Below are 52,418 nucleotides of genomic sequence, written 5' to 3'. Positions count from 1 at the left end.
CGCCAAGGTCGACAAGGCCGAGGCGCGGATCGATTTCAGCCAAAGCGCGGAGACGGTGGAACGGCAAATTCGTGCCTTCAATCCCGTGCCCGGCGCCTTCTTTGAGCATGCGGGGGAACGGATCAAGATTCTCGCCGCCGATCCGGTGGCGGAACGCGGCGATGCGGGCGCCGTCATCGACGATGAATTGACGATCGCCTGCGGCGTCGGCGCCATTGCTCCCCGGCTGGTTCAGCGCGCCGGACGTGCCGTCATGACGCCAAAAGAATTTCTGCGCGGCCTCCACATTCCCGCCGGAATCCGGATCGAGTGACCCGTTTTCGCTTGACCGTGGAATTTGACGGCCGCCCATTCATGGGCTGGCAGCGCCAAGCGCACGGCCCTTCCGTCCAACAGGCCATCGAGGAGGCGGTCTTCGCGATCACGGGCGAGGAAAGCGTGCTCCATGCTGCGGGACGGACGGACGCGGGGGTGCATGCCCGCGCCATGACGGCCCATGCCGATATTGAGCGGCCCATCACCCCGTTCCGGCTTTCGGAAGCGCTCAACGCGCGTCTCCGCCCGCTCCCGATCGCGATTTTGAAGGCGCAGGAAGCGCCCGATGACTGGCATGCCCGGTTCAGTTGTGTCGGGCGCCGTTACATCTATCGCATCGTCAACCGCCGCGCGCCGCTCGCGCTGGAAGCGGGCCGGGCATGGCAGGTGAAGGTTCCGCTTGACGCGGCGGCCATGCACGATGCGGCGCAGCTGCTTGTCGGCAAACATGATTTCACGACTTTCCGGTCCGCGCACTGCCAGTCGGACAGTCCGTTGAAGACTTTGGACCGGCTCGATGTGCGGCGGCTGGGCGACACGATCGAGATCGAGGCGGCGGCGCGTTCTTTCCTCCATCACCAGGTGCGGTCGATGGTGGGCTGCCTGGAACTGGTCGGCCGTGGCAGCTGGAGCGCGGAGGATTTGGGAAGCGCCCTGAAGGCGCGGGACCGCGCCGCGCTCGGCTTCAATGCGCCGCCGGACGGATTGTATTTCGTCGAGGCAATCTACCCTTAGCCGCCGATCAGCATTTCACGCGCCGGTTCGTGGCTCAGGAAAGCCTGGGGGCTGGCGGACAAGCCGTAAGCGCCCGCGAGAAACAGAACGATGATGTCGCCGACATCCGCGCGCGGAAGCATGACATCATCGGCCAAGCGATCCAACGGCGTGCAGAGGCAGCCGACAATGCTCACCTCCTCTTCCGCATCGAGGCCCATCCTTGCGGCGACCGCGACAGGATAGTTGCGCCGCACCACTTGGCCGAAATTGCCCGATGCGGCGAGTTGGTGATGCATGCCGCCGTCGACGATCAGGAACGTCTTGTCGTGGCTGTTCTTGCGGTCGACGATCCGGGTCAAATAGACCCCCGCCTCGCCTACAAGCCAGCGGCCAAGTTCAATTATAAATTCTGTGTTCGCAAGAATTTGAGGCTGTTTGTTAAGATTCTCTTTCAGAGCGATGGCTACGGCTTCGACGTCAAGCGGCGTATCGCCAGCCATATAAGAGATGCCGAACCCGCCGCCCAGATTGACAAGCGGCGGCGCAGATCCGGCCTGTTCGGCCAGATCGGCCGCCAGCGCGAGGGAAGCGGCTTGTGCCTCGATCAGGGCTTCGGCTTTCAACGCCTGAGAGCCCGCGAAGATGTGGAAGCCGCGCCAATCGGCGCCCGCGTCAATGAGGCGCCGGACAAGGGCGGGCACGCGGGCGGCATCGACGCCGAACGGCTTGGCGCCGCCGCCCATGCGCATGCCGGAGCCTTTGATCTCGAAATCGGGATTCACCCGCACCGCGAGACGGGGACAGATGCCGAGGCGCGCGGCGATGGAGAGCGCTCGATTCGCTTCGCCTTCGGACTCGAGGTTGATCGTCACGCCGGCCTCGATACCGGCCTGAAGCTCCGCATCCCGCTTGCCCGGTCCGGCGAAGGAGATATGCCGCGCGTTCATCCCCGCCGCCAGCGCCGCACGCATCTCTCCCGCCGAGGCGACGTCCAGGCCATCGACCTCTTTCGCTATCCAATTCAGGAATGGCCGATAAGGATTTGCTTTCATGGCATAATGAAGACCGGCACTGTCACCGAAAGCAGACCTGAAGCGGGCGATCCGCGCGGCCGCGATGGCGGCGTCGTAGACGAAAAGCGGCGTCCCTCCGGCCTCGGCGATGAGCGCGTCGGCGGGCTGGCCGCCGATGCGGAGCATGCCTTGCTGGGCAGCGAATTCGGGTGGGATAGGCCCCATCGGCTTGCTCATGACGTCAGCTCCGCCTTGATGCGCTCCCGGTCCAGCTTGCCGTTCGGCCCACGCGGCAGTTCCGCGCGCACCAGCAAGGCTGACGGCTGCATGAAATTGGGGAGCTCGCGCTTCAAATAATCGCGCAAAGCCGCTTCGATGGCGCCTTGGTCAGGCGCGGGGCGGGCAATGAGGGCAATCGCCTCCCCCAGCCGGTCGTCGGGATAGCCGAAGGCGAGGGCTTCGGAGACGAGGCCGCTTCTCACCGCCGCCTCTTCCACTTCGGTTGGGCTGACGCGGTTGCCCGACGTCTTGATCATCGCATCGTCGCGGCCGACGAAGTAGAAAAGTCCCTCCTCATCGACCCGCACCCGGTCGCCCGACCAAACGGCAATGCCGCCATGCCGGGACGTAGCGGGTGCGGGCCTGAAGCGTTCGGCGGTCCGCGCCGGGTCGCGCCAATAGCCTTGCGCGACCAGCGGCCCAGCGTGGACCAGCTCTCCCGTTTCGCCGGGTGCGGCGGGATTGCCGTCCGGGCCGATCGCCATCACCTCCGCGAAGGGAATGGCGCGCCCCATCGAATCCGGATGCGCGTCCACCAAAGCGGGGTCGAGATAGGTGGAGCGAAAGGCTTCGGTGAGGCCGTACATCAGGAAGATGTCGGCGGCCGGGAACACCTCCCGCATGCGCCGCACGATCGATGCCGGCAGTTTGCCTCCCGAATTGGTGAGCTTGCGCAGAGAAAGCGCTGACGCGCCGGGCCATTGCGCCTCGATAAGCTGCACCCAGAGCGGCGGCACGCCCGCGAGGACGGTAATGCCGTTTCGTTCCACGGCACGGATCACGTCCTTGGCCGACAGATAGTCCAAGAGCACGCCCGCCCCGCCCGCCGCCCAGGCCGAAAACAGCTGGTTCTGGCCGTAATCGAAACTCAGCGGCAGCACGGCGAGCGTGCGGTCGGAAGGTGTGAGACCGAGATAATAAGCGACGCTGATCGCGCCGAGCCAGAGATTGGCGTGGCTCAGCATCACGCCTTTTGGGCGTCCGGTCGATCCTGATGTATAAAGGAGGGCTGCCAGATCGTCCGGATCGGCGCTGGAAGGCGGCAGCCGATCTCCTTTTTCCAGCAGGAAGGCGGCCTCGAAGTCGCCGAGGATCGAGCAACCTTCCGGCGCATCGCCCGCCTTCAGCGTCGCGGCGCGTGCATCGCCGGTGATGAGGAGGCTGGCGTCGCTATCCTGAAGAATATGCGCCACTTGCGCGCGCTTCAGCAGCGGATTGACCGGGACATGGACCAGCCCGGCCCGCGCGCAGGCCAGCGGAAGCAGACTCGTCATGCGCGTCTTGGGAAGCCAGCTCGCCACGCGAGCGCCTTTCCCAAGTCCTCTGCCCGCGAGGGCACCGGCGAGACCCGACACCATTTCCTCCAAACCGGCATAATCGAGCAACCCTTCCCGCGTCAGCAGCGCGGCGGCAGAAGGGTCGCCGCGCAGCGTCAGGTGGTCGAGCGGCCGGGGGTTGGGGTCCAAGGGTTCCACCGCGCGTCCATAGCGCGACATCGGCCAACCACAAAGGTTGCCGCGTTGCAGCAAAGCGACTAACCGGCGTTCGTTCTGCCAAACAAGGATCGGGCCCGTGACGTTCACCGACGCCGAAGATGTCGACCTTACCCTGCGCGCCGTGCTGGCCGATACGCTGGGACTTTCACGGGAACGCGTCGAGGGGTTCACCGAGGCAACCGCGCTGTTCGGATCTCTTCCAGAATTCGATTCCATGGCGGTGGCCACGCTTCTAACCGCACTGGAAGAGCGGCTCGGCATCCTTATAGAAGATGACGATATCGACGCCGAAACGCTTGAAACCTACGGATCTTTTCTGAGCTTCGCGAAAATGAAGGCGCTCAAATAATTAAGCTGTCATTCCAGCGTAAGCTGGAATCTCGGTCGAAATTCGCATGAGCCGCAGAGCGTTCAGATTCCAGCTTTCGCTGGAATGACGGATGGCAGTTTGCCGCGCGATCAGGCTGCAACATCCGCCCTATTGGTCGCTTCGAAATCCGCTTCGGCCAGAAAGCGTTCGGCATCGAGCGCGGCCATGCAACCCGTACCCGCCGCCGTCACCGCCTGGCGGTAGACCTTGTCCATCACGTCGCCGCAAGCGAAGACCCCGGGAACGCTGGTGCGGGTGCTGCCCGTCTCGACCGCGATATAGCCGTCGCCGTCCAGCTCCAGATGCCCCTTGAACAATTCCGTCGCCGGGGAATGGCCGATGGCGACGAACCCGCCTTCCACGTCCACCCGCGAAACCTCGCCCGTCACCGTGTTGCGCACGTCGATGCCGACCAGCCCTTCCGGCTCGCCGCCCGCGACGAACTTGTCGACGGCGCTGTTCCACAGAATCTTGATATTGGGGTGGGCGAACAGCCGTTCCTGCAGAATCTTTTCCGCCCGCAGCGAATCGCGGCGGTGGATCAGGGTCACGTCATGGCTGTGATTGGTCATGTAGAGCGCTTCCTCGACCGCCGTATTGCCGCCGCCGATCACCGCCACCTTCTTGCCGCGATAGAAGAAGCCGTCGCAGGTCGCGCAGGCGGACACACCCTTCCCCTTCAGATGTTCCTCGCTGGGCAACCCAAGCCATTTGGCCTGCGCACCGGTCGCGATGACCAGCACGTCGCCGGTGTAGACAGTGCCGCCGTCGCCGATCAGGCGGAAGGGGCGCTGCGACAGGTCGACCTCGACGATATGATCCCACATCATCTGAGCGCCGACATGCTCTGCCTGGGCCTGCATCTCCTCCATCAGCCAGGGGCCCTGAATGACGTCGCGGAAGCCCGGATAATTCTCCACGTCCGTTGTCGTGGTGAGTTGCCCGCCCGGCTGAATGCCCTGCACCACGATCGGCGCCATTCCGGCCCGCGCGCCGTAAATGGCGGCGGAAAGGCCGGCGGGGCCGGAGCCGAGGATAAGCATGCGGGTGGAGTGAGTCGCGGTCATGGGTGAAGCTGCTGCCTGAGATTGTTCGTTGAAGGAAGCGAGATAGGGGCGGGACCGGGAAAAGCGCAACCGCCTTTCCGCCCATTTGCGGGACGCCCGGCGGGTTGTTAAGAGCCGCCCCACAACGACACATTCGCATGATGAGGATGCAGCCCATGTCCGCCCACGAAAATCCGCTCGGCCTCGACGGCTTCGAATTCGTCGAATTCACCGCCCCCGATCCGCAGGCCATGCACGAAATGTTCGTGACGATGGGCTTCACGCATCTGTCGAACCACAAGACAAAAAATATCCGCCATTACCAGCAAGGCGACGTGAATTATCTCCTCAACATGGAGGACAGCGGTCCGGCCGCCGATTTCCGCGCCGCGCACGGTCCGTCGGCAAGCGCCATGGCTTTCCGGGTCCAGGACGCTGCGAAAGCCTTGGAAATGGCGCTGGAACGCGGCGCGGCTCAAGTGGAAGGCGATTATGCCCTCCCCGCCATCGAAGGCATCGGCGGCTCCTATCTCTACTTCGTCGACACTTATGGCGAGAACACCATCTACGATGCGGAGTTCGAACGGGTCGAGGGCGCGGTGCGCGACCGGAACAGCGTCGGCCTCCACACGCTCGATCACCTCACCCACAATGTGAATCGCGGCCGGATGAACCATTGGGCCGGTTTTTACGAACTGATCTTCAACTTCCGGGAAATCCGCTATTTCGACATCGAGGGGCAGCAGACCGCCCTCCTCTCCCGCGCCATGACCGCGCCGGACGACAAGATCCGCATCCCGCTGAACGAAAGCCAGGACGAGCACAGCCAGATCGAGGAATTCCTGCGCGAATATAAGGGGGAAGGCATCCAGCATCTCGCCATGGCGACGGACGACATCTTCGCCACCGTCGATGCGCTGCGGGCGAACGGCGTGCGCTTGCAGGACAGCCCCGACACCTATTTCGACATGATCGACGAGCGACTGCCCGGCCACGGCCACAATGTCGCGGAAATGCGCAAGCGCAAGATCCTGATCGACGGATCGCCGGAGACGGGGGAGGGCCTGCTCCTCCAGATCTTCACCGAAAATATGGTCGGCCCGATCTTCTTCGAGATCATCCAGCGCAAGGGCAATCAGGGCTTCGGCGAAGGCAATTTCAAGGCTCTGTTCGAATCGATCGAGCTCGACCAGATCCGTCGCGGCGTGCTGCCGGCCATCGGCGAGAAAGCCTGATCTTTCCGATCTGTCACCACGTTGCCAATCGTTCTCGCACCGGCATTTCTTCTTCGCTCGGCAACCGCCCTCCCCTTCGCTGGTTCTAGAGGCCATGCAAGGAGAAGCAAATGCCGGTTTCGAACCTGACCCTCGTCGAGCGTATTGCCCGCATTCTCGCGGCACGGGATCTCAGCATCAACGCGGCGGGAGACGATCCCTCCGCCGGACCGAACGTGGATGAGGAGTGGCATCGCTATACGGATGACGCCTTGGCGATTTTACGCACATTGCGCGAACCTGATCCGGTCATGGCTGCCGCGGGCGATGCCGTCATGTGGGAAAAAATGGTCGAAGCGGCACTTCGCATCGAGGAAGCCGCCGAAAAGCTCTAGGCTTAGCCCTCGCGCGGTGTTCCGGCGCGATAACCGGGCGATGGCGCGTGTAAGGTGGGAGCGGTGAAGGCGCTCTGCTCTCGGCCACCTACCGTTTTCACGAATGCGAGCAAGGCAGTGCGGACTTCCGGCCGAAGGGCGAGGCAGGCGCTTAATAACTCGGATGCTTCCGAGCTCAGCCACTGGCCAGTGGAGCGCTCGCCGGTCAGCACGTAAAGCACATCCACCTCCGCTTCCGCCAATCTGGCGAGATAATCGGCGCGCAAATCCCGCCGGTCGTTTTCATAAAGGCTTTGTTTCGGCACGTCGGTCCCGACAAGATCGGCGAACTCGGCCTGCCGCAAACCCAGTCTCTTCCTCTCTTCGGCAAGACGCGAACCAAAGCTCATCGCTTTTGAAAAATCTTTCTTGACAAATAGACGAAAACCGTTGAATCCGTGATAGATTCGTCGATTATGCATTGCATATGCGATTGGGACTGTCGCGTCCTAAATCGAAGAGGGACTGTGCCTGTGGAGTTTCTTGAAGCGCCGGACGGCCGATTGCCGGCCTTGCCCCGTCCTTGCTGCCAGGATGAATATGTTCTGCTCACCGCAGCGCGAGCGGTGCTGATGGTGTTTCAAAAACCTCTCGAAGAGCAAAATTTGTCCGTTCCATCCGTTGCAGCTTTGCGGCTGCTGGAAACCGCACTGGAACCTTACAATCATGAATGATTGGATGGCCGGACCAGATCCAGCTGATTTGTTGAGACAAATGACGTGCAGTTCCTTGCCGTCAATCGCAGCCTGGCATTCAGCTGAGCTCTCGCCGCCTGAATGCCATTTTCGATCCGAACGAAGTCGCGCGTCCGGGTCGGCCTAAAGTCTACTAAGGCATGCGAGGAAGCGGAATGGACCCGCCATCAGGCGCGGCACCTGGAGAGATGGCCTTTGGACGATTCACATCGTTGATCGAAATCGAATGAATGCTACCAATGTGACCCTTGGGGATCAGAAAGGTGGCTGTCACGATCACGTCTTGGTCCGGATTGACGATACCGAACTTGTTCACCTCGACCGAGGAAGCTTGATAGGCACTTTTGCCGATCAAGGTCAGCCGAAGATCGCTTTTGGCCGACGAAAGCGGAAGGCCCGATATGTTTTTCGACCGCAGCTGAACCTCAACCTTATCGGGCAAGGCGGGCATGCCGATCTTTTTGTAATCTACGAAAATAGGCGTGACGTTCCATTTCGCGCCAATGTAGCTCGTCCCCTGCGTAACCGGCAGAACCTGCGCTATCGCCGCGCCGGCCGCAAAGGATAGGGAAGCGGCCAGAAGCAAGGCACCGCATCGTATAGGCAAACGTGAATTGAGCATGGATTCCCGCCGATTCATTTATGTGAGAGCACTTAAGGCTCCAAAGAGCAATTAATCCCAGATGTTTTCGACCAACGTCGCGATTGTAAAGACGAGTAAGGCCACGTATCGGCGGAGACGCTCGAAATCAAAGCGGCACCTGTTAGGTGCCAGCATCAGCATCAACCGTTCAGATAGCGCCGATACTCCTCCCGCATGTCGACCAGTGTTTCCCGCGCATCCGGAGAGCCCGGCCAGCGTCAAGCTCCTGACCAACGACATCGATTTGGAGCGCGGTCAGCTTGCGGCATTCTTCCATACTCATGATCCCCATATCGGCGGCGGTCCGCCAGGCGGGAAGCATTGAAACCGTGGTCGCCGCGAATTGGGCGTTGGCTTCGACTTCCTCGAGTGTCGGCAGAATGCGCGCGTCTGGCGAAGCAATATTCATCCGCCGCACGATCGCTTGGCCCCAATGCTGGTCGCGCGCGGCGGACATTATCGCTTCATCACGCGCCGTTTTGATCTGCGAAACAACGATCCGGCCGTCTTCGAGCACGATGCCCGCAGTCTCACCGGTGTCGCAGCGATAACCTGGCGTCTCGACGAACGTTTCGAGGACGGCTTCCGACAAAGCCTCCACGCGCGAATAGTGAAATGGTACCGTGCGGCAGCTCAATGGCCGGCGATCATAGATTCCGCAGCGATTGCCATTGAGAGCGCTGCAAGCGCCGGAGTTCGTGTCGAGCGCTAGCGCCGAGATCATGAGATACTTCGTATAATCAATCGACTTGCCGTCACGACGAACCTTCGCTTGCGACTTGCGGGCGGCAAAGGCACTCAGGAGGCGCTTCTTTTCATAAAAAGCCGCGCTCGCATTGGCCGGTGTGTCGTCGTTTGCCAGATAATCGCTCAGCCGGCGCGGCAGCCAATAAAGGCGGAACATCAGCCGAAACACGAATATGTCCGCAAGCGCCGCCGCTTCAGACAAGCTAACTTCGGGTGAACGATCGCAGCATTTGCCGCACTGCGTGCAGGCAAAACGTCGTACCCTCTGGTTCATTCAACTTCCCCGCGCAGCCGGAATGAGATTTGCCGCCTCAATGAGCCAGACGCGCATATTCGGTGGGAATGGACATGATACCGCGTTCAAATCACATGAGCGGAATACATTCAGAAGATGGTAGCGGAGGAGGGACTTGAACCCCCGACACGCGGATTATGATTCCGCTGCTCTAACCAGCTGAGCTACTCCGCCCCATGGGCATCGCGGCGCATCCTTCGCGCCGGGCGAGGCCGCGCTATAGGCAGGGGCGGCATGGCGGTCAACAGGCGAACGCATCGCGCCGGAACCAGCCGCCTGTCCTGTCGTTTCGAGCGGAAAGCCACGGAGAGTTTCATGGATTTGCTCACCCCGCTCGACAGCCTGTGCAGGATCATCATTCGCGCCCGTGAAGCCGAGGCGCAGGTGCCTGCCGCCGATCCCGACGAGGATCCCGACAATGTCGACGATTTCGACGATGAGGGAGGTGAGGCTTTGTCGGTCCTCGAAGACGAGTTGAACGATGTCGAGGACGAGCTCCGCGCGGCGCTCGACGATCTTGCCGACGACCAGCTGGCCGAAACGCTGGCGCTCGCTTGGGTGGGGCGCGGCACTTATGACGCAAGCGAGTGGGACGAAGCGTTCGCCGAGGCGAGCGAGAATGATGCGGAATCGGCGATCGACGAATTGCTCGACATGCCGCTTTTGGGCTCGCACCTCGAGGCCGGGCTTACGGCCTTCGACTATAGCTGCGACGGCGTCGGCCAGCTCGACTGATCAGCCGCGGAAGGGATGGCGGCGGATCGGCTGCCATGGGCCGCCGCGATAGGCCCAGCTTTGCAAGCCCGCAATGCCGAGCGGGCGGATGCTGAAACCAATACTGAGCTCCTGCTGGAGCGCCTTCGCTGCGGCGGGCGTCACCTTGTTCTGGATCGTGATGTGCGGGCGCCAGCCCGCCTGGTCCTGGGGCGTCAACAAGCCGCGAAAAGCCTCGGCGAGGCTGGCCCGGATAGCCTTCAACTCCTCGCTTTCCACGCGGAAGGCGGTGCCGCCGCCAAGGTTGAGAATTCCGGCAATGGTCGCGCGCGGCGGAGAGCTCGCAGTGATGACGCCGAGCCGCTGCCCGAGTTCCGCCTCGACGCCCGGAGGCAAATGATGAAACAGGGTGAGATGCACCGGAACCTGGTTCCGTTCAGGCGGGAAATGCCGCCGGCGCAGCCCCTCTAGCCAGCCATGATCCTCGCCGGCGAACAGCGCCGTGACGATGATCGGCGAGCCAGCGTTCAAATTTCGACCTGGCTGCCAAGCTCGACGACCCGGTTCGGCGGCAATTTGAAGAATTCCATCGCGCTTTCCGCATTGCGCAGCATCCAGCTGAACAAGCGTTCCCGCCATATGGCCATGCCCGGCCGCGATGACGCGATAAGGGTCTGCCGAGCAAGGAAGAAGCTGGTTTCCATCATGTTGAACACCGAGCCGCATTTCTCCACGCGCTGAAGCGCCGCCGGCACGTCGGAATCCTGCATGAAGCCATATCGGACGACAAGGCGGTAAAAGCCGCTGCCAAGATCGCTCAATTCGAACCGCCGGTCTTCGCCGACATAGGGCACATCCTCAATCTTGACGGTGAGGAGCATGACACGTTCATGCAGCACCTTATTATGCTTCAAATTGTGGAGCAGCGAGTGGGGGACGCCGTCGGCCGAGGTCGTCATGAACACGGCGGTGCCCGGAACGCGCGTGGCGCTGCTCGCGGCCGATTTGATGAAGATGGAGGCGGGAATCGATGCCTCGCGCATGCGGGCGAGCATCAGCTGCCGCCCCTTCGCCCAGGTGGTGAGCAAGGTGAAGGCGATGAGCCCGATCAGGAGCGGCACCCAGCCGCCGTCCGGAACCTTCGTCATGTTCGCGCCGAAATAGGCGAGGTCGACGATGAAAAAGATGGCGAGCAAGGGCAGCGAGAACCAGGGCTTCCACCTCCAGAGGGAGAAAAGGACGACAGCGAGCAGGCAAGTGTCGATCAGCATGGCGCCGGTCACCGCGATGCCGTAGGCGGCGGCGAGGTTGCTCGAATTCTGGAAGAACAGCACGAGCAGGATCACCATGACCATCAGCGCCCAGTTTATCGCTGGAATATAGATCTGCCCCGCCGCCGACGCGCTGGTGTGGAGGATGCGGAGGCGCGGGATGAAGCCGAGCTGGATCGCCTGCTGCGTCACTGAAAAGGCCCCGGAAATCACCGCCTGGCTGGCAATGATCGTGGCAAGCGTCGCGAGGATGACGAGCGGCAAGCGGAAGTTTTCCGGCGCGAGAAGGAAGAACGGGTTCCTGACCGTTTCGATCGCCGCCGCCGGGTCGAGCGACAGGAGCATCGCCCCCTGCCCCATATAATTGAGCATGAGAGCGGGCATGACGAAGAATAGCCAGGATACGCCGATGGGCTTGCGCCCGAAATGGCCCATATCGGCATAAAGCGCCTCCGCGCCCGTCACCGCCAGCACGACGGATCCTAGAGCCAGGAAAGCCCGCCATCCGTCAGCGAGGAAGAATTGCACGGCGTTGAATGGATTGAGGGTCTCGAGAACGATGCCCGGCATGTTGACGATGTGCGAAACGCCGAGCACCGACAAAGTCAGGAAATAAAGGAGCATGATTGGCCCGAAGAGCGCGCCGACCTTCGCGGTGCCGCGCGCCTGGATGGCGAACAGCCCGACGAGGATGCCGACGGCGATGGGCAGGACGAACGGCCCGAAGCTCGATTCGACCGTGGTCAGGCCTTCCACCGCCGAAAGCACCGAAATGGCCGGGGTGATCATGCTGTCGCCATAGAAGAGCGCCGTCGCGAACACGCCGAGCATGACGATGCCCGCCGTCCATTTCTTGCCTTCCGCCTTGCGGTTGATGAGCGCGAGGAGCGCGAGGCTGCCGCCCTCCCCCTTATTGTCCGCGCGCATGATAACGCCGACATATTTGATCGACACGACGATCATCATCGACCAGAAGATCAGGCTCAGCACACCGACGATGTGCAGCGCGTCCGGAGTCAGCGGATGGTGCCCGGCGAACGTTTCGCGGAAGGCATAGATCGGGCTGGTGCCGATGTCGCCGAAGACGATGCCCATGGCGCCAAGGGCCAGCTTGGCGAGTCCGCCATGATGGGGCTGTTCTCCAGCGGGGCGATCCGATGGGAGCGATGGGGCGGCGGTGTCGGTCATTTTCGAAAAGGCTGTCGCCTTCAATTCCCTTCAAACACCCTGGCCCCGCCAAGGCCGGCGGCGCTTAGCATGCCAGAATTTGGTTCGCAACGGCGACAAAATGATTCAGCGCCGCTATAGGTCCGCGCAAAATTCAGACCAATGGAGTGGATGATGCGCGTCGGCGTGCCGAAGGAAATCAAGAATAACGAATATCGCGTGGGACTTACGCCCGCTTCCGTTGCGGAATTGACCGCAGCGGGTCACGAAGTGATCGTCGAGACCAAGGCGGGACTCGGCATCGATTTCGACGATAAGGCCTATACCGATGTCGGCGCCCGCATCGTGGGTACGGCGGCAGAGGTGTTCGCCCAGTCTGATATGATTGTGAAGGTGAAGGAGCCGCAGCAGAGCGAGATCGCGATGCTCGAGCCGCGCCACTTGCTCTTCACCTATCTCCACCTCGCCGCGGACAAGCCGCAGGCAGAGGGCCTCATAAAATCGGGCGCGACCTGCATCGCTTATGAGACGGTGACGTCGAGCAACCGCTCGCTGCCGCTCCTGAAGCCGATGTCCGAAGTCGCGGGGCGCATGTCGATCCAGGTCGGCGCCCATTATCTCGAAAAGGAACAGGGTGGACGCGGCGTTCTGCTCGGCGGCGTTCCGGGCGTGGCCCCGGCAAAGGTCGCGATCCTCGGTGGCGGCGTATCCGGCCTCAACGCGGCGCAGATGGCGGTCGGGCAGCGCGCGGACGTGACGATCTACGACATTTCGAACGATCGCCTGGCCGAGCTCGACACCTATTTCGGCAGCCAGATCAAGACGGCTTATGCGTCGAAGGCGGCCATCGCCAATGCCGTCGCCAATGCCGAGCTGGTGATCGGCGCGGTGCTGGTTCCTGGCGCGGCGGCCCCGAAGCTCGTCACCCGCGATATGCTGAAAACGATGAAGCGGGGCTCGGTGATCGTCGATATCGCTATCGACCAAGGCGGCTGTTTCGAAACCTCGCGCCCGACGACTCACGAAGATCCCGTGTTCGAGATTGACGGCGTTATTCATTATTGCGTGGCGAACATGCCGGGCGCGGTCGCCCGCACCTCGGCCTTCGCGCTGAACAACGCCACCCTGCCCTTCGTGCTGCGCCTCGCCAATCAGGGCGCCGACGCGGCGATGAAAGCCGACCCCCATCTCGCCAACGGCCTGAATGTTTCGGGCGGGAAAATCCGGCACCAGGCCGTGGCGGAAGCGCTGGAGCTGCCTTACGAAGCGGCGTGACTGTCCGATTTGCGTCACCCTGGCGGAATCCGGGGTGACGCTTAGGGTTGTGTCGTGCGCTGCATTTCCCGCGCTTCGTCGACCAGTTTCAACTGATCTTCCACGACGCGGCGCCAGGGCGCATCGGCCGGTGAATCGGCCAGCAAGGCGCGCCATAATCGTTCCGCCTCATCGAACGACCCGCTCCTGGCCAAGGCCATGCCATAGAAAAGGCGGGGTGCCGGATGCTGGGGCGCGAGTCGGCCTGCACGTTCGAACGCGGCGCGCGCGGCGGGCGTCACACGGCCATCGCCGTGGACGACAAGCGCGTCTGCGAGGCCGAGCCAGAGAACGGCATTGTCCGGATATTTGCGGAGCCCGCTGCGCACGATATCGACCGCGCCCTTCGTATCGCCACGCGCGCGATAGCCGTCGGACAGGGTGAGCCAGGCGCCGGAAGCGTCGAACTGGCCGAACAATTCCTTCCGCGCCATCGAAAAGGGCGTCTGCGCGATCCCGCGCTCGGCGGCCGCTGCGGGGCGGGCTTCGCGGAGCCCCGGACGGCCTTGCCAGGCATAGCCTGCCGCCGCGATCAGCAAGGCGGAGAGCGCGAACTGCAGGCTCGCGCCGCGCATCCCGCCGAGCCAGCGCAGACCCGCCAGCACGGCGAGGGCCAGAAGGAGAAAGATCAGCCAGGACGTCATCACCGCCGCCTCCGGAACCGTCCGCGCGCCAGGAACAGGCCTGCGGCAACCAACACTAAAGGCGCAGCCCAGAGCGGCCATGTCGCAGGCTCCACGGGAGGATTGTAGCTGACCCAATTGCCGTAACGGCCGACCAGCCAGCGCCGGATATCTTCGGGCCGCTCACCGGCCGCGATCCGCCGCCGGACGAGCGCGCGCATGTCGCCCGCCATATCGGCATCGCTGTCCGCGATCGATTGGCCCTGGCAGACCAGGCAACGCAGGCTTTCCATCAACGCCCTCGCTTCCGCCTCTTGGCCTGGATCGGCAAGTTGCGTGTCGGCATATTCGGCGGGCGGCAGATTCGATTGAGCATCGAGAGGCGCGGCAAGAATCAGGGTGAGAATCGGCGCGACCTTCCTCATTGCGCGTCCTTCCAGGCACGGATCAGCGCCTCCATCTGATCCCGGCCGATACCGCCGACATGCTGGTAGCGGACAATGCCCTGGCCATCGATGACGAAGGTTTCGGGAACGCCCGCCGATCCGAGCGCCAGTTGCACCGCGCTGTCCCTGTCGGCGCCGATCCGCTCATAAGGATCGCCGTGGCGCGACAGGAAACGCGCGATGTCTTCCGGCCGGTCGCGAATGGCGATGGCATCGATCGGCACGCCCCGCGCCTTCATTTCAAGGAGAAAGGGCGATTCGGCGATGCAGGGCACGCACCAGCTGGCGAAGATGTTGACGACGCGCGCTTTCCCTTGCCTGAGATCGGCGCTTGCCAGACCCTCACGCCCCGGCAAGGCCGGCGGCAGCGTGAAGTCCGGCACGCTCTTCCCGATCAATTGGGACTGGATCGTGGCCTCCGGCGCGCGGCCGAGGCCGAAAGCGACGATCGTCAGGAAGAGCGCGAAAATCGCGAGCGGCAGCCACAGGATGAGCCGCTTCATGCCGCGCGCTCCTTCGGCCGTCCTTCGCGCCGTACCCGCCCGATGATCGACAAGGCGCCGCCCAGCGCGATCAGCGCGCCGCCAAGCCAGATGAACGTGACGAACGGCTTCCACCACAAGCGAAGCTGCCAGCGGCCATCCTCATTCTGACGGCCGAGCACGACATAGAGCTGCCCATCCACGCGCGTGGCGATCGCAGCCTCGCTGGTTTCGGTCGGCGGCGAGGTGAAGGTGCGTGCCTGCGGCCGGAGGATGAAGCTGCCGCCGCCCCTCTCGACCAGCACGCGCCCCTCCATCGCCGTCCAGTTCGGCCCCGCGATGGGATCGACCCCCTCCAAGCGCACCATAAAATCTCCGACGCGCACCGGCTCGCCCGGGCGGACGGCGGCGAGGCGTTCCCGGGTAAAGGCACTGTCCGATGCCATACCCCCCAGACTGACCGCGACTCCCAAATGCGCGATCGCCATGCCCCAGGTGAAAAGCGGCGTCCGGCGAAGATTGCGCCCCCAGAGCGGCGCGAGGCTTGCCAACCCCACGCCGACAGCCAAGGTCATGCCCAGAAGCGGCAATAGGCCGATGCCCGGCGCCGAAGCGAGCAAAGCGGCAAATGTAAGCGCGCAGGCGGCAAGCGGAACGGCCATGCGCCGCGCGGCGGCGGTCAGGCTGTCCCGCCGCCAACGGATGAGCGGCCCTGCTCCCATCAGGAAGACGAGGATAAGCGCCAGTGGCCCCGCGGCGCTGTTGAAATAAGGCGGGCCGACCGACAATTTCTCTCCCGTCGCGGCTTCCAAGGCGAGCGGGTAAAGCGTGCCGACCAAAACAATGCCGAGGATGACGGACAGCAGGAGGTTGTTGGCGACGAGCGCCCCTTCCCGGCTTACCGGATCGAAGGTCGCGCCTTCGCGCACCGTCCCGACGCGCAACGCGAACAAGGCGAGCGCGCCGCCGATGTAAAGCGCGAGCAAGGCGAGAATGAACGTCCCTCGCGACGGATCGACGGCGAAGCTGTGGACGCTGGTAAGAATGCCCGACCGCACGAGAAACGTGCCGACCATCGACATGGAAAAAGCGACGACCGCCAGCATCACCGTCCAGGCACGCAGCCCGCCGCGAGTCGCCAGCACCGTCACCGAATGCAGAAGGGCGGTCGCCGCAAGCCAGGGCATGAGCGAGGCGTTTTCGACCGGATCCCAGAACCACCAGCCGCCCCAGCCAAGCTCGTAATAAGCCCAATAGCTGCCCGCCGTTATGCCGAGCGTCAGCAGGGTCCACGCCGCCAATACCCAAGGCCGCATCGCCCGCGCGAAGGCCGGGCCGACATCGCGTGTCACAAGCGCGCCCACCGCGAAGGAAAAGGCAACCGAAATGCCGACATAACCGAGGTAGAGCGTCGGCGGATGGAAGGCGAGACCGGGATCTTGCAGCAAGGGATTGAGGCCCGCACCCTCAGCCGGGGCGGGATCCAGCCGCGCGAACGGATTGGAGGCGAAGAGAAGGAAAGCGTAGAAGCCGAGGCTGATCGCGGCCTGCGCCATCAAGGTGGCGGTCAGCATCGTGTCCGCCAGCTTGCGCTCGAACAAGGCGACCGCCCCGCCCGCCAGCGCAAGGACGGTCACCCAGAGCAGCATCGACCCTTCGTGATTGCCCCAGCTTCCGGCGAATTTGTAGAGCCACGGCTTGGCGGAATGGCTGTTCTGCGCAACCAGCAATACCGACAGGTCCGTGCGCAGAAACAGGAGGATGAGGCAGGCGAAGGCCAAGGCGGCGATCAGCCCCTGCGCCACCGCCAAGGGGCGCACGGATGCCGCGACCGGTACGCCGCGCAAGGCAGCGATGCCGAGGGCCAATTGGAGAAGGGAGAGCGACGCGGCGATCCAAAGCGCAGCAAGCCCGGCTTCGGCGATCATTCCAGCGTGTCCGCCTGATGCCTATCGCCCTGCCGGCCGAGGCGCGGCGGCATATAATTTTCGTCATGCTTGGCGAGGATTTCCGTGGCGGCGAACGATCCGTCGGCCCGGAAGCGTCCTTCCGCCACCACACCGCTTCCTTCCCGGAAGAGATCGGGTACGATTCCCGTGAAGGTGACGGGAATCGTCGCGGCCGTTTCATCGCCCACGACGAAGCGGATCGTGGTTCCGTCGGGCAAGCGTTCGAGCGATCCGGCGCGCACCATGCCGCCGATCCGCACCGCCCGGCCTTCCGGCACGCCTTTGCGCGCGACATCGGCGGGGGCGTAGAAATAGGCCGCCTGATCCTTCAGCGCCGACATGGCGAGCAGGACCGCGCCCAGCACGGCGGCGATGGCGAGGATCAGCAGGACCAGGCGCTGATGCTTGGCCTTCAGCCGGTTGGGTTGGCTCATGGACGCGTCACCGCCCCGGCATCGCGCTCGGCCCGGCGCATCGCGATGAAGCTCCATGCAGCAAGCCAACCCGCCCCGGCAAGAGTGAGCCCATAAGCGGCGATGATGAAGGGCCAGTGGTTCATGCCGCCATCCGCCGCAGCCGCGCCTCGATCCGGGTGCGCGCCAGATCGGCCCGCATCCGCATCAGCACGATGGCGCCGAAAAGCAGCGAGAAACCGAGCGTGGACAGGAGCAAGGGCCAAAGCATCGAGGCATCGATGCTGTTTCCGCCGGCAAGGCTGATGCTCTGCCCCTGATGCAGGGTGCGCCACCATTCGACCGAATAGCGGATGATCGGGATGTTGATCGCGCCGACCAGGCCGAAGATCGCGCTGACCCGGCCCTCCCCGCCCCGCTCGCGGTCGGCCGCGGCAAGCGCGGCGTAAGCGATATAGAGAAAGAGGAGGATGAGCATGGACGTCAGCCGCCCGTCCCATTCCCAATAGGTGCCCCAGGTCGGACGCCCCCAGAGCGACCCAGTGGCGAGACAGAGAGCCGCGAACAGCCCGCCGGGCACAGCCATGGCGCGCGCCGCGACGCCCGCGAGCGGATGGCGCCAGACAAGCTGAACGAGGCTCGCCGCCGCAATGCCCGTCCATCCCGCCATGCCGAGCCAGGCGGCCGGCACGTGGACGTACATGATGCGAACGCTTTCGCCTTGAAGATAGTCTTGCGGCGCGACGAAAAGGCCGATGCCGAGCCCGACCGCGATAAGCAGCGCTCCGCCACAGCCAAGCCAAGCGGTAAGCGGACGCGCGATCTTCAGAAAACGGGCGGGATTGGCGAGGAAGTGCATCTCGGCCGTCCTCTTAGCGAAAGCGATACGGAGGGGAAAGCGAAGAAAGCCCCCCTTCCCTGCCTTAAACATCGTCACCCCCGCAAAAGCGGGAGTTCAGACACTGAGTGGGCCGGCTCGGATATCGCTTGGATTCCCGCCTTTGTGGAATGGCGTGAGCAGCAAGCCTTGCCCTCCGCCTCCAGGCGGCCCATGCAGCATCATCCATGCCCAGCGCCGCTTCCTCTTCCGAACGTCCGCAGCAAAACCGAATTCTCGGCATCGGCCTCCGGATCGGCGCGGCCACCAGCTTCGCCTTCATGGCCGCGACGATCAAGCTGGGCTATGATGCGGGCGTCAGCACGCCGGAGCTGGTTTTCTACCGCTTCGCCTTCGGCCTGCCGCCCTTGCTCGGATGGATCATCCTGTCCGGCAATTACGGCGCGTGGCGGACCCGGCGGCCTCTGGCTCATCTCGCCAGGACGGCGATCGGCCTGTCCTCGATGGTCTTCGCTTTCTCCGCGCTCGATTATTTGCCGCTGGCTGAAGCGACGGTCATTTCCTTCGCCGCGCCGCTCTTCTCGGTCATCCTGTCCGTCCTGGTCCTGAAAGAGCAGGTCGGGCGGCATCGCTGGAGCGCGGTGGCGATCGGCTTCGTCGGCGTGTTGGTCGTCATGCAGCCGGGCGGGACGCATTTGCCGATCGTCGGACTCATCGTCGCGGCCGTCGCCGCTTTTGGCGTGGCCTGCGTCAATATCACGATCCGGCAGATCGGCCGGACCGAGGGCGCGCAAACCACCGTCCTTTGGTTCACCTTGTCGTCGATGCTGGTCGTCGGGCTCTTTTTCATGCACTTCTACGCCCGCCCGCACGACGGATGGACCTGGGCTATCCTCGTCGCGCTCGGCCTCGCGGGCGGCGCGGGACAGCTTTTCCTCACCGCCTCGCTTCGGTTCGCGCCGGTACCGGTGATCGTGCCGTTCGACTATCTGCAGCTGCTGTGGGCGGTTCTGCTCGGCTGGCTGCTGTGGAGCACGCAGCCTTCGCCCGCCACTTGGGCGGGCGCGGCCGTCATCATCGGCAGCGGCCTCTACACCATTTACCGGGAGCAGAAGATCGGGCGCGAGCGCAAGGGGATTGCGGCCAAGGCCCCGATCCCCCCGCTCGGCAAATAGATCAGCGCCCGATCAGACGCTGCGCCATCGTGTCCGCGACGGCGGCCGGATTGCGGCCGGTGGCGGCGCTTTCGTCCCAGATCGTGTCGAGGCGGCCCGGAATCTGCTCGATCTTCGCCTTGACGCCCGCTTCATCGGCATCGCCCAAATATTCGGATGCGACGTTGATGATGCCGCCCGCATTGATGACGTAATCGGGCGCGTACAGGATGCCGCGCGCATGGATACGGTCGCCGTCGGCCGGAGTCGCGAGCTGGTTGTTCGCGCCGCCCGCGACGACAGGCACGCGAAGGGCCGCGATGCTCTCTTCGGTGAGGATCGCGCCCAACGCACAGGGGCTCAGCACATCGGCTTCGAGGGTCAGGATGCTCGCGGGATCGACCGTGGCGCCGCCCACTTCATTCGCGAGCTTGCCCGCCCGCGCGGCATCGATGTCCGCGACGCTGATCTTCGCTCCGTCCTTCGCCGCAAGCCGTGCAAGACCGCCCGCGACGCTGCCCGCGCCCTGGATCGCAATGTGGAGGCCGGACAGGCTGTCCTTGCCGAGCGCGCGTTTCACCGCTGCCCTGACGCCCAGATAAACGCCGTAGCTGGTATGCGGCCCCGGATCGCCGCCGACCGCGCCCGCCGCAACCGGGAGGCCGGAGACATATTTGGTCTGCTTCGACACCGCGACGAGATCGGCCACGTTCATGCCGACATCTTCCGCCGTCACGTAATTGCCGCTGAGGCCATCGACCGCACGCCCATAGGCAGCGAGCATCTCCGGTGTCTTGGTGCGCGCGCTATCCGCCAGGATCACCGCCTTGCCGCCGCCCAGCGGCAAGCCTGCCATGGCGTTCTTGTAGCTCATGCCGCGCGACAAACGCAGCGCGTCGGAAATCGCCGAGGCGCTGTCGGCGTAATGCCAGAAGCGCACGCCGCCCGCGCCCGGGCCCAAATGGGTGGAGTGGACCGCGATGATCGCCTTCAGGCCGGACGCCCGATCGGTGACGAAATGCACGACCTCATGGTCGTCGAAATCGGGGTAATCCCAAGGCGACTGCATGATCCTGTCCTAATTTGTTGATTTATCTTGAAAAGTGGGGCGACCGACGGGACTTGAACCCGCGACCCTCGGTACCACAAACCGATGCTCTAACCAACTGAGCTACGGTCGCCACAACCTGCTGATGCGGGGCGCTCTTACGAGCGTGGCCCCATCAGCGTCAAGGAAACAAATGATGGTCACGATATTGTTCGGATCCACCTCTTGGTGCACGCTTACAGGCGTTGTTCCAAGGGCGTGGTGGGCGCGGCAAGGATTGAACTTGCGACCCCACCCGTGTGAAGGGTGTTTTAGCGCCGAAACGCAAGGACTTACGGCATTTGCCGGGAGATCGGAGCGTGAATCTATGGCGAACAAACGAGCAGCGTCTGACCATATGCTGACCACTCGATTGGAGGTGCGCTATGTCCACCTTTGAATGGATCGTCTGCTGCCGATGCAAAGAGAACTTCGGCATGGACCGCGCAACCTATGGCACGCTCAAAAAGAGCGGAGCGACGTTTCATTGCCCGTTCGGGCATCCGCAGCATTTCACGGCGGGAAAAACCGAAGAGCAGAAACTTCGCGAGCAGCTTGAGGAAGAGCGCCGTCAGCGCCAGCGCGCCGAACAGGCTGTTGCCCGACAGGCAGATTGGCGGCGCGAGGCGGAGGAGCGTGCCAAGCACGAGCGCGCGCGGGCGAACGGCTACAAGGGCCACGCAACCCGGATAACGAAACGCGCGAAAGCTGGCGTCTGCCCTTGCTGCAATCGCTCGTTCCAACAGCTCGCCCGGCACATGGCGGCGAAGCATCCGCAATTCACGCCGCTAGAGGTCGAGCCAGCATGACCCCAATCCTCCCCAGCTATCGGAGAGCATGAATGAGAGTAGAAGAGACAATGGTGCAGCTGGGCGCGGACGCGCTTCAGGCGGCTTGGAACAGCGGTGACGATGCAGTGGCGCTTCTTCCGGAGATCTGTTTCACCCCGGATGAGGCCGAACACCTTGCGCGCGCCGTATTAACCGCCTCTCTCCGCTCTAAAGCTAAGGAGGAAGAGTGATGGGCGAGGTTGTCCAGTTGCGCCGATGCACTTGCGCGGAAGTAGAAGGCGAGGATCCGGAATGCCCTTTGCACGAGCTAACCATTGCCAGGATCGCCGCGTGGGAAGATTGGGAATGCGCCACGAGCGAGCTGGAGGGCTATTTGGCGCGCGATGTTGCCAGGAGGCACCTTGATGCTAGCGGCTGGAATGCAGCCCTTGACCTAGCAGCCGACATTGTAGCGCGGTTCGGATATGAGACGCCTGCCATGCGCATTCGGGAGCAGAAGCATGTCCCCTCCCCAGAAAGGAATAGAACATGATGGGTGAAATGACCGAAGGGGCCCTTGGCGATACACCGGCCGAACGCCTTCATCGTTTTGCAGTCGAATGGCGCATACTGATGCAGCGCGGGCGGGACAGGGTAATTTACGAGCTTCACCCCGGCGATCCGCGTTGGGCCGAATGCCGTGTCGACGACATCGAAGCCATCCTTGCCGCCCTCTCTCCAGAACAGGAACAGGAACAGGGATGATGGACGCTGAGGTGCCGACGGCTGTTTTCGAATCGTCGGCAAAAACCGCAGATTTCCGCCGTTCCTGAAAAACAGAAAAAATAGAAAATGGCGGATTTCTGCGGTTTCCTGCTGGTCGACGGAAATGCTCGAATCGTGCCGCCTAGCCCCTTCCCACCGTTCCCCATTTGTTCGACAATGAGGAATGGGACGAGTCGATAAATTGGGATGGCCGCCGTGGATGAAGACGGTAGGCGCGGCGGGGCGCTTATGACTACTTCCTGGCAGTATTGGCTTGGGGTGATAGCTACCTTTGTGGTGTTGGCGGGGATTGTGTTTGTTGCGTCGATGTGATGGCGAAACCCCCGGAGGGCCTCTTTCTTGAAAAAGGCTGTCCGGGGGCTCTTTCTGGTCCGGATCGGTGTCCGGCTCTCAAATGCGCGGGCCGGGCTTGATACCGGCTCCCTATGGGTATCCTTATTGCGCGTGCCGAAGCAGAGGCTTGTCGTTTCTATCTAGTCCACGGGCCTTATGTATTCAGGCGTGTCCATCCACGCCGCCGCGCACTTCATTCTTATACCGGAACAGGGGTTGTGGCGCAAGCGGTTTCGTGCTACTCAGGGCGATATTCTGAGGTGATGTAAAATGATCGTAGCAGAAGCCTTTCACCCGAGCGAGTATATCGCTGACGAGCTAGACGCGCGCGGATGGTCGACTCTCGACCTTGCGCGGCGGATGCCCGGTGACGTGCAAACCAACCTGTTAGCGGTTGACCTATATCTCACGGTTGGGCCGGAGAACCGCGACTTGCGCTTGGGCGATTGCGCGGCCAGCATCGGCGATGCGTTGGGAGTGTCAGCGGCCTTCTTCAATAATCTCGAAGCGGCTTGGCTAGACACTCCCTCCTGACACACAGGCGGGTATTATATGGGTTAGCATTGTGCGTTTTCTGCAAATTGCTCATGGCCCCGCAACCTGTGCAAAAAATGCACAAGTTGGGTCCGGGTATTATATGGAGGTGGTGATGAAGTTTGACCCTCAAGATCCGGCAAGCGCCTCGTCTCAGCGCGCCTTCGATCGGCCATATTCGGGCATGCGCGAACACACCTTTCACGAAACGCGACCAAGCACTTTTTGGGAAGTTCTGACCACTGGGAAAGCCGAACAAGCGACTGTTTCTCGATTTATCATTCCGCGCGCCCGCTAACGACAACACCCGCCTCCATAAAGAGGGTTAGGCTGTCGGCTTCTTCGTATTCTTAACTTCCTTCACGATTTCCTTGCCAGCGGCCACCCCGGCGAGAATGACTGGTGCATTAGCAACCACCACGGGCGCTACCTTCTTGGCGAAACGCAGGATCTTCTTCAGGTTCATGGCTTGGCTTCCTCTACAGTAACGGTGTCGGCAGTGACGTTCATTTGTTCGGGGGAAGTGGCGCGGGCGGTGGCCTCAATCGCGCGGAAAGCGGCGCCGGTGTTCTCCGTCGCTTTCCGGTTGCCAACCACGGACCCGAGGTAGAAGCCTATCGCAAGGTTGAACGCGCCGATCAGCGCCCCCTTCATCGTGTCGTCGCCAACATTCTCAGCAAACGCCCACGCGAATAGGCCGATAATCAGGAGGGCAATAACGAAGTGGGGGGTTTTGAAATCGCTGTCCATCACGCCGCACCTCGATATAGCTTCGTCTCGGCTGTTCGACGCCGCGTTAAGCCGGTCATCACTCGACCAGCAGCCTTATTCCAGCGCGCGAACTGATTGGCGGCACCGTCATGGTTGCCCGCATTGTGCATCCTGAGCAGAGTGGACGACCTCAGGTTTTCTTCGCCCACGTTGAAGGCAAGCGATACGAGGGCATCGAACTGATCTTGGGTCGTGATAGGAGCGAGCTTGTTGACCGCCCTTTCAAAGCGAGCAACGTCCTTGCGCAGAAGGTCATCGGCCTGCGCTTCAGTGATCACGAGGCCCGGCTTTACGTCAGACCCAGTATGGCCGACGCCGATCGTCCAAGGGTCTCCTCCGGTCGCAGGATCAGGATATGCCTTGAGGCGCAGTCCCTCGAACTCCTTGATGAGCGCAACGCCTTTGTCGCTGATTTTACGGACCATTCCGTCGCGAGGAACGCCCAGGCGATCAAGGGCCGCGTCGAGATCATCTACGGAAGCTTGATCGGGGAACTTGCCCCCGCTCGCCTTCACAAGATCAAATATGGCCTTACGGGTCATTTCTCGCCTCCAGCGTTCATCTCGTCGAGCTTGTTCATTGCGTGCTTGAGATGCGGCGAGACGGCTGTTTCAGGCAGAACGTCAATTAGGTCGCGTTGCGCTGAAATCTTGGCGCTAAGGTCTCCCCGCCGCATTCCGTCGATAATGCCGTGAAGCTGTCTCACCTCTTCGCGCAGGGCCTGGTTTTCCGTTCGTAGGGCAGCGACCTCGCCTGACAGTGCTTGGATCAATTCGCCAAAGCCCTGCCGGTCGTCGATCTTCTCTTGCATCCGGAGCTTGCGGTTCGTCACCCAAAGACGAGCGACGAACATCAGGAGCGCAAGCAGGGTGGCGGTGCTAATCCACCCCCTGATGATCTCCAGTGTCGGAGCCCCGTTCATTCGGCTTCACCAGCAACATGCGATTGAGAAGCCGCTTCACCATTAGAAGCCCGGCGACGGAAACGACCAGTCCTAAACCCATCCATGATCCCCACCCCAGCGGTTAACAGGCACTCGAACAGGAAGATCAGGTTAGTCGTGATTTCATGCCCGCGGGTTTGCGGGCCATGATCTTCATAGGTGATGGCGAACCCGATGTTCGCGCAGATCGAGAGCGTGGCGAGCATCACCACGGCAATCAGCGATTTTGAAGGGTGTCGGTGCCACGCCACATAAGCACAGACGGCCACGAAAACCTCAAGCATCGTGTAGATGCCGGGCCTCTGGCTCACCGATCCCAAGAACCAGACGAGGTTCGAAATGACGAAGCTAAAGCACAATGTCCCGCCCAGCCAGCGCAGATCCTCGTCTCGCCATGTCGCCCATAAGGCAAACGCGGCGGCGCTCCCGTAAAAGAGGAGCCAGAAGGCTTGCATCAATTCTCTTCTTCTGACTTCGGTGTGCCGCCGCCATAAACGATGACGTCATCGTTGGTGAGGCCAGCGACCGGCCCGATCTCTTCAAGGATGACCTGAAGGTCGTTATGAACGGCGAAAACCAGCTTGCGAAGGCCTTTATCCTTGTTAACGCTGGGGTGCGCTTCCAGGGCCGTCAGGTTGCCCTTGGCCTTGCCGGCGATTTCAAGTGCGCGCTCTCTTCGGACGTTGTTTTTGGACGTATCGTGCGTATTCTTCGGATCGGCCATCGTAGCCTCCTCCTTTTAAGGTGGAGAGCTACCGGCTGCTCTATACGCGGTCCCTATTTCCTATAATATTTCCGATTCGGAGGCAATAGCTGGGCTTGTCAACCCCCTCGCGACTAAATGCGCTTGATTGGGTGAGTCCGGTGATTTATCGTGCGGTGATGCAGGCGAGGGTTGCCAATATTCAGGCCCTGAGAGGTCTTGCCGCCCTTGCTGTAGTCGTGTGCCATGCCGCCAGCCGATCAGGCTTGGATTTCGAAGTCGGCAATGCCGGGGTAGAGCTATTCTTCGTCATAAGCGGCTTTGTCATGGTGAAGGCTTTATCCAATCCGGACCTGTTCCTTCTCCGGCGCGCGGCCCGCATCCTGCCTCTCTATTGGATCGTTGTGCTTACTGCCTTCGCCGCCATGACCATCGCTCCCGGCATGTCGGATGTGCGGCCCGATTTTGCCGGGTCCATGCTGCTGCTGCCGCTGTCTAGCGATAATCGGATATTGGCGGTTTCGTGGACCCTCACCCACGAGATGCTTTTTTATGCCCTGCTGGCCTCGCTTCCGAGAGAAAGAGCTATCCCGCTGGCAACGTTGGCCATCGTCGCGCTGGTGGCAGCGGGCTTCACGGCAGCACCGCAATCGCCCCTGCTTCAGGCCGCGACAGACCCGATCAACCTCTGCTTCGTCGCGGGAATGGCGTTAGCGAACGTGCCGCGCGGATATGCCCCAACAGCTTGCATTATTGCGGCCCTGGCCTACTTCACCGCGATACAGGCTCTAAGCATCCCGGCCAGCGAAAGCCCTGCCCGCATCCTCTGGTTTGGGCCAGCAGCTGCCATCCTCGTATATGGCGCCGTATTCTCGCCCCTTCGCTTCCGTGCACTGGAGAGGTTGGGCGAAACCTCCTACTCCCTCTATCTTGTTCACATTCCAGCGATGAAGGGGGTGGCAGTCGCGTTTGCATGGCTCGGACTAGGGTATCCTAACGCTTTCTGGCTTGTTGCCGTTTCTACTCTTGTAGGCACAGGAATGTTCTACGTTCTTGAGCACCCTATGATCCAGTTTGCTTCAAATCTCGCGCCACCGCGAATTCGAGTACATCAGCTCCATCGCCTGCCCGACCGTCATGGCGCGGTTGACCGCATCCCGCAGGATGAGGGTCGGGCCGTGCTGTATCGTGAAAGCAGCCTCAGCCGTTAAGACAACCGTCTGCCCTTCCTTGCCCCCCGTGAAGCCGGTAATGGTGGTCGTGTTGTAATTGGCGACGAAGCGCCTTCCCGCGAGGCTGGGAGTGGCGCTGTTTGCCAGTAAGGCGGGGTATCCCGTCAAAGTCCCCGCGACGATCATGTTGTCATAGATCGAAGTCGCAGGCCCGCTGTCTTCAAGCGCTGTCCCCACCGGCATATTGATGATATTGCCCGTAACCGTTCCTCGCAGAACGGTCGGCCCAATCACAACGCCACCTACGCCTGCGCTGCTCGCAACATCGTTACCAATCAACGTGGCCTCGTCCGCCTTAATGTAGGCACCATAGGTAGCGAACTCGCGGAATTTATTGCCTTGCAGAATGACGGCGCCGACCGTGCTTCCTGAGGAAGTATTCGCCTCCAAGCTGGAGCCGAACCCATTGATGAAATTGTTCGCGATCTGAAACGGCCCCATGGCAAGGGCCCCACCTTGAAGAATAGCAATGCCTCTATCGGTATTCCCCGGCGCCGATTTGATCCTGTTCCCCGTAATGGTCGCGCTATTAGCTGACGCGAGATAGATCCCGCTCTTTCGTACGCCGTCAATCTGGTTCGCACTGATCGTCGTCCCGTCACCAACGGGGAGGTCAAACGATCCGTTAATAACCGCGATGCCGTGGTGACATTCGTCGATGACATTGCCGACAACGCTCCCGCGAGCAAAACCACTTATGCCGATTGCCGCAGGGACATCGGAACCAGAGCGAGGCTTGCTTTGGTCGGTATTTGTGCGAAGGACCATGTTATTCGAGCAGGCAAAGTTATCAGCCCCCTGGATGTATATTCCTGCGCCGTAGAAGAGCGTCACTCCGTCAGTAAGAACAGATCCAGAAATATCAGTCACTACGTTACTCGTGATGATCATGTCATCGACGCGATCGCCCGGTACCCCGATCCCGCTTGAACTCAGGTAGAGCATGATCCCGTAGCATGGATGGTTGCGCACAACGTTCTCGCTAACGATGTTCCCGAACATCGATTTGCCGATCTCGACGTTCTGAAGTCCGATGCCGACGCCGCACCTGGAAACACATTCATTACCTGTGACTATGTTGTAAGATGAGGTTCCATAGAGATAGATGTCATAGCCCATCTGTCCCTGCGTCTCTGAACCATCCTGCGCGACAACACTGTCAGTGAAGATATTTCCGGTGACGGTGCAATTGTTGCAGGAATTAAGAATGACTCCGCCGCGCCGCATTCCTTTGAAGAAATTGCCTCTTACGATGCAACGGTTGGCGTTAATCGCTACGCCCCATCCGTGAAATAGAGACGATACCGTGGTGCCGGGCGTGATGCGCAGGTTTTCAACCACGAAGTGATCGTGCGTAACGGCAATTGCAATGGAATTGGTATTTGCTCCGGTGCAGACGATGCCACTGCTATAGCCCCGGCCGAAAATCCGCTGGCCTTCAGCGGCCGATAGAACGGGCGAGTTCGTGCTATAGAGTTCTTCGAGGTAAACATCCTTGCCCGTGTTCAAAGCCTTCTGAATGGCGTTCACGTTCTCAGCGGGTGTGGCAGAAGTGGAGGCCCCGAAATCCTTTGCTGCAACAATCTCCCGCTCTTTGTCCTGGACGGTCCGCAAGACAGCCCCCGTTCCAGCCTGAAGAAACCCTACCGCCGCCGCGCCATTCGGCCCCGCTAATTGCAGCCCAAGGTTCACCGCACTGGCCTGATAATAGACCTGCACCATCGCGGAATTGCGCACACGGATAGAATAGGGCCCGTCGATATATGCACTGACCGGCGCGTCACCGTCCGACAGCACCCCCGCCTTCGTCCTCAAGGGCTGGGAAAGCGGGATGGTGAACTCCGCATCCGCGAAGACCGGCACTGGATCCACCTGCGGATCGCCATTCTCCACCCCGAACCAGACATAACCATTATCCAGCAGGCGGTTATCGAGGCCTGTGAATAGCGGATAGGGCGCGTCAACGCGGCTCATTTGTGCGGCTCCTGAAAATGGATTATAAGGCGCGCCGATGCGCACAGTGATGAAATGGGTGATTGGCCTGCCGCTGATGTACTTTCTCGTGCCATATCTATTGTTCTTCCTGGCTGGCGGCAGCACGGGTTGGTGTCTGGGAAAATGCGTCCACAAGCCTCCGCTGAAGGTCGAGTACGTCGTTCGCGATAGCGGGCTCGGAACGAGCAATCCGCGATAGGCGGCCGATATAGGCCCGGCCTTCGGTAGGCTTCGGGTTCTTCGGCATCCGTGCTATCCAGCGGGCGAACTTGGGGGAGGCAAGAAGGCGGCCAGCGGCATACTGACCCGCAAGCACCTTCGCCATGAGCGGCAGCCCACCTAAGCCGGTGGCTCCGGTCAGTAAATTGCCGACGTTGCTCCCCGAATTACTATGATTGGCGTATTTGGTCGCTTCCTTGGACCCGCGCGCAACAATGGCCAAGTCATTGAGAGCGGCGCGGCCTTCGTCCCCGAACAGTGTCCGCTTGGCGCTTTCTCCGATATCGTTCCAGTGGGTGAGGAAGGTGGAGAGCGAGAAGGCTTCTCCGGTTTCGTCCTGGCTGCCCTTTGTGGCACGGCCAAGTCCGGAGATAAGCGAGGCTCGCACCGCTCCCCTTTCCTGAGGCGGGAGAGATTCCATGAACCTCGCGAACCGGCGATTATTGCCCGCCATTGCCCCCTTAAGGGATTGGACGATTTGCTCGCCGGATTTCGGATTGTTCGCATTGCCAAGGATCGGCTCGATCGCTTCGTCGATCGTTTGCAGTCGGTTACGCCAATAGCGGTCAGCAGTGCGATAAGCACGGGCCGCCCCATCTAGTCCTTGCTGCTGAAGTCCGGCGACAATATCATCCGCCGCAGCGTCAACTACACGATTGGCGATGCGCTCAAGATTGGTGTTGCGGAGCCCGTTGGTGCTGAACTGATCGCGCAAGGCGGTACGCATGTTGCGTAGCCCGCGAACGGTGTTGGGTTCGCTCAGCGCATCACGCAATTCCCCAAGCTTGGCCAACCCTTCCGATCCACCGGGCGTTTCCGACAGGCGGGCTATTTCGTCATCCAGTATTCGAAGGGCGTTGGGCGTTTCTACCTTAGCCTGCCCCGCAGCGCTTTCCGCAGCATGATAAAGCCCATTACCGCGCGTGCTGGTACGAGCGATGAAGGATTTGGCACCGCGCCGCGCCGTTTCCCCCGCCGCTTCCGGATTGAGAATAACGCCGAAAGACGATGCTACGCGGTCGCGCACTGCCTTCGCGCTATCCAGCGTACGATTGGCGCCAGATACGATTGACGAGGCGCCGCCGATTGTGCCCGCGATCATCGACGTTGCGCGCCGCGTTTTTGCGCCGCCGACATCGGCGGGGAATGGGACGATGTTCTGCCGCTCCATGGCGGCCAAAACCTCTTGCCCATCAGTCGGCGGCGTGGGGCGGCCAGCACTGGCCATCGCGCGGGAGCCGCCGTAATTGATCAGACCCCCGGTGGCGCCACCAAGAGCCGCTCCCCCCGCCGCTCCAATCAGCCTGTCACCAATGTCGCCATCCGTTGCGCCAAGGCCGTAAACTCCGCCTAGGGCGGCACCTTCCTGAGCGCCCCGCACCCCGGCCGCACGCGCGCCTGCCAGAACGGCAGCTTCGCGCCCAGCCCCAGCCCTTAACATCGCTGTTGCCGCGCCCTTCCCAGCCCCGGCCACACCACTCGGGATTAGGAGCCCGGCAGCCAGACTGCCAGTCAACCGGGCCCAGAAATTGTTTTCCTCGTCATGATCGCGAATGGCACGGTTGTAATCTAGCGCTTCGTTCCAGCTATCGCCGTTCAACACTACATCGGACGCAGCCAGCAATTCATCGTCCAGCCCGATTGTCGCCGGGACACCCCGAGCCAAAGCCTTGATCGTATCGCCGATCCCGCTCTGGCCGCGCGCGTCCGTGATGTCCGGCGTCGGGCGCTCAATGGCACCGAAAATGCCGGCAACACCCCGCTCACGCTCGGCAAAGGCCTTTTGAAGATCCTCGTTGCCGTCCCAGTGGGTTTGGCCATATTGATCCGCGATGACGTTGAGAGCGGCGAGATCGGCGCCGTTATTGAAAGCCGTTTGAATCGCAGCGATGTATTTGTCGTCCTGCTCTTTATAAGGCGACATCTCTTCGTCGCCGAAGACGAGCTTATCTCCAGCCTGAACGCTGAATCCAGCCTTTTTCAGGGCTTGCTCAATTTGAGGGGACGCCGACCCCGCGCCAATTTTCGCCGCCTCGATGAGCAGCCCAAGGCGCTTCTTTTTATCCTTGATTGCCGCTTCACTATCCCCGAGCTGCGGGAAATAGGAGCGACGAAACCCTTCTAGCTGCTCCCTGTTATAGGCCGCTCCAGTGCCAAGCGTGAGCCCTGCGTCGAGGATGTCGAGCTGGGCATTTTCTACACGCTGCCGGTCTGCTCCGGTCAAGAAGTTGGCGGCGGTATCACCAGCTATCGAGCGGATTGTTTCGGTGAAGGCGCCAGGCGATTGCCCCGCCTCTCCGACCTCATTGAGGATCGACAAGCCGCCCGCTAGGCGTGTTGCGAGTGTCGCAGTCTTGCGCTCACTCTCTTGCGCTTTTGGATCGCCGCCCCCGGCCGCCGCTTTATTGATCGCCGACTGCGGCTGCTCAAGCTGAGCAATCAGGTTAGGATCGTCAACGGGGATCAGATCGTCTTCCATCACCGCCACTTCTGGAACCACTGACCGTCGATCTTGACGTAAACCTTGCCGCCAACTGATCGCGTCTCGCTGGGCTTAGGCGCTTCTTTCGTCTTCGGAACCGAAGCCACGGCCCCGGCGGACTGATCACCCCCTTTCGAGCTAGAGGAGCCGCCCTTCTCAAACCCAGCCATAAGATTGGCCAGTTGAGGGAGGGCTGAAACGGGAATGGCGTCGTCAGGACCGATGCCCAAACCACGCGCAACATGAGCGATGTAGTTATTAACCGACGCATCGCTGTTTTCCTTGCCGCGCGGCGCGTAGCGTTCCACAAGCTTGCGAGGAGTGTTGTGCCCTTTATCGAGGTAGCCGCTTTTCAGAAGGCGTCTTTGTGCAGCAGCCCCAGCAGCAGGTGACACGAACTTGGCGAAACCGTTCTCATTTCCCGCATAGCCAGGAATAGAGCGGGCAAAGTCGCCGTCCTTGATGGCGCCCGGATTGTTCAGGCGAACCGTCAGGGGAGCGCCAGAAGAGCGCCTATTTCCACCGGAAGCGGGCGGAGTTTCGCCGGGGCTATCGAAACGCGTCTGGCCTTCGCTGAGCGTGAAGGGTGCATCTGGCGCTTGATAGATGACTTGCCCCGTCACCGGATCGACAATGGCGTCTCCGTAACCGACGACCTTGCCGCCTTCGCTGCCACCGAAGCCTAGCTTCTCCAATAGAGGCGCGGCCTTATCGCCCATAGCTGAGCCGATACCGAAACCGATTATGCCCTTGGCCTGGTTGGAAAGCCGCGTCACTTCATCATCATTACCGGCGGCCTTGGCCTGCTCGATCTGATCGACAATGCTCGCGAGCGCTTCGCTTTCCGCCGTGCTCTCTCCGCCATTTTTGAGCGCCGCCACCCGAGTATCGATCAGGTTTTTGGCGATGTCAGTGCGTCCCGCCTGAATAGCGGAAGCTACGCCAAACATGTCGGAGAGATTTTGGTCCTTCCGCTCCTGTGAGTAGGCCTCCCACCCCTTGCTTGCGGCCTCCGCAAGTTCGGGATGCTTCAAGCTGAACGCCATCAAATTCTGCGGCGTCAAGTTTCCGCCCAAGGCTTCAATATCGCCCTGCAACTGCGCCTCTTGCGCTTGCTTCTGCTCAGCCGCCGCCCGAGCCGCTTTGCGGGCCCTCAGCTGCTCCCCAAGCACAAGCAGGGGCCGAACATCGAGTTCAGGCTGCGTTGATGAATAGTCTATGGGTCCAAGTGCCATATCAGAACGCCGCTATCGCTGAAGCGATCTTGAGACCGCTGTTCCAGCCGTTGAGAGTTGAATTGCCGCGTGCAATCTGGCCGCCTGCTAAGGCGGCGCCTTGCTGTTGCAGGAGGTCGGACACGGCATTGGTCGAAGCGGCGGCTTGGTTGCCGACCCCCGCAGCTGCGCTCTGCCCAATCGAAGTCAAATCTCTCAGGCGGCCGAACTGGTTAGCGAAGGTGCTTGCCAGGAGGTCGGCCCGGAAGCGCGCGAGGCTGTTATTAGTATTCCCGCCTCGCAGGCCCCCGGTTGCGGCGGCATTTGCGAGAATGGCCTCCTCGCCCTGCTCAAGCGACGTGGTAAATTCCGGCCCGGCTAAAAGAGCGTTGATCGCGTCTTGCTGCGCAGCTGTGCCGTTAAGGCCGATCAAACCCATCTGCTGGGCAATGGCCTTGGAGCCAGCATCAACGAACGGCTGTTGACGCTGCTCGTTGCGCAGCAGTGTTTCGCGTTGGAGGGCAATCGCCTGTTGAGCGACACCGGCTTGCGTTTTTGCTGCCTGCTGCTGGGCTTTAGCAGCCTTATTGCTGCCTGTGATCCCGCCAATTATGTCGCCGATGAAACCCAGAACGGTTCTCCATGAAAACACGGAGAGCCGCCGGTCGCTCGTCTACTCGGCCAGAAATATGTAACCTAATGCGATTCAGCGCGCAACTGCCAATTCTCGCGTGTCAAGCCTAATATGTGGATATCGACGAGGGCACCGTTCACCCGGCACGCTTGCCGCCGCGTCCCTTCATGCTCGAACCCTAACTTGCGGCAGAAATTGGCAGCGGTCGGCAGGGTCGAAAGAACGTACCCCGTGGCGCGCTGCACCTCTTGGCCCACAAACACTTGCGCGAGAAACAAGTCAGCCAAGGATCGTCCATAGCGGATTGCTTCGGGCAGAAGGCCTACGTGCACCTGGACTTCCCACTTGCTAAAGCGGATCGCGAGGAAGACGCCGACAAGCCGATTGTCGATATAGGCGCCGTAATAACTGGCCGCAGGATGATCGATGTATCCAGGCTCTCGTCCATCGTGACGAAGCTTCGGTGCTATGGTCTCATGTTGCAGAATGCCATTGATGGCGTCGGCGTCGGACAGTGGCTCTACGGCCAGTTTCACGGCGTCAGGGTCTCGTTCGCGCGAAGGTCAGTGATAAGCGCAACCATTGCCTGTGAATGCTCCTGAAGCGCGTTGGCCAATGCCTGAACCTCCGCCTGTGTCGGAGGATTGCTGATCGCCGGGGCTGTATAAGCAGTCACAGACGTGCGCGCCGACGCCCCTGACGGAGCCGCCCATGCCGGGCCAGCCGACCTTTCCACCTTTGTATCGGCTAAATCATACGCATCATCAGCGCGGTTCTGTGCATTAGCTGCGGCTGTCGCGGCATCGGTTGCCGTAGACTGTGCCGTCTCCGCCTTCGTGTCCGCCTGTTGAGCCGTCTGTTGCGCCTCCGCAGCCGCCGCAGGGTTTGCATCAAACGCCGCGTCTTGAAGCGCCTCGAAAGCGGCGATGGCCTTTGGGTCCGATCCAATGCCGGAGCTTGCGATGTCCCGGCGCGTCAGTCTTGTCAGGGTTTCACCTTCTGCGAGAGCCATCAGGAGAGTCCTTCCAATTGCGCCTCAAGCCTTGGGAATGCGCGCGGTGCGTCTGCGATCCCCCGGAAGCGATAGACCCGCCAATTCCGGAAGCGCCCCATCCGGCGCCACGCAGTTCTATGCCTGCGATCCCCGCTTCCGCCTAAAGAAGCTGCCCGTTCTTCGCTGAAAGTAATCCCGTCATCACTGGCGGCGCAAAATATGGTCGGAACCTCTTCGCCAACTGAGGACGTGCCGCCAATCGTCACGAGCTCCAGTTCATGGACGAGAGCACCCTTGCCCGCATTGTAGAGCATAGGCGTCATGAAGACATAGCCGGGGCTTTCGCCGAACTGTGACGTGATAGTGTCGTCGACATATCCAATCGCGCTATCGCTGCCGCACCACCACTTCCCGCCTGAGAAAACATGGTGCCGCGCTGGATAGGCCTCGTCAGCTTCCGCGCCACCCGCAAGACAATACCACACCGGGGTGTCGAACTTCTGCGATGCCGTCCAGCTATAGACCCAAGTCCGGTTCGGGAGGTGGATCAGGAGTTCGCGGATGCCGTTATCGTTCAGGCTTTCCAGTTCTATGCTGGCCAGCTCTAGCTCGCTCAATGCGGCCAATTCTCCGTCCAATTCCTTGGGGCTGATCTGGATCGCCTGTCCCGCACCGGCAAGGAATACCCCCGGCTGTTCGTTTCGACCAGAGCCAACGAACGCGAATGTCTCGATGAATGGTGCAAAGGCATGTGGACCGACGCAACCTTTAGGGATTTGCGCCCCACGCTGTCTTGCAAACGGAAAGCCGGTCGACCCAGTGTTATTGAATACCTCGATCGTGTTGCGATTGAGCGCGTACACCTCGCCCCGTAGAGACAGCAAACCAACAACCGGATCGGGATCGGCTTCGGAAGAGCCGTACTTCAAGGGATCGACGCTGGTCGGATTGTTGAGTTCGGTCACGACCAGAGAGGTGCCGTCCGTCGTCATGAAATAGCCGTCGATCCAGATCAGCGAGTAGACAGGGCCAAGGTCGGGGTCTGTGACCTGGGAGAGAGTGCCATCCTTCAAATAATAGAGCCTCGTTCCCGAATTGATCGCGAGGCGGTCGAAGGATTGAGCGAACCGCACCGTCCCACCCGATCCGACCGAACCGACAATAGAGGTCGAGCCATTCTCCGCCACGGTGACCAGATTGCTGCCAAGGACGCGGTAGTGCGTACCGTTCCAGACATAGCCTCCCCGGTCCTGCTCGGTATCGGCGATCTTGCGAACGCCCCGCGCGGAACGAAGATAGCCCTTGGAAACGCCGCTATCTTCTGCAACCGGCATAAGGTTAACGGGATAGGCCGTGGCAAGATCGGGCACTGGCTTGCGATAAATGCCGTTGATGATCTGAATTTGCATCAGGGAAGCCGACGCCACCAATTGCCGCCACCGGCTATCGGGACGCGGGTTCCGTGCATGGCGGGCGTTTGGAGGGTCTTTGCTACGACTAATCCGTAAGCGCGCTTGGCCTCTCCCTTCACCGAGGGCATCGGCTCCTTACCGAAACTTGGAGCGAGACGGAGCGCGAGGTTCAATGCAATGGCGTCGTCGGCATAAGCGGGCGTGGTCATCTCGACGTCAGGCTGGGGGTCGCCGTCCGTCGCTGTATAACCGAGGGTTATCCCCTCCTCATCCCATTGCGCCATCATTGCATCTAGGCGGCGCGCCGCTGAAGCTTGTTCTTCAGCCGTCGTGTCGAACACATAATTGGCGATGCCGATCGCCTCGAAGGCATCGGAAAAGATGGTGCCGCGCAGCGTCATGACGGGGCTCGCGACATGATGTTGACCCAAGCCGTCTCTGCCGGATTGGTGAATATGTTGAGAACCGCGCCGAGGATCGAAACAGTCAAGGTCTTGGGGATCTTCGTCAGGATCAGTGTCGTGCTCGTATTCGTCGTGCTGCCCTGCTTGATGGTCACATCATACCGAAAAGAGGCCCCTGCTGCATTCTCCGCTGTTGCGTTGACGATGGGCACAACACCCGCGTCATAGGCTTTCGGGAAGGTGTAGGACGCCTCTCCGCTCGCATTGAACGTCAACTGCATCCGCCGTGCTTGCAGGCGGCTTTCATGCGTGTGGTTTTCAAGGGCATAGCGCGGCATATCGCCCCTAGCGCTGTCCGCTTGAACCGCTGGAGGGGCCGCCTGCGCGGGCTGGGGAACGATAGCCGCGATCTCCGCCGCACTAAGCCCAGGGGTGGAGGCGCCCTGGTCCGGCATCAGTATGTTTCCAGATAAGAGACGAGCTGAGTGCCCGTGCCGACAATGCCATAAAGGGGGCCGATTGTCGGTATTGTGATGCTTGCGCCCTTGGACCCGGCCAGCAGAGCGCCATTTCCAGTGGACACTGCCGCGCCGCCGATAAATACGTCGGTTGTGCCATGATTGATAATTGTGATGGCGCCGCGCTCATCCTGCATCACAGCAATAACCGTTGGCGTAGTGCCGATCGTCACCTGCCCATGCGCGTAGGTGCGCGCACCCTGGCCGAATGTGAGCAAACGCCCCAATCGGTCAACACGCGCATCAGAGCGCTGCCCCGCCGTTAGCGCTGCCGGTTGCGCTGTTCCAACATATTTTGCGCCGATTTTGACAGGGTTGCCCGTGTCAGTCGCCCCACTCGCCGCATTGCCTTCGACCTGAGTGGCGCCGCCCGTTCCGGTTCCGCCTGCCACGGAGACGAAGAAGGGATCGCTGGCTGAATTTCCTATTCCTGAACGCATGGCGCTTCCTCAAAAAGAGTGGCGGGAGCCTAAGCCCCCGCCATCAAGTCAGAGCTTCGTGATCGGCGTCACGTCGTTGGTGTAATCCGGGCCGCCGGGGGAAACCGCGTACAGCTCCTCCTTGGTCTTGAGGCCCAAGCGCTTCATCAACGCTTTGACGTATGCCGTGCGGTTCTGGCCGTTTCGCTCCAGCCGAAGCAGGCCAGCAGCCTTTTCCTCGGGGATGGGGTTATCGGCTTTCGCGTCAACCGCATCCTCGAACGCCTCAACACCCAAGCCCAACAGCGGCTCGAACTGCATGATGTCGTCCGCGCCGAAATATTGATGCTTCGGCGGGTCACCTGGAAGCTGGCCGTCCGTCAGATACCGATAGGTGTCCTTGGCGGCTTCTTTTTCAGCATCCTTAGCACCTTCGGTGCGAGCCTTGGCCTTTTCGGCTTCGGACAGGTCGTAACCCTCAGGCGCATTGTCCTTCAGGTTGACGCCGGTTTCACTCTTCTTGGCAGTCATCGTCCTATCTCCTTAAGCCTGGCCGAACATTTCGACGCCTGCGAGCTGCGGGTTGGTCAGTGCCGTGCCCCAATCCGCATCCCAACGAACCTTCGCGGACAGGTCATTGATTTCGCCCTGACGCACATAGGTAATGTTGATGCCGAGATCGGTGGTTGCGCTCATCACGGCCCAGCCGTCTTCCGGCTCAACCGCAAAGCTGCCCGGTACGAGCAACAGCGATTCACGCTTGAAGAACGGGTTGAGCTCGGCGGTCGTGGTGTTGAGCCACGTGATCGCCGCGCCGTTCGCCGGAGTTGCCGACACGTTCTTATATTCGGAACCGGCCGAGGTGCTGCCACCGTTCGAGATGATCGCCGGAGCAACAAGGATTGTGTTGGCCGAAGGCTTGCCGACAACGCGGAAAGTCTGAAGCTGACCCGTATCCTGCTTGGTGATCATGTGGATGGAATTGACACCCGCAATGGTGAAGGCATCGCCCACCTTGATACCGGCATAGTTGGCAGAGGTGACGACAAGCTGGGAATAGCGGTTATCGACATTCTCGGTTTCGCCGGTTGCCGCTGTGGTGGTTGCTTTTGGCTCCCAATATTGGTTGGCGCCGTTGACCGTGGTTGCGCCACCCGCTGCCGACGCAAGACGGATCGACTGGTCGGACTTGTACACGTCGAAGCCAGCAATATCGATGCCGACGCGGGCGCGGGAATAAGCATCCTGCACTTCACCCGAGAAGGTCGAACGCTTGGCAAGATCACCCGCCATCGCATTGGCGACACGCGGGGCAAGGAATGCCATGCGGTCGTCATTGCCAACGCCGATTTCCGTAAAGGCTGCATCGGCAAGGCTGATGTCATCATAGCCGGTAGGCGCAACGGTGCGCTTGACGAATACAGAACCCTGTAGCGCGACAGTCTGGAACAGCGAGAAATTGATGTCGCTGGCCAGCTTCTGCTTGGCGGCGCGGCCGAACTTGTCGAGCGTGTACTGGTTGCGGCGATCCTTGGCAGACAGCTTTTTCGGAACCGACTTGTGGTAACCGATGGTGACCGGAACGGCCATATCCGTCATGTCGCCGAAATTGCTGGTCTGGTCGAAGCCGTCGAAGCTCGCCGAGATCATCGGCGCTTCAAGCCAGAACTTGTCGCCAAGGCGAACCATGTCCTGAGCGCTGGGGGGTGTGTAAAGTTCGGCACCTTTGGCGATGACGAGGGAGTCGTCGAAACCCTCGACCATATTGTCGAACATCACACGTTCTTCACGAGTGAATTGGCTTGGCATGTGGAATAGTCCCTAAGTAGCGAGGGCTGAGCCCTGTTGGCGCCGCTACTCGTGCATTCCGGTGCACGGGGACCGATGGCAGATTTCTATTGACTTAGCGGAAACCCGCGAGTCGCGCAAGTGGTTCAATCGTCTCCGTGGTTCCATTGGCGCATTGCGCTAGCCACCAGTCCGCGCACCGTGAACGATGAACTGCGTGGCCCCATGGCATAAGTGGTCCAGTAATTCTGTTCCGCAAAGGTGCCGTCTCCCATTGGGATTTCAGCATCCGAATGGCCACATATCAGAACAGCAGTGGTGACCGGCCATTCCAAGGCGCCATTTTCGAGCTCATCAGCTATCCGTCTGAGCGTCGAAACGACCTCTTCGCGCGGCTTTGGCTGGTGGAGTTGAACAACGCTCACAACCGCCCCTGCTGCCTGAGAGTCTTGCGGTATTGGATAAGCGGCGTGCGGTTGCCGGTCTTCTCGGCCTCAGCCTCAAGCCTGGCCAGCTTCGCATCCGTCGCGCCCTTGCCGTTCATGGTTCCGGCCCCTCTCACCACTCCCTCAGGCTTCGTCGTTGGCTTTCGTGACACGCGTGTCTCCATATCAAGACGGGCAACCTCACCCGCAAATTTCGCAAGGTTCGTGATGGCTTTCAGCTTATCCAGCCGGTCAGGGTTCTTACCGAGCGCGTAGACAAGTGCCGCCTTGTTATTGGCGACCTGAACGAGAATGGCCTGTTGTGCCTCGGTGAGTGAGCCGGTCACGCGATCATAGGCCGCATCGAAATCGCGAACCTTCAGGGATGCGCGCTGCGTTTCAAGCTGGCCCACGTCCGCTTCATATTCACGCTGAAGCGCTTGCTGCTGCTCGCGTTCCTGTTCCAGCCGCAGAGAGGCCTGCGTCTTGCGGTCGTTCCATGCGAGAAGGTCGCGTTCGAATGCGCCTTGGGGGTCGTCCTTGTCCCAATAGTCGTCGAGGTTCGGCTTCGGGCCTATGTCCTCAACCTTGGGAGCTGTCGCCTCCTCCAATTCGCGAAGACGCCTTTGCTGCTCTCGATAGCGGCGGCGAAGGTCTGAAATATGCTCCGGCTCGTCCTCGTCGCGCAGGTCAACACCGCCGAAGCTAATCACGTCCTCGTCTGAGGCGTCTGCATCTCCGGCTTGCTCTCCATCATCCTCGTCGCCTTCTCCCGCCTCTCCCTCGGACGTGTCTTCGGCTTCGTCGGCTTCCGGCTGATCTTCCGCGTCGAGGTCGATATCTTCCTCATCCGTCAGATCGACGATTTCAGGCTGCGTCGCCATCTTCGGCCTCCGTTACGGCTTCCGGCTCGTCATGGTTTTCCTGCGCCTGTTCCGCCTTCGGCTTGCGGCCCCGACGACTGCCCCCCGGATGTCCGTCTCCATCGCCGTCAAACTTGGCGAGTTGTGCGCGGAGAAGAGCGATCTCAGCGTCCTTCTCGGCAACTGTGGCAGCTTGGATTTGGGCCGCGCTCTGTACGTCAGGATTAGGCGACACGCCCCATCCTTCAGCCAATGCGTCGGCTTCCTCCTGTGCGTCTTCGACGATCATGGTTTCGCATTCGTACTTGCCCATAACCTTGAGCGGGATATCGCCCACCTTATGATCGGCAAGATCGCCCCCCGCCCGGTATAACATTTTAGGGTAGTCACTCATCGCCCACCTCACTCCGTTCGTTCTGCATAACCGTGTTCATCTGCTCGAAGCGCTGGCCTTCTCCCTTCATGGCAAGTTCGATTGCCTTGAGGATGCCGTCGCGCTTCTTTTCATCAATGCCCGCAAGGATTTCCGCTGTCTTAGCGCGGGCCTGCTCTGCCTTGGCTTCCGTCTCGACGGTGCGGGACTGTGCCAGCATTGCTTCCGCCTCGGCCTGTGCTGTGGCGGCTTGAATGAGCATTGCCTGAGGATCAGGCTGGGTAGCGGTGTTCTGCGCTTCCTCTTCCAGCTGCAAGCGCTCTTCTTCGCTCGGCTCGACCCAGCCTTCACGCAACCCCTGCTGACGAACCCAATTCTGGTAGCCGTCAATGCCCTCGCCTTCCATGTTGAGGATGGCGACACCAAGCGCACCGCTGGCCCAATCCATCTTCTGCGCCGCGACTGCCGTCTGCGAGATACCAAGCATGGCTCGTACCGTTGCGTCCTGCTTTGTTTTGGTGGCGGGGCCGACATCGACTTCAACGTCATAATTGCCTGCCGTAAGGTCGTTCTTGATGTAGCGCTCGCCGTTGGGGCCGATTGCAGGCTCGGATAGCTTAACCTTGGATTTGATACCCTTGTCGTCGATAGCGTCCATCTCGCGCCCCTCTTCGACATAAAGGTCCTTTGCCATCTCAAGCCAAACCGTGCCGCTCCACATGAGGGAGTTGGCGAACTGGTCACGCCAAAGATAATCATTGAGATCGGCTTCGTCGTTGACGAGCTCAATTGCCTGTGCCGATGTGTTCGAGGGAACAGCCTCTGGACGATCACTCTCCCCCATGATGTCGAGAATATCTGCCCCCGCGACCTGGATAAGAGCAGCCATGTTCGGGGAAACTTGCGCGACTGGCAGTGAGCCGGAGAGGCCGGACTGCACCACTTCGCCTTCAGCATTTCGGATAGGCTCAAGCGGAAGATAGGACGGGCGATCGACGAACCGCCGAGCCCAAATGGTAGGAATATTGCCCGGCATCTGTTCTGGTGCCGCTATTGGTGTGTCGGACGCTGGCCCAGCAGCCGCTTCGGCTAAACCAGAGACCATAAGATTGTAGAGGCGCGTGGAATCAATGACAGGACGAATGACACCCTGTGCACGCTCAATGCCGTCCACGACACAGCGGTCAGCATAATAGGGGATGATCGGGATATATTTGCCCGGGATGATACCGGCATCCTCCAGGCACTCCGCGCCGCTAAGGATGTACTTGTGGACCCGCTGCCGTTTGATGCGGCGCGCTCGAACCTCTTCCCAACCAGTGCTTAGAAGCTCGTCTTCCCGTGTCTCCCCTTCAGCGCCTTCGGTTAAATCACCGTCGTCGAGCGTTATTTCCTCGTTGGTCGCGATATTCCGGAAAGTGCGGCGCAGGACGGAACGGTCCTCCACCTCATAATATTCCGCGACGATGACGACTTCCGGCGTGACCCAATCGAAGTTCCAGTCGAGCTTACCGGTAAACGTGGACGGGTCGTGATCGGGCCACTCGGCTTCGAATGCATCACGTGTGTAGGGTGTTAGAAGAAACCCATAACGAGACTCGGATTTCGTCTCACTCAGGTCGTTGAGGTCGAAGAAGGCCCGGATGTCATAGTCGTAAATCGGCTCAAGACGTATGCGCTGGCTGTCGTTCTCTTCGTCACTCTCGTCTTCATAAACTGCCCGTAAACGCCAACCGCCCCGGCCGCCCTTGCTGCCTTCCTGGAAGGCGTTTGCATAGGCGTACTGCCCCCCGCCCGGCGTGCCGTTCTCGTCAGCGCGGTAAAGACCATCTAAGTTGTCGGCGCTGCGCTTGTCGCTGCTGCTACCCTTGGGTCGAAAGTCTACCGTCTTGCGGCTGCTGCGGTACTCGCTGAGAACGCGACGGTAAGCTCGGTAGAACTTCGGCACCTCCATCTTTGGAAAGCCGGAATCGATGGGATCACCGTTCTCATCGATGGGGCCGTCCCCGAAGGCATATTGCCCCTCCCACATAGCGCCCCGGATGGTGGCGAAACGGCGGTCGGCCAGTGATTGCAGGCGCTCTTCCCGTTCGACTGCCCAGATTGCATCGAAGCGGCGCATTGCGCGCTCATGAACTTCAGCCAGGCGCTGGGCTCTGGTCTTGCGGGCGGGGGTTTCCTGATCGGCGAGGTCTTTGGCCATGCACCGGAGAAATACTCCGCGCGCGCGTTAGAGGCGATTTGAGGATTTGTGAGGCTTTAGCTCGCCTTCGTGATCACTTTCCAAGTTTGAAGTTCAATGCTTTGAACGCGCTTCGGCTTCCATAACTGCCACCAACGCCGGTTTGGATTAGGAACCATTTTATAGAGGCCCGCGATGGTGAACATGCCGCCCTTCTTGATGTCGATCTCACTCACCGTCTAAACCCTCCTACTGTCGATGGGATGGCGACCTTGCCGCCCGTGTCACGTGCCGGTGGCTGGCCAGCAAGCATGACCTCAGTCAGCGCCCATACGAGCGCATCCGTCCTGTTCGGCGACTTCTCGCCCATGTAGCCGCCGTTGGTGAACAGCACCATTTCATCTTCCATCTCCGCAAAGCCGCCAACGTGGCTTATCCGACCCTGCTCATAGAGGGCGCTTACCGGCTCTGCTCTCACCGCCTTACCCCGGCTGGCAGTAACCTCCTTATACGGCACCTTCGCATCTGCGGTGCGGATAACCGATTTCACCATCGCGCCGCCGAAGTTCTTTTCCGCCACGATGCGATCACCTTCGAACTCGTAATATGCAGTTACAGCGATACGCGCCCATCCCTCTGGGGTAAGCTTGCAAGTGCGGTCGGCCAGCACATAGCCGCGACCGTCTATTCCCCTGCCTGCCACCACAATACCGATGGCATCCCCTTCATCGTCTCCATCCGTACCGCTGGGATCGATCGCCACGACCACCCGCGCCATCTGCGGCGCCTTTTCAACTCTGGTGGCATCTAACATCTCTCGCGTCCAAAGCGCGCCGGGTACATCATCCACGATCTCACCATCCAATTCCTGCCTCCCTAAGCGCGTGCCAGCATATTTGCTGACCACCTTCTCCATGAACGACGGAGCAAGGTTGTCGGCATTGTCCATCGTCTTGCCGCGCGTCAGGTGCGTTCCTGGTTCGGCCATAATCTCCTTGATAATCGGGATTGGTCTGGGGGTAGTCGTTACCAGCACGCGGGGATTTCCCTTTCGCATGGTGAACTGAAGCATATCCCAAGTGTCGCGCGCCTTAGAGTACTTCGCTAGCTCGTCGACCCATGCCGTATCGAACTCCGGCCCGCGCAGCTGATCGGGCTCTGTCCCATTGTAGCCGTAAGCCACGGCTCCCGATGGCCAACGCAGCCGCACTGGCTTGTATCGCACGTCCGGCGCTTCTTCTGCGGGAGTAACGGTCAGAATGCGGGGGATCATGACCTCTTCGAGGTCCTTCTGCGTCTCAGCAACCAGCGCGATCAGCTTTGCGCCATTCTTAACCCGCTTCCGTATCCATTGCGCGCCAAGCTCGGTCTTCCCGAAGCCGCGTCCTGCGAGGGCGAGCCATGTCCGCCAATGACCTTCGGGCTCAAGCTGTGTCGGCCGAGCCCAGAACTCCCAATTGTATCGAAGAGCCGCAAGCTGATCAGTGCTGAGTTGGCTCAGCCAAGCTTGCCGATCTTGCTCGCTCAACGAGGCCAGCAATTGCGCTGGCGACTGCATCAGCATCCTCTTTCACCTTTTGCTCGAATTCGATAGCGCCGCCGTCCTTGCCGGTCAGCTCTGTCTGTACGGGTATGAGTTTCGGAAGCAGCGCAGTGTAGAAAACCTTCTCGTTGTCGGGGTCTTCTTGAGCCCATTCGACAAGCCGATCAGCACCACCAAGACGCTCGAATGCTTCCGCAATCGCCTCCTTTGCGAGCTTCGTGGTTTTGTTTATCGAACCCTTTTTTCGGCCTTTGCCAGCATTGGTCAGGTTCTGCGGGTTTCCTTTTCCAGCCATTGTCTATTTTGCAGGGCGAAGAGCCCTCTCCCTCTTCTTCAGATCACACAGTCTCCGCCGCACGCTGTCCTCTGTCCGGTTAAGCGTGACGGCCATTTCCGATGCCCGGATACGAGCCTTGTGCATTTTCATGAGCCGCTGATCTTCAGCAGTTGTCCAGCGACGGAACATGCCAGTGTCGCGCCTGATTGCGCGGTGCAGGATGCGGCTTTCGAAATCGGTAAGTTCCTTCACCCGGCCCAGCTGCTCAGCGAGGTAAACGACAGCAGCATCGCCGGTGAGGATTGCGCTCGGTGCTGTACTCATTCCCCCATGCTCCTGTTGGTGTGGGTGGTGGTGAGGATTGGCTCGGGGGCCGCTTTTTCGATGGTGATTTTGAAGCTACCGGCTGATCCGATTTTCCATTGCCCCTCATGCCTGATGGTCGCCCCCGTCCCTACAAGTCGACGAGAGCTGGCGATCTTTTTGCAGCTCGCGATGATAGTGGCCGCGAACTCCTCATGAGAAGGCTCCCGCAGCTTCCTCTCAATCCTAGCGCGAAGCCAATCGCCACACATCAAGCCAACCGCGAAAATCCAAATTCCGACTGCGATGCTCATGCCAATTGCTCCGCTATCTGCTCAGGTGTCAGGGTCATGCCGCCTCCGATGCTTTGGCTTGAGCGGCCCATGCTTCGCGCAGGCCAGGAACCATTTCGAACTCTCCGCACCAGTGCCACTTGGCCATGGGTGGAAATACCTGCCAAGCGTGGCCAGAAACGATCACCGGCCCACGCGGTGCATGGCGGCGGCAAACCCCTCCGGCTTCCTTCAGAGCTGGAGAATGCCCCTCCAGAAAGAAACGGCAGCTAAGGCAGCACTCTTGAGGCTCAGGTGTCATGCTGCTGCTCCTGTGAAGAAATCGCCTTGGCGCTGGGCGTCCTCGATGCGCTTGCATGCGATGTCGAAGTATTCGGGCTCCCGCTCTATGCCGATGAACTCCCGTCCCATTTGAATGGCAGCAACGCCGGTGGTGCCCGACCCCATGAAAGGGTCGAGAATGGCACCATGGCCGCGCACCTGATCGATGCACCACTTCATCAGTTTGACGGGTTTTTGAGTGGGGTGTTCTGCGCCGTCAGTCATCAGCTCGACGCGATTAAGAACCTTGATCCGGAGTGCGCCGTGATATGAGGTCCACGCCAGTTCTCCGTCCGACTGATTGATGCGCTGCCCCTTGTCCCACACTAGCCACTTGCCGGTAGCGGGAAGCACATCAGCGAAGTAGTTCCCGCCCCAGATGATTATGTCGTCAGAGAGGGCGCGGATGGCGTCGAATATATCGCGCGCAGGGCGCTCCGCGTCCCACCCCTTGAAGTCGTAAGCCTTTCGCCCTCCGTTCCCGCCCGTCGTGCGCTTTTGCCCGTCTTTCCCGATGCCGTAGGGGGGGTCTGTCACGACAGCTCCAACCTTGGGAAGCTTCGGGAGAATGTCGCGGCAATCGCCAAGATAGAGCGTGGCAAGGCCGATCGTTTCCACTCTCATGCTGCGTCCTTCGTTATGTCGAGAGGGGGTGCTGTTTCAGCCTCCGCCGCGTCGATCTGCTCTTGCGTAAGCCAGCCGTTCGTCAGGCCGATGCGGCGGAATGATCCGGAGAGCGCGCGGATTTCATCATTCGTGAGAGGGCGGCCATCCTCACCTGGGCTAGCGATCTGCGGCTGTTCGGGCTTGGCGGCGCGTTGAATATCCTCCTGCATCCAGCGCAGGCGGCGAAGGGCGTAGCGGTGCGCGTCCATGAGCTTTTCCGCTTCCGCCCGAACGTGGCCGTCCACCTCGTTCAGGAATTGCATGGGCGTCCGGATGGCGTTGCGCGCCGCCTGCGTTGCCGCCTTGGCCGGGAAATCGCTTAGCGCCATCACAACGGCTGTGAGCCATGTCGAGCAGACTTCAGGCGCCATGCTCGGGGATATTTTCATGCCGATCGGCTTGAGCCAGTCGCGCAATCCCTTGCTACCAGGGCCGTCGAAATTGGGCTCGGCTTCGGCAAGCGGTTTCAGCCCAGATTCGTATGCGGCGATCGCGTCCTGAGGGTCGGCTCCGTTCAGAACCGCCATGCCCTTTTCGGAAGTCCAGTCGGTCGACAGGGCAAGGCGGGCAAGCTCACGCATTGAGCCATCCGCTTTTCCGGTCGTGATGAGGTCGGTTGCCATTCCCGATGCTCCTGTAACTTGTCCGTGGATCGTTGATTGAACCCCAGCCGTTTTCGGCCGCGAATTGGACAAGACGGCCAGGGGGCCACTCATCGTCCGAAAGCTCGGAAATGGATTTCAGAATACCCCGATGCGCCGTGGGGGTGTTGGTGAGCCGCTTGGCTTTCCGGTTGGCGAGAAAGTCCTCCCAATGCTGGGGGTCTACGCCATCTGGGCAAGGGAAAGCCGAAGCCGAGCCCTTACGTGCGCGCGGTGTTGTTATTTTCTCTTCAAAGAGATTAATTTCTTTAGGGGGTGTGGGGGACTTTTCTTTATCAAGAGGTTCGTCTGTGACATCACGGCTGTCACGTGACGTAACGTGACTATCGCCATCGCCCCTGTCCCTCTCCCTCTTATCCTTTTGACGTTGTGCGTCCGCAGCGCGGCGGCGTTCCAGCGCTGAAACCTCACCGGCAAGTAGGGCTACATCCGCGATTAGGTCGGCCGGGCACCCGGCTTCTATCATGCGGCGAATGATGTCTGCGCTATTCACATCGCCTCCACATGCACAATGACGGCGCCACCCTTGCGGGGCTCGGCGAACGTGATGGTGGGCTCCTCAAAGGTGCTGTCATCGACCTTGAGAGCAGCGGCGATGCCGTCCTGGTACGCCTTCATCGCAGCGATGGCGTTGTCCTTGTCAATTGGATTACGGGTCTTGGGGTGGACGGTGTAGGCAAGGCGGATAGTGCCCTCTGGAGCCTTCCAGCCTTCAGCCCGGGCCGAGAGTTCAGCCCACCCACGATGTTTCTTCCGCTCGCGTGATACAGTGCCCCAGTGGCCTCGTTTATTAGGCCAAAGCACCTTGTGCGGGAATGGTAGCTCTATCCCCCCGGCCATAGGTTAGGCCCTCACCACGTTGGCGAGGCAGAGCAGCGTCATAAAGCCGCACCAAACGGCGGTGGCCCATTGACGCTGGGAGACATGGTAGGAGCAGAAGCCCGCACAGACGAACACGCCGATGACAGCCATACTCAGGCTCTCCGCTTGGCAGCGCGCTTGGCTGCCGGTGAATAGACGTACTTGCGCTTCAGCTTGCGGATGAAGAGGCTGAGCGGCACGTTGATGCTGTAAGGCAGGCGATCGATCATTCCCCATCTCCCTCATAAGCCTTCACGACCTTGAACCAGGTGATCCGGGTCTCGTCGTTGAAGCCCTTCCAGTTCAGTTGTTTGGCCAGATACGTGCGCTCGGGAGCGGCCTTGTTCGAGAAGGCGAACATCACCTGCACCTCGTCTAGGTCGTGCCCATCCCAATGCCGGTTGCGCGGCCACTTCTTCCAGTCGGAAGAGGCTTGGCTGGTCAGAGTGATGGGCTTTGCGGCTGTCACAGTCGCGCCTCGTCAGCGCGAGGGCTGAAATGGAGAGATGTAGAAGCGCGCCCATTCGACAGGGATTTGATGCTGCTTTGCCGCGCTCTCGACATTGGCGGAGAGAAGCTCGTCGCGGGATTTTCTGATGCAAGTTGCGATGAAGGTTCCAGCACTCAAGCGGCCTCCTGCTGATTGCGCTGGCCTTCACGATGAAGAGCAAGCGCGAGGATGACCCTTTCGCGGCGCGTTAGCTTGTCGTAGCTGAACCTGCTGAGGCGCCTGATGTTATATTGGTCGCGGCGCATCATGCCGCCCTCACCAGCTTGGCAAGCTGCGCATCAATGGCGGCGCGGGCATTCTCCAAGGCGCCCCTGTTCTGGCGAACCTCTTCAAGATCGATCTCGCCATCGTCTTCAAGGGCAAGTGAAAGAGAGAAAGCGGCTGCTAGAATCTTGTTCGTCGCGGACCGGTCGGAAAGCTGGTTGGCCCGCCCCGTTTCTTCGCAAAGCCGGTCATAGGAACCAGTGAAGCGCTTCCCCCACTCTCGCTTGCCGCGCGCGAACGTGACGGCGTCCATCGCCGCGCTGCCATCGCAATATTTGGCAGCCTGGTCCTCGCTGCGCCCGAGAACGGCGCCAATGTCCGCGAAGGTGAGCTTGTCTTGGGTCTTGATCAGCGCCAGATCGGAGGCAATCGCATCCAAAACGGCGGAAGCGGAAAACACGGCCCGTTTGCCGTGGATTGTCGGACTAGTCATCGCCGATAACCTTCTGACTATGGGGGATGGGAAAAGCATTGAGCCAGCGCCAGTCGCGCTCACGCTCGGGATTGATGTCCCCGGCGCACTTGGCCGTGACACCGGGGACCGTGGTGCCGCAGGAGGGAAAATCGGCACCGGAAGAAGGCTCAACGCCCCCAGCGGGCGGGGAAGGATTGCCGCTGGGGACGGAGCTTGCCGACATACCCCCTGGAGCGTCGGCGAGAAGTTGGGAGAAGATGGATTCGACCAGATCAGGATCGGCTTCATCGTAAAGCCGCTTGTCGATTGGCTTCTTTCCGAACAGGCGGGAGAGACGGCGCATCTACCGCCCCCCGGCGACAGCGCGTGCCGCCTCAATGGGGATGTAGATATAGCGGCCGGGCCTACTGCCTCCGCGAATGATGATCGCACCCGAAAGGACTTCTACGCGCGGCATATGCTGGATGGATGCGCTTGCGCCATTGTGAGATGGTGTCAGGGTCGAGGACAGCCGCGTCATGCCGCTGCTGCCTCAGTCTTCCCAGTGGATGGGGAGGGGAAAGGGCGGCTGGACTTGTTCAACTTGGCGACCGGCTTATTGCGCGCGATCAGGGCCTCCAGCGCGAGCTGTGTGCGCTCGTCGACTGGCAGGTCTCCTGTTTCGAAACGGCTGACCGTTGTTTGATGGACGCCGAGCTTGGCCGCAAGATCAGCTTGCGAAAGCCCTAATGCTAATCGGGTCTCTCTGACGATGCTCATGTTTAATGTATATGCGCATACGAATGCAAAGCGCAATAGGCTTTATGCGTTTGCGAATAGGTGTTCTTTTAAGCCGGTTGTATGCGCATGCGCATGAAACACCCGATTCTCTATCACAATGTGCAAGCCCTGCTTCGGCGCCTGAAAGAGGACCAGACAGTGTTCGCCGATAGACTGGGTGTGAGCCAGGGCACTGTTTCGAGATGGGGCATTCTGTCTGTGCCAAGGGGATCGGCCCTTACGGACCTCGCCGACCTTGCCGGGGTGACGCCCAAGGAGTTTCTAAAGCAAAAACTATCGGAAGAAGCGCCTGTTAAGAACCTTCCACCAGGCCCCGGCATCACGCTTCCTAATGAAGACGTGCTGACAGAGGTGTTTGCAGGGCTTTTAGAGACGATCGATGTAGACCCGGACCAAGACGGGCGCGCGCAAAAGCTCGCGAAGAGCTTTCCAGCTGCTCTTCAATTTGCCTCAAATCCTCCAAAAGGCCGGGCCGCTTTGCGCAAGAAAGTTCGCGAAGCGTCAGCTCGTGACGGCGGCGAAGATCGGCCATTGCAATCACGATAGTTGCGCAACGCAGCGAACACTCCTGGCAACCCTCTCCACAAGCTGGCTCATCCAGCAGCAAATCAGCCATACCGCACCCGAATCGTTGTTCTTATTTTGTTCTTTTACACCGATTCGGAGCTGTAGGAAAATTCCTATTGGACGAACCATCGCAATCTTGTTGCGTAGTCACTACGCATGTTCTATGCGTGCTAACAACGCAAAGAGGTTGGCTATGGACGAAATGCGTAAAGAAGCATCTGCGAAGGGGGGCAAAGTGCGGGCGCAAAGACTAACGAAGGAACAGCGGTCGGAGAGCGCACGCATCGCGGCGATGACTCGCTGGGCTGGGGAAGGCAAAGCACAGCCTGTTCTGGCTAAGTACGGTGCCCCCGACAGGCCCTTACGCATCGGGGACATTGAGATTCCCTGCTACGTGCTGGGCGACGGCACGCGCGTCTTAGCCCAACGAGGATTGCAGGGGGGTATTGGCCTGTCGCTCGGCGGCGGGAAATCTGGCGCGCGCCGAATTGCCGAATTGATGACAAGTTTAGCTGAAAAAGGGGTTGATATCAGAGGCTTAACCGCGCGCGTCAATTCTCCAATTCGCTTCATACCACCGCATGGCGGGAACCCTGCGGATGGCTACGAGGCGACGATTCTGCCGGACATCTGTGCCGTCATCATTGATGCGGCTAATCAAGGGAAATTAGGAGCGCAGCGGAGGCATCTCGCTGAAAGGGCGGCGGTTCTTCAGCATGGCTTTGCCACCGTAGGCATTTTGGCGCTTGTAGATGAAGCCACCGGTTATCAGGACTATCGGCAGAGGGACGCGCTTGCGGAGATTCTACGGAAGTTCGTGGCCAAAGAGCTTCAGCCATGGATCCCTACTTTTCCCGTCGAATTCTACCGCCAAATCTATCGCCTGAACGGCTGGGAGTTCAACGAGCAGAGCAATGCGCGACCTGGCGTAATTGGCCACTGGACGAACAATATCGTGTACAGAAGACTGGCGCCCGGCGTGTGGGAGGAGTTGAATCGCCAGACGCCGCGCAGCGAACGCGGAAATCTCCGGCACAAGCTGTTCCAGCGACTTACGGATGATATCGGCCATCCGAAGCTCAGGGAGCATTTGGCAGCAGTTGTGATGCTCATGAAATATTCGCCCGACTGGCGAGTGTTTATGGAGCGCATCGATAAGGAGTTCCCGCAATGGGGCTCCAACTATCTATTGCCATATCCAGACGATTATGCCCCGCCAGGTGGCGACAATTCTACTCTGCTTCTGACTAGTGCTTAGCAGCTGCTTTTAAGACAATCCCCGCTCGCCGCTTGATGAGTGGCAATTAGCCCCGCCTAGCGCGGGGCTTTTTGTATCTACTGCCCTGCCCTACTTCCGCGTCTCCTCACACACGTTTAAGCCGCCGTACTCCGCGACGGTGCCGCATTTGTAACCACACTCATAATCGCCCGCGTCCGGATCTGGCATTGAGCGCAGACGATCAATTGCGGCGATCTGGCAGTGTTCGAAGGTTTTGAACCCTCGAATTGTCTCGACCTTCGTCATATCAGCGCGATCCGAATAGACATAGGCATCCCATTGGTCCGGCCGCGTATCGCCCTCGCAGGCTGATGCAAGCACGGCCGCCGCTACAAGACTCAAAACCCGCATCTGATCCTCCCTCGGCGCGAGGATAGCAGAAACACCCGACAAAATAAAAATGCGCGAACGCATAAAAAGCACTTGCCTATTTACATTCGTATGCGCATACGTATGTCTATCGCCACCTGATCAGCTTCGGACGAAGACGGTGGCTCCTGATGGAGATGCACGATGTTCTCAATCTTCAAAACCGCCCGCGAGAATGCGCGCAAGGCTGCTGAATATGATGCGATTGCCAAAGAGCTTGGAGTCGATTTTGAAGGCTGGTCTAGCCCCTCCGAGCAAGGAGTCGATTTTGAAGGCTGGTCTAGCCTCTCCGAGCAAGTTGCGGGCCTGAAAGAGGACCGCGAATTCAACCTGAACCGGCGCATCGAGCTTGCGATCGATCTCCGAATTGTGCGGGCCGAGAACAAGAAACTAGCGACCGAAATCGAGGCCATCAAAGCCCAACGTCGCGCCAACCTCAAGCAGTTCCAGCCCAAGGCTGCTGCCGAGAAGAAGGTGGATGCGTGATGAGCGCTGAAGCTGAAATCCAGGGCAAAGGCGAGGGCGGCGATTGGCGTGATTTTGCCGGCGACTTTCTAATCTTCCGCAAGCTCCCGCGCGGCCTCAGCAAGA

General features: G+C 60.6%; 70 protein-coding genes, 2 tRNA genes and 1 pseudogene (2 of these 73 cut by a window edge). 19 read left to right on the top strand and 54 right to left on the bottom strand.

All coding sequences use genetic code 11. The annotated features are described in order from the left end of the window. Positions 1-313, top strand: partial view of a methionyl-tRNA formyltransferase gene (fmt, locus tag IC614_RS03280; protein ID WP_200973073.1) — the 3' end only. 593 nt of this gene lie to the left of the window's left edge; the window shows 313 of its 906 coding nt (coding positions 594-906); its start codon lies off the left edge, out of view; the stop codon is at positions 311-313. Further along, a complete protein-coding gene (gene truA / locus IC614_RS03275) occupies positions 310-1,050 on the top strand; it encodes a tRNA pseudouridine(38-40) synthase TruA (RefSeq protein WP_200972307.1) in 741 nt (246 codons plus the stop codon). Before fmt ends, truA begins: the two co-directional genes overlap by 4 nt. Here truA and IC614_RS03270 read toward each other — a convergent pair. Further along, positions 1,047-2,282, bottom strand: coding sequence for a pyridoxal-dependent decarboxylase, exosortase A system-associated (locus IC614_RS03270; protein ID WP_200972306.1), 1,236 nt, complete (start codon positions 2,280-2,282; stop codon positions 1,047-1,049). The two genes, truA and IC614_RS03270, sit on opposite strands and share 4 nt — an antisense overlap. Continuing rightward, positions 2,279-3,820 (bottom strand): acyl-CoA ligase (AMP-forming), exosortase A system-associated, encoded by a 1,542-nt coding sequence (locus tag IC614_RS03265; protein WP_200972305.1) that lies wholly within the window; start codon positions 3,818-3,820, stop codon positions 2,279-2,281. Before IC614_RS03265 ends, IC614_RS03270 begins: the two co-directional genes overlap by 4 nt. Positions 3,821-3,896: 76 nt before the next feature. Here IC614_RS03265 and IC614_RS03260 point away from each other — a divergent pair, with 76 nt between their 5' ends. Next, a complete protein-coding gene (locus IC614_RS03260; RefSeq protein ID WP_200972304.1) occupies positions 3,897-4,169 on the top strand; it encodes an acyl carrier protein in 273 nt (90 codons plus the stop codon). 110 nt (positions 4,170-4,279) lie between these two features. Here IC614_RS03260 and trxB read toward each other — a convergent pair whose 3' ends face one another. Then, positions 4,280-5,257 carry a thioredoxin-disulfide reductase gene (trxB, locus tag IC614_RS03255; protein WP_200972303.1) on the bottom strand — a complete coding sequence of 326 codons (978 nt, stop codon included), beginning with the start codon at positions 5,255-5,257 and terminating at the stop codon, positions 4,280-4,282. Positions 5,258-5,412: 155 nt separating this feature from the next. Here trxB and hppD point away from each other — a divergent pair, with 155 nt between their 5' ends. Further along, positions 5,413-6,471: a 4-hydroxyphenylpyruvate dioxygenase gene (hppD, locus tag IC614_RS03250; protein WP_200972302.1), complete on the top strand. Its 1,059-nt coding sequence runs from the start codon at positions 5,413-5,415 to the stop codon at positions 6,469-6,471. Positions 6,472-6,581: 110 nt separating this feature from the next. After that, positions 6,582-6,845: a hypothetical protein gene (locus IC614_RS03245; protein WP_200972301.1), complete on the top strand. Its 264-nt coding sequence runs from the start codon at positions 6,582-6,584 to the stop codon at positions 6,843-6,845. Between the two features lie 2 nt (positions 6,846-6,847). Here the strand turns inward: IC614_RS03245 and IC614_RS03240 are convergent, their stop codons facing one another. After that, on the bottom strand, positions 6,848-7,306 hold the full coding sequence (locus IC614_RS03240; protein ID WP_200972300.1) for a helix-turn-helix domain-containing protein: 459 nt from the start codon (positions 7,304-7,306) through the stop codon (positions 6,848-6,850). 51 nt (positions 7,307-7,357) lie between these two features. Here IC614_RS03240 and IC614_RS03235 point away from each other — a divergent pair, with 51 nt between their 5' ends. Further along, on the top strand, positions 7,358-7,558 hold the full coding sequence (locus IC614_RS03235) for a hypothetical protein (RefSeq protein ID WP_200972299.1): 201 nt from the start codon (positions 7,358-7,360) through the stop codon (positions 7,556-7,558). A 154-nt stretch (positions 7,559-7,712) separates the two neighbouring features. Here the strand turns inward: IC614_RS03235 and IC614_RS03230 are convergent, their stop codons facing one another. The 3 genes from IC614_RS03230 to IC614_RS03220 all read right to left on the bottom strand — a co-directional run bounded on the left by IC614_RS03230 (position 7,713) and on the right by IC614_RS03220 (position 9,438). Beyond that, entirely contained in the window at positions 7,713-8,219 is a 507-nt protein-coding gene (locus IC614_RS03230; RefSeq protein ID WP_200972298.1) for a hypothetical protein, read from the bottom strand. A gap of 151 nt (positions 8,220-8,370) precedes the next feature. Next, positions 8,371-9,243: a YkgJ family cysteine cluster protein gene (locus IC614_RS03225; protein WP_200972297.1), complete on the bottom strand. Its 873-nt coding sequence runs from the start codon at positions 9,241-9,243 to the stop codon at positions 8,371-8,373. Between the two features lie 118 nt (positions 9,244-9,361). Then, positions 9,362-9,438: transfer RNA gene (locus tag IC614_RS03220), tRNA-Met, on the bottom strand. Positions 9,439-9,579: 141 nt separating this feature from the next. Here IC614_RS03220 and IC614_RS03215 point away from each other — a divergent pair. After that, positions 9,580-9,999 (top strand): DUF3775 domain-containing protein, encoded by a 420-nt coding sequence (locus IC614_RS03215; RefSeq protein WP_200972296.1) that lies wholly within the window; start codon positions 9,580-9,582, stop codon positions 9,997-9,999. Here IC614_RS03215 and IC614_RS03210 read toward each other — a convergent pair whose 3' ends face one another. Both IC614_RS03210 and IC614_RS03205 read right to left on the bottom strand, forming a co-directional pair. Beyond that, positions 10,000-10,509, bottom strand: a complete 510-nt coding sequence (locus IC614_RS03210) for a 2'-5' RNA ligase family protein (protein WP_226372711.1) — start codon at positions 10,507-10,509, stop codon at positions 10,000-10,002. Beyond that, a complete protein-coding gene (locus tag IC614_RS03205; RefSeq protein ID WP_200972294.1) occupies positions 10,506-12,437 on the bottom strand; it encodes a potassium transporter Kup in 1,932 nt (643 codons plus the stop codon). Before IC614_RS03205 ends, IC614_RS03210 begins: the two co-directional genes overlap by 4 nt. A gap of 153 nt (positions 12,438-12,590) precedes the next feature. Between IC614_RS03205 and ald the strand changes: the two genes are divergently transcribed. Next, positions 12,591-13,691: an alanine dehydrogenase gene (gene ald / locus IC614_RS03200; RefSeq protein WP_200973072.1), complete on the top strand. Its 1,101-nt coding sequence runs from the start codon at positions 12,591-12,593 to the stop codon at positions 13,689-13,691. Positions 13,692-13,732: 41 nt separating this feature from the next. On the opposite strand, the gene IC614_RS03195 is transcribed toward ald, so the two are convergent. Genes IC614_RS03195 through ccmC form a run of 7 tightly spaced genes read right to left on the bottom strand, consistent with a single transcriptional unit; the run spans position 13,733 to position 18,502 of the window. Beyond that, positions 13,733-14,374 carry a tetratricopeptide repeat protein gene (locus tag IC614_RS03195; RefSeq protein ID WP_200972293.1) on the bottom strand — a complete coding sequence of 214 codons (642 nt, stop codon included), beginning with the start codon at positions 14,372-14,374 and terminating at the stop codon, positions 13,733-13,735. After that, entirely contained in the window at positions 14,374-14,778 is a 405-nt protein-coding gene (locus IC614_RS03190; protein ID WP_200972292.1) for a cytochrome c-type biogenesis protein, read from the bottom strand. Before IC614_RS03190 ends, IC614_RS03195 begins: the two co-directional genes overlap by 1 nt. Then, positions 14,775-15,302 (bottom strand): DsbE family thiol:disulfide interchange protein, encoded by a 528-nt coding sequence (locus IC614_RS03185; protein WP_200972291.1) that lies wholly within the window; start codon positions 15,300-15,302, stop codon positions 14,775-14,777. Before IC614_RS03185 ends, IC614_RS03190 begins: the two co-directional genes overlap by 4 nt. After that, positions 15,299-17,209, bottom strand: a complete 1,911-nt coding sequence (locus IC614_RS03180) for a heme lyase CcmF/NrfE family subunit (protein ID WP_200972290.1) — start codon at positions 17,207-17,209, stop codon at positions 15,299-15,301. Before IC614_RS03180 ends, IC614_RS03185 begins: the two co-directional genes overlap by 4 nt. After that, positions 17,206-17,646, bottom strand: coding sequence for a cytochrome c maturation protein CcmE (gene ccmE, locus IC614_RS03175; RefSeq protein ID WP_200973071.1), 441 nt, complete (start codon positions 17,644-17,646; stop codon positions 17,206-17,208). The genes IC614_RS03180 and ccmE overlap by 4 nt, the downstream gene beginning before the upstream one ends. Before the next feature lie 14 nt (positions 17,647-17,660). Further along, positions 17,661-17,789: a heme exporter protein CcmD gene (gene ccmD / locus IC614_RS03170; RefSeq protein ID WP_200972289.1), complete on the bottom strand. Its 129-nt coding sequence runs from the start codon at positions 17,787-17,789 to the stop codon at positions 17,661-17,663. Next, positions 17,786-18,502, bottom strand: a complete 717-nt coding sequence (gene ccmC, locus IC614_RS03165; RefSeq protein ID WP_200972288.1) for a heme ABC transporter permease CcmC — start codon at positions 18,500-18,502, stop codon at positions 17,786-17,788. Before ccmC ends, ccmD begins: the two co-directional genes overlap by 4 nt. A gap of 206 nt (positions 18,503-18,708) precedes the next feature. Here ccmC and IC614_RS03160 point away from each other — a divergent pair, with 206 nt between their 5' ends. After that, the gene (locus tag IC614_RS03160; RefSeq protein ID WP_200972287.1) at positions 18,709-19,656 is read left to right on the top strand and encodes a DMT family transporter; all 948 of its coding nucleotides are present in this window, start codon (positions 18,709-18,711) and stop codon (positions 19,654-19,656) included. Position 19,657: 1 nt separating this feature from the next. Here the strand turns inward: IC614_RS03160 and IC614_RS03155 are convergent, their stop codons facing one another. Further along, positions 19,658-20,704: a Glu/Leu/Phe/Val family dehydrogenase gene (locus tag IC614_RS03155; protein ID WP_200972286.1), complete on the bottom strand. Its 1,047-nt coding sequence runs from the start codon at positions 20,702-20,704 to the stop codon at positions 19,658-19,660. A gap of 35 nt (positions 20,705-20,739) precedes the next feature. Beyond that, positions 20,740-20,816 (bottom strand) — tRNA-His (locus IC614_RS03150). A gap of 292 nt (positions 20,817-21,108) precedes the next feature. Here IC614_RS03150 and IC614_RS03145 point away from each other — a divergent pair. The 5 genes from IC614_RS03145 to IC614_RS03125 all read left to right on the top strand — a co-directional run bounded on the left by IC614_RS03145 (position 21,109) and on the right by IC614_RS03125 (position 23,443). Continuing rightward, positions 21,109-21,531 (top strand): hypothetical protein, encoded by a 423-nt coding sequence (locus IC614_RS03145; RefSeq protein WP_200972285.1) that lies wholly within the window; start codon positions 21,109-21,111, stop codon positions 21,529-21,531. Between the two features lie 32 nt (positions 21,532-21,563). Further along, on the top strand, positions 21,564-21,743 hold the full coding sequence (locus IC614_RS03140) for a hypothetical protein (RefSeq protein ID WP_200972284.1): 180 nt from the start codon (positions 21,564-21,566) through the stop codon (positions 21,741-21,743). A 298-nt stretch (positions 21,744-22,041) separates the two neighbouring features. Next, a complete protein-coding gene (locus IC614_RS03135) occupies positions 22,042-22,257 on the top strand; it encodes a hypothetical protein (protein ID WP_200972283.1) in 216 nt (71 codons plus the stop codon). A 624-nt stretch (positions 22,258-22,881) separates the two neighbouring features. Then, positions 22,882-23,145, top strand: coding sequence for a hypothetical protein (locus tag IC614_RS03130; protein WP_200972282.1), 264 nt, complete (start codon positions 22,882-22,884; stop codon positions 23,143-23,145). Between the two features lie 31 nt (positions 23,146-23,176). Next, positions 23,177-23,443: a hypothetical protein gene (locus IC614_RS03125; protein ID WP_200972281.1), complete on the top strand. Its 267-nt coding sequence runs from the start codon at positions 23,177-23,179 to the stop codon at positions 23,441-23,443. A 27-nt stretch (positions 23,444-23,470) separates the two neighbouring features. On the opposite strand, the gene IC614_RS03120 is transcribed toward IC614_RS03125, so the two are convergent. From IC614_RS03120 to IC614_RS03095, 6 genes are all read right to left on the bottom strand, one after another. Then, positions 23,471-23,611: a hypothetical protein gene (locus IC614_RS03120; protein ID WP_200972280.1), complete on the bottom strand. Its 141-nt coding sequence runs from the start codon at positions 23,609-23,611 to the stop codon at positions 23,471-23,473. Further along, positions 23,608-23,895 (bottom strand): hypothetical protein, encoded by a 288-nt coding sequence (locus IC614_RS03115; RefSeq protein WP_200972279.1) that lies wholly within the window; start codon positions 23,893-23,895, stop codon positions 23,608-23,610. The genes IC614_RS03120 and IC614_RS03115 overlap by 4 nt, the downstream gene beginning before the upstream one ends. Continuing rightward, positions 23,895-24,458 (bottom strand): lysozyme, encoded by a 564-nt coding sequence (locus IC614_RS03110; protein ID WP_200972278.1) that lies wholly within the window; start codon positions 24,456-24,458, stop codon positions 23,895-23,897. The genes IC614_RS03115 and IC614_RS03110 overlap by 1 nt, the downstream gene beginning before the upstream one ends. Then, positions 24,455-24,769 carry a hypothetical protein gene (locus tag IC614_RS03105; protein ID WP_200972277.1) on the bottom strand — a complete coding sequence of 105 codons (315 nt, stop codon included), beginning with the start codon at positions 24,767-24,769 and terminating at the stop codon, positions 24,455-24,457. The genes IC614_RS03110 and IC614_RS03105 overlap by 4 nt, the downstream gene beginning before the upstream one ends. Positions 24,770-24,834: 65 nt before the next feature. Then, positions 24,835-25,314, bottom strand: a complete 480-nt coding sequence (locus tag IC614_RS03100; protein ID WP_200972276.1) for a hypothetical protein — start codon at positions 25,312-25,314, stop codon at positions 24,835-24,837. Further along, entirely contained in the window at positions 25,314-25,583 is a 270-nt protein-coding gene (locus IC614_RS03095) for a hypothetical protein (protein ID WP_200972275.1), read from the bottom strand. Before IC614_RS03095 ends, IC614_RS03100 begins: the two co-directional genes overlap by 1 nt. 131 nt (positions 25,584-25,714) lie before the next feature. Between IC614_RS03095 and IC614_RS12315 the strand changes: the two genes are divergently transcribed. Then, positions 25,715-26,773, top strand: a complete 1,059-nt coding sequence (locus IC614_RS12315; RefSeq protein ID WP_226372710.1) for an acyltransferase family protein — start codon at positions 25,715-25,717, stop codon at positions 26,771-26,773. A 159-nt stretch (positions 26,774-26,932) separates the two neighbouring features. Here IC614_RS12315 and IC614_RS03090 read toward each other — a convergent pair. The 29 genes and pseudogenes from IC614_RS03090 to IC614_RS02950 form a co-directional block, all read right to left on the bottom strand. Then, positions 26,933-28,516, bottom strand: a pseudogene (locus tag IC614_RS03090) (right-handed parallel beta-helix repeat-containing protein); the annotation flags it as partial. A 349-nt stretch (positions 28,517-28,865) separates the two neighbouring features. Then, positions 28,866-31,487 (bottom strand): hypothetical protein, encoded by a 2,622-nt coding sequence (locus IC614_RS03085; protein WP_200972273.1) that lies wholly within the window; start codon positions 31,485-31,487, stop codon positions 28,866-28,868. After that, positions 31,487-32,725 carry a hypothetical protein gene (locus IC614_RS03080; RefSeq protein WP_200972272.1) on the bottom strand — a complete coding sequence of 413 codons (1,239 nt, stop codon included), beginning with the start codon at positions 32,723-32,725 and terminating at the stop codon, positions 31,487-31,489. The genes IC614_RS03085 and IC614_RS03080 overlap by 1 nt, the downstream gene beginning before the upstream one ends. 1 nt (position 32,726) lies before the next feature. After that, complete coding sequence (locus IC614_RS03075; protein WP_200972271.1) at positions 32,727-33,356, bottom strand: hypothetical protein; 630 nt, start codon at positions 33,354-33,356, stop codon at positions 32,727-32,729. Between the two features lie 44 nt (positions 33,357-33,400). After that, positions 33,401-33,874, bottom strand: coding sequence for a GNAT family N-acetyltransferase (locus IC614_RS03070; protein WP_200972270.1), 474 nt, complete (start codon positions 33,872-33,874; stop codon positions 33,401-33,403). Further along, positions 33,871-34,350: a hypothetical protein gene (locus IC614_RS03065; RefSeq protein ID WP_200972269.1), complete on the bottom strand. Its 480-nt coding sequence runs from the start codon at positions 34,348-34,350 to the stop codon at positions 33,871-33,873. Before IC614_RS03065 ends, IC614_RS03070 begins: the two co-directional genes overlap by 4 nt. After that, positions 34,350-35,741 (bottom strand): packaged DNA stabilization protein, encoded by a 1,392-nt coding sequence (locus tag IC614_RS03060; RefSeq protein ID WP_200972268.1) that lies wholly within the window; start codon positions 35,739-35,741, stop codon positions 34,350-34,352. Before IC614_RS03060 ends, IC614_RS03065 begins: the two co-directional genes overlap by 1 nt. Further along, positions 35,741-36,145, bottom strand: coding sequence for a packaged DNA stabilization gp4 family protein (locus IC614_RS03055; protein ID WP_207791147.1), 405 nt, complete (start codon positions 36,143-36,145; stop codon positions 35,741-35,743). Before IC614_RS03055 ends, IC614_RS03060 begins: the two co-directional genes overlap by 1 nt. Further along, positions 36,142-36,486: a hypothetical protein gene (locus tag IC614_RS03050; protein ID WP_200972266.1), complete on the bottom strand. Its 345-nt coding sequence runs from the start codon at positions 36,484-36,486 to the stop codon at positions 36,142-36,144. The genes IC614_RS03055 and IC614_RS03050 overlap by 4 nt, the downstream gene beginning before the upstream one ends. 116 nt (positions 36,487-36,602) lie before the next feature. Further along, positions 36,603-37,106, bottom strand: a complete 504-nt coding sequence (locus IC614_RS03045; RefSeq protein ID WP_200972265.1) for a hypothetical protein — start codon at positions 37,104-37,106, stop codon at positions 36,603-36,605. Between the two features lie 48 nt (positions 37,107-37,154). Further along, on the bottom strand, positions 37,155-37,616 hold the full coding sequence (locus tag IC614_RS03040) for a hypothetical protein (protein WP_200972264.1): 462 nt from the start codon (positions 37,614-37,616) through the stop codon (positions 37,155-37,157). Positions 37,617-37,628: 12 nt separating this feature from the next. After that, positions 37,629-38,894: a P22 phage major capsid protein family protein gene (locus IC614_RS03035; protein WP_200972263.1), complete on the bottom strand. Its 1,266-nt coding sequence runs from the start codon at positions 38,892-38,894 to the stop codon at positions 37,629-37,631. A 400-nt stretch (positions 38,895-39,294) separates the two neighbouring features. Then, complete coding sequence (locus IC614_RS03025; RefSeq protein WP_200972261.1) at positions 39,295-40,182, bottom strand: hypothetical protein; 888 nt, start codon at positions 40,180-40,182, stop codon at positions 39,295-39,297. Continuing rightward, positions 40,166-40,498 carry a hypothetical protein gene (locus IC614_RS03020; protein WP_200972260.1) on the bottom strand — a complete coding sequence of 111 codons (333 nt, stop codon included), beginning with the start codon at positions 40,496-40,498 and terminating at the stop codon, positions 40,166-40,168. Before IC614_RS03020 ends, IC614_RS03025 begins: the two co-directional genes overlap by 17 nt. Positions 40,499-40,547: 49 nt before the next feature. Continuing rightward, entirely contained in the window at positions 40,548-42,737 is a 2,190-nt protein-coding gene (locus IC614_RS03015; RefSeq protein WP_200972259.1) for a portal protein, read from the bottom strand. 56 nt (positions 42,738-42,793) lie between these two features. Continuing rightward, positions 42,794-42,952, bottom strand: coding sequence for a hypothetical protein (locus IC614_RS03010; RefSeq protein WP_200972258.1), 159 nt, complete (start codon positions 42,950-42,952; stop codon positions 42,794-42,796). Continuing rightward, entirely contained in the window at positions 42,949-44,280 is a 1,332-nt protein-coding gene (locus IC614_RS03005; RefSeq protein ID WP_226372709.1) for a DNA-packaging protein, read from the bottom strand. Before IC614_RS03005 ends, IC614_RS03010 begins: the two co-directional genes overlap by 4 nt. Further along, entirely contained in the window at positions 44,198-44,554 is a 357-nt protein-coding gene (locus tag IC614_RS03000) for a hypothetical protein (protein WP_200972257.1), read from the bottom strand. The genes IC614_RS03005 and IC614_RS03000 overlap by 83 nt, the downstream gene beginning before the upstream one ends. A 3-nt stretch (positions 44,555-44,557) precedes the next feature. Next, positions 44,558-44,860: a hypothetical protein gene (locus IC614_RS02995; protein ID WP_200972256.1), complete on the bottom strand. Its 303-nt coding sequence runs from the start codon at positions 44,858-44,860 to the stop codon at positions 44,558-44,560. Continuing rightward, positions 44,857-45,153 carry a hypothetical protein gene (locus IC614_RS02990; protein ID WP_200972255.1) on the bottom strand — a complete coding sequence of 99 codons (297 nt, stop codon included), beginning with the start codon at positions 45,151-45,153 and terminating at the stop codon, positions 44,857-44,859. The genes IC614_RS02995 and IC614_RS02990 overlap by 4 nt, the downstream gene beginning before the upstream one ends. Before the next feature lie 276 nt (positions 45,154-45,429). Next, positions 45,430-46,077 (bottom strand): DNA-methyltransferase, encoded by a 648-nt coding sequence (locus tag IC614_RS12310; RefSeq protein ID WP_318963348.1) that lies wholly within the window; start codon positions 46,075-46,077, stop codon positions 45,430-45,432. Further along, entirely contained in the window at positions 46,074-46,742 is a 669-nt protein-coding gene (locus IC614_RS02980) for a hypothetical protein (RefSeq protein WP_200972254.1), read from the bottom strand. Before IC614_RS02980 ends, IC614_RS12310 begins: the two co-directional genes overlap by 4 nt. After that, positions 46,693-47,274 carry a hypothetical protein gene (locus IC614_RS02975; protein WP_200972253.1) on the bottom strand — a complete coding sequence of 194 codons (582 nt, stop codon included), beginning with the start codon at positions 47,272-47,274 and terminating at the stop codon, positions 46,693-46,695. Before IC614_RS02975 ends, IC614_RS02980 begins: the two co-directional genes overlap by 50 nt. Then, entirely contained in the window at positions 47,271-47,585 is a 315-nt protein-coding gene (locus tag IC614_RS02970; protein WP_207791146.1) for a hypothetical protein, read from the bottom strand. The genes IC614_RS02975 and IC614_RS02970 overlap by 4 nt, the downstream gene beginning before the upstream one ends. A gap of 283 nt (positions 47,586-47,868) precedes the next feature. After that, positions 47,869-48,111 (bottom strand): hypothetical protein, encoded by a 243-nt coding sequence (locus IC614_RS02965; RefSeq protein WP_200972251.1) that lies wholly within the window; start codon positions 48,109-48,111, stop codon positions 47,869-47,871. Between the two features lie 155 nt (positions 48,112-48,266). Further along, positions 48,267-48,401 carry a hypothetical protein gene (locus IC614_RS12385; RefSeq protein ID WP_264175502.1) on the bottom strand — a complete coding sequence of 45 codons (135 nt, stop codon included), beginning with the start codon at positions 48,399-48,401 and terminating at the stop codon, positions 48,267-48,269. Next, positions 48,398-48,850: a hypothetical protein gene (locus IC614_RS02960; protein WP_200972250.1), complete on the bottom strand. Its 453-nt coding sequence runs from the start codon at positions 48,848-48,850 to the stop codon at positions 48,398-48,400. The genes IC614_RS12385 and IC614_RS02960 overlap by 4 nt, the downstream gene beginning before the upstream one ends. Beyond that, positions 48,843-49,175: a hypothetical protein gene (locus IC614_RS02955; RefSeq protein ID WP_200972249.1), complete on the bottom strand. Its 333-nt coding sequence runs from the start codon at positions 49,173-49,175 to the stop codon at positions 48,843-48,845. The genes IC614_RS02960 and IC614_RS02955 overlap by 8 nt, the downstream gene beginning before the upstream one ends. 173 nt (positions 49,176-49,348) lie before the next feature. Further along, positions 49,349-49,591, bottom strand: coding sequence for a helix-turn-helix domain-containing protein (locus IC614_RS02950; protein ID WP_200972248.1), 243 nt, complete (start codon positions 49,589-49,591; stop codon positions 49,349-49,351). An 87-nt stretch (positions 49,592-49,678) separates the two neighbouring features. Here IC614_RS02950 and IC614_RS02945 point away from each other — a divergent pair, with 87 nt between their 5' ends. Together IC614_RS02945 and IC614_RS02940 are read left to right on the top strand one after the other, a co-directional pair. Then, entirely contained in the window at positions 49,679-50,158 is a 480-nt protein-coding gene (locus IC614_RS02945) for a helix-turn-helix domain-containing protein (protein ID WP_207791145.1), read from the top strand. 214 nt (positions 50,159-50,372) lie between these two features. Beyond that, complete coding sequence (locus IC614_RS02940; RefSeq protein WP_200972246.1) at positions 50,373-51,437, top strand: P63C domain-containing protein; 1,065 nt, start codon at positions 50,373-50,375, stop codon at positions 51,435-51,437. A gap of 90 nt (positions 51,438-51,527) precedes the next feature. Here IC614_RS02940 and IC614_RS02935 read toward each other — a convergent pair whose 3' ends face one another. Further along, the gene (locus IC614_RS02935) at positions 51,528-51,872 is read right to left on the bottom strand and encodes a hypothetical protein (RefSeq protein ID WP_200972245.1); all 345 of its coding nucleotides are present in this window, start codon (positions 51,870-51,872) and stop codon (positions 51,528-51,530) included. A gap of 99 nt (positions 51,873-51,971) precedes the next feature. Between IC614_RS02935 and IC614_RS02930 the strand changes: the two genes are divergently transcribed. Both IC614_RS02930 and IC614_RS02925 read left to right on the top strand, forming a co-directional pair. After that, positions 51,972-52,313: a hypothetical protein gene (locus IC614_RS02930; RefSeq protein WP_200972244.1), complete on the top strand. Its 342-nt coding sequence runs from the start codon at positions 51,972-51,974 to the stop codon at positions 52,311-52,313. Further along, positions 52,313-52,418 carry the start of a hypothetical protein gene (locus tag IC614_RS02925; protein ID WP_200972243.1) on the top strand. Its footprint extends 170 nt past the window's final position, so the window shows 106 of its 276 coding nt (coding positions 1-106); it begins with the start codon at positions 52,313-52,315; its stop codon lies off the right edge, out of view. Before IC614_RS02930 ends, IC614_RS02925 begins: the two co-directional genes overlap by 1 nt.

It is taken from the genome of Sphingosinicella flava (assembly GCF_016025255.1).
GTDB lineage: Bacteria > Pseudomonadota > Alphaproteobacteria > Sphingomonadales > Sphingomonadaceae > Allosphingosinicella > Allosphingosinicella flava.
Note: the sequence above shows the minus strand (reverse complement) of the source record. Positions and strands in the feature narration are given on the sequence as shown.

Excerpts from the sequence above, each read along its gene's own strand:
- IC614_RS03230 (WP_200972298.1), bottom strand. The coding sequence starts at position 8,219 with ATGAATCGGCGGGAATCCATGCTCAATTCACGTTTGCCTATACGATGC.
- IC614_RS03005 (WP_226372709.1), bottom strand. The coding sequence starts at position 44,280 with ATGCTGATGCAGTCGCCAGCGCAATTGCTGGCCTCGTTGAGCGAGCAA.
- IC614_RS02950 (WP_200972248.1), bottom strand. The coding sequence starts at position 49,591 with ATGAGCATCGTCAGAGAGACCCGATTAGCATTAGGGCTTTCGCAAGCT.
- trxB (WP_200972303.1), bottom strand. The coding sequence starts at position 5,257 with ATGACCGCGACTCACTCCACCCGCATGCTTATCCTCGGCTCCGGCCCC.
- IC614_RS02960 (WP_200972250.1), bottom strand. The coding sequence starts at position 48,850 with ATGACTAGTCCGACAATCCACGGCAAACGGGCCGTGTTTTCCGCTTCC.
- IC614_RS02940 (WP_200972246.1), top strand. The coding sequence starts at position 50,373 with ATGGACGAAATGCGTAAAGAAGCATCTGCGAAGGGGGGCAAAGTGCGG.
- IC614_RS12385 (WP_264175502.1), bottom strand. The coding sequence starts at position 48,401 with ATGATGCGCCGCGACCAATATAACATCAGGCGCCTCAGCAGGTTCAGC.
- IC614_RS03115 (WP_200972279.1), bottom strand. The coding sequence starts at position 23,895 with ATGGACAGCGATTTCAAAACCCCCCACTTCGTTATTGCCCTCCTGATT.
- IC614_RS02955 (WP_200972249.1), bottom strand. The coding sequence starts at position 49,175 with ATGCGCCGTCTCTCCCGCCTGTTCGGAAAGAAGCCAATCGACAAGCGG.
- IC614_RS03045 (WP_200972265.1), bottom strand. The coding sequence starts at position 37,106 with ATGCGTTCAGGAATAGGAAATTCAGCCAGCGATCCCTTCTTCGTCTCC.
- IC614_RS03240 (WP_200972300.1), bottom strand. The coding sequence starts at position 7,306 with ATGCATAATCGACGAATCTATCACGGATTCAACGGTTTTCGTCTATTT.
- hppD (WP_200972302.1), top strand. The coding sequence starts at position 5,413 with ATGTCCGCCCACGAAAATCCGCTCGGCCTCGACGGCTTCGAATTCGTC.
- IC614_RS02945 (WP_207791145.1), top strand. The coding sequence starts at position 49,679 with ATGCGCATGAAACACCCGATTCTCTATCACAATGTGCAAGCCCTGCTT.
- IC614_RS03035 (WP_200972263.1), bottom strand. The coding sequence starts at position 38,894 with ATGCCAAGCCAATTCACTCGTGAAGAACGTGTGATGTTCGACAATATG.
- IC614_RS03225 (WP_200972297.1), bottom strand. The coding sequence starts at position 9,243 with ATGAACCAGAGGGTACGACGTTTTGCCTGCACGCAGTGCGGCAAATGC.
- IC614_RS03085 (WP_200972273.1), bottom strand. The coding sequence starts at position 31,487 with ATGGAAGACGATCTGATCCCCGTTGACGATCCTAACCTGATTGCTCAG.
- IC614_RS03130 (WP_200972282.1), top strand. The coding sequence starts at position 22,882 with ATGATCGTAGCAGAAGCCTTTCACCCGAGCGAGTATATCGCTGACGAG.
- IC614_RS12310 (WP_318963348.1), bottom strand. The coding sequence starts at position 46,077 with ATGAGAGTGGAAACGATCGGCCTTGCCACGCTCTATCTTGGCGATTGC.
- IC614_RS03120 (WP_200972280.1), bottom strand. The coding sequence starts at position 23,611 with ATGAACCTGAAGAAGATCCTGCGTTTCGCCAAGAAGGTAGCGCCCGTG.
- IC614_RS03265 (WP_200972305.1), bottom strand. The coding sequence starts at position 3,820 with ATGTCGCGCTATGGACGCGCGGTGGAACCCTTGGACCCCAACCCCCGG.
- IC614_RS03105 (WP_200972277.1), bottom strand. The coding sequence starts at position 24,769 with ATGTTCGTCGCTCGTCTTTGGGTGACGAACCGCAAGCTCCGGATGCAA.
- IC614_RS03215 (WP_200972296.1), top strand. The coding sequence starts at position 9,580 with ATGGATTTGCTCACCCCGCTCGACAGCCTGTGCAGGATCATCATTCGC.
- IC614_RS03000 (WP_200972257.1), bottom strand. The coding sequence starts at position 44,554 with ATGGCTGGAAAAGGAAACCCGCAGAACCTGACCAATGCTGGCAAAGGC.
- IC614_RS02930 (WP_200972244.1), top strand. The coding sequence starts at position 51,972 with ATGTTCTCAATCTTCAAAACCGCCCGCGAGAATGCGCGCAAGGCTGCT.
- IC614_RS03055 (WP_207791147.1), bottom strand. The coding sequence starts at position 36,145 with ATGACGCTGCGCGGCACCATCTTTTCCGATGCCTTCGAGGCGATCGGC.
- ccmC (WP_200972288.1), bottom strand. The coding sequence starts at position 18,502 with ATGCACTTCCTCGCCAATCCCGCCCGTTTTCTGAAGATCGCGCGTCCG.
- IC614_RS03060 (WP_200972268.1), bottom strand. The coding sequence starts at position 35,741 with ATGCAAATTCAGATCATCAACGGCATTTATCGCAAGCCAGTGCCCGAT.
- ccmD (WP_200972289.1), bottom strand. The coding sequence starts at position 17,789 with ATGAACCACTGGCCCTTCATCATCGCCGCTTATGGGCTCACTCTTGCC.
- IC614_RS03155 (WP_200972286.1), bottom strand. The coding sequence starts at position 20,704 with ATGCAGTCGCCTTGGGATTACCCCGATTTCGACGACCATGAGGTCGTG.
- IC614_RS03145 (WP_200972285.1), top strand. The coding sequence starts at position 21,109 with ATGTCCACCTTTGAATGGATCGTCTGCTGCCGATGCAAAGAGAACTTC.
- IC614_RS02980 (WP_200972254.1), bottom strand. The coding sequence starts at position 46,742 with ATGGCAACCGACCTCATCACGACCGGAAAAGCGGATGGCTCAATGCGT.
- IC614_RS03160 (WP_200972287.1), top strand. The coding sequence starts at position 18,709 with ATGCCCAGCGCCGCTTCCTCTTCCGAACGTCCGCAGCAAAACCGAATT.
- IC614_RS03135 (WP_200972283.1), top strand. The coding sequence starts at position 22,042 with ATGATGGGTGAAATGACCGAAGGGGCCCTTGGCGATACACCGGCCGAA.
- IC614_RS02990 (WP_200972255.1), bottom strand. The coding sequence starts at position 45,153 with ATGAGCATCGCAGTCGGAATTTGGATTTTCGCGGTTGGCTTGATGTGT.
- IC614_RS02995 (WP_200972256.1), bottom strand. The coding sequence starts at position 44,860 with ATGAGTACAGCACCGAGCGCAATCCTCACCGGCGATGCTGCTGTCGTT.
- IC614_RS03015 (WP_200972259.1), bottom strand. The coding sequence starts at position 42,737 with ATGGCCAAAGACCTCGCCGATCAGGAAACCCCCGCCCGCAAGACCAGA.
- IC614_RS03195 (WP_200972293.1), bottom strand. The coding sequence starts at position 14,374 with ATGACGTCCTGGCTGATCTTTCTCCTTCTGGCCCTCGCCGTGCTGGCG.
- ald (WP_200973072.1), top strand. The coding sequence starts at position 12,591 with ATGCGCGTCGGCGTGCCGAAGGAAATCAAGAATAACGAATATCGCGTG.
- IC614_RS03025 (WP_200972261.1), bottom strand. The coding sequence starts at position 40,182 with ATGGCGACGCAGCCTGAAATCGTCGATCTGACGGATGAGGAAGATATC.
- IC614_RS03205 (WP_200972294.1), bottom strand. The coding sequence starts at position 12,437 with ATGACCGACACCGCCGCCCCATCGCTCCCATCGGATCGCCCCGCTGGA.
- IC614_RS02935 (WP_200972245.1), bottom strand. The coding sequence starts at position 51,872 with ATGCGTTCGCGCATTTTTATTTTGTCGGGTGTTTCTGCTATCCTCGCG.
- IC614_RS03180 (WP_200972290.1), bottom strand. The coding sequence starts at position 17,209 with ATGATCGCCGAAGCCGGGCTTGCTGCGCTTTGGATCGCCGCGTCGCTC.
- IC614_RS03065 (WP_200972269.1), bottom strand. The coding sequence starts at position 34,350 with ATGGCTCTCGCAGAAGGTGAAACCCTGACAAGACTGACGCGCCGGGAC.
- IC614_RS03110 (WP_200972278.1), bottom strand. The coding sequence starts at position 24,458 with ATGACCCGTAAGGCCATATTTGATCTTGTGAAGGCGAGCGGGGGCAAG.
- IC614_RS03100 (WP_200972276.1), bottom strand. The coding sequence starts at position 25,314 with ATGCAAGCCTTCTGGCTCCTCTTTTACGGGAGCGCCGCCGCGTTTGCC.
- IC614_RS03095 (WP_200972275.1), bottom strand. The coding sequence starts at position 25,583 with ATGGCCGATCCGAAGAATACGCACGATACGTCCAAAAACAACGTCCGA.
- IC614_RS03190 (WP_200972292.1), bottom strand. The coding sequence starts at position 14,778 with ATGAGGAAGGTCGCGCCGATTCTCACCCTGATTCTTGCCGCGCCTCTC.
- IC614_RS03245 (WP_200972301.1), top strand. The coding sequence starts at position 6,582 with ATGCCGGTTTCGAACCTGACCCTCGTCGAGCGTATTGCCCGCATTCTC.
- IC614_RS03270 (WP_200972306.1), bottom strand. The coding sequence starts at position 2,282 with ATGAGCAAGCCGATGGGGCCTATCCCACCCGAATTCGCTGCCCAGCAA.
- IC614_RS03050 (WP_200972266.1), bottom strand. The coding sequence starts at position 36,486 with ATGCCGCGCTATGCCCTTGAAAACCACACGCATGAAAGCCGCCTGCAA.
- IC614_RS03080 (WP_200972272.1), bottom strand. The coding sequence starts at position 32,725 with ATGGCACTTGGACCCATAGACTATTCATCAACGCAGCCTGAACTCGAT.
- IC614_RS03140 (WP_200972284.1), top strand. The coding sequence starts at position 21,564 with ATGAGAGTAGAAGAGACAATGGTGCAGCTGGGCGCGGACGCGCTTCAG.
- IC614_RS03185 (WP_200972291.1), bottom strand. The coding sequence starts at position 15,302 with ATGAAGCGGCTCATCCTGTGGCTGCCGCTCGCGATTTTCGCGCTCTTC.
- IC614_RS03040 (WP_200972264.1), bottom strand. The coding sequence starts at position 37,616 with ATGACTGCCAAGAAGAGTGAAACCGGCGTCAACCTGAAGGACAATGCG.